The organism is Streptomyces sp. NPDC059454 (genome assembly GCF_042749965.1).
In the GTDB taxonomy this organism is placed as follows: Bacteria; Actinomycetota; Actinomycetes; order Streptomycetales; family Streptomycetaceae; genus Streptomyces.
In genome coordinates this window covers 1-53,282 of record NZ_JBHYVC010000027.1, presented here as the reverse complement: position 1 = coordinate 53,282, position 53,282 = coordinate 1, and the positions used below count along the sequence as shown (strand labels likewise).

At 72.2% G+C, this 53,282-nt stretch carries 63 protein-coding genes (1 of these 63 running past the window's edge); 23 read left to right on the top strand and 40 right to left on the bottom strand.

Annotation, left to right across the window (positions count from 1 at the left end):
* Positions 1-179, top strand: the end of a protein-coding gene (locus ACFXAE_RS20040; protein WP_384716331.1) for an alpha/beta fold hydrolase. The gene continues 805 nt to the left of window position 1, outside the view; 179 of the gene's 984 nt are visible here — the last part of the coding sequence; the start codon falls outside the window, past its left edge; it ends in the stop codon at positions 177-179.
* 97 nt (positions 180-276) lie between these two features.
* Positions 277-522 (top strand): hypothetical protein, encoded by a 246-nt coding sequence (locus ACFXAE_RS20035; RefSeq protein WP_384716328.1) that lies wholly within the window; start codon positions 277-279, stop codon positions 520-522.
* A 13-nt stretch (positions 523-535) separates the two neighbouring features.
* Here ACFXAE_RS20035 and ACFXAE_RS20030 read toward each other — a convergent pair whose 3' ends face one another.
* Complete coding sequence (locus tag ACFXAE_RS20030; RefSeq protein ID WP_384716325.1) at positions 536-1,357, bottom strand: hypothetical protein; 822 nt, start codon at positions 1,355-1,357, stop codon at positions 536-538.
* A gap of 243 nt (positions 1,358-1,600) precedes the next feature.
* Positions 1,601-2,068 (bottom strand): DUF2000 family protein, encoded by a 468-nt coding sequence (locus tag ACFXAE_RS20025; RefSeq protein ID WP_384716322.1) that lies wholly within the window; start codon positions 2,066-2,068, stop codon positions 1,601-1,603.
* Between ACFXAE_RS20025 and ACFXAE_RS20020 the strand changes: the two genes are divergently transcribed.
* Positions 2,067-2,873, top strand: a complete 807-nt coding sequence (locus ACFXAE_RS20020) for an AraC family transcriptional regulator (protein ID WP_384716319.1) — start codon at positions 2,067-2,069, stop codon at positions 2,871-2,873. The two genes, ACFXAE_RS20025 and ACFXAE_RS20020, sit on opposite strands and share 2 nt — an antisense overlap.
* Before the next feature lie 34 nt (positions 2,874-2,907).
* Here ACFXAE_RS20020 and ACFXAE_RS20015 read toward each other — a convergent pair whose 3' ends face one another.
* From ACFXAE_RS20015 to mshA, 3 genes are all read right to left on the bottom strand, one after another.
* A complete protein-coding gene (locus ACFXAE_RS20015) occupies positions 2,908-3,714 on the bottom strand; it encodes a hypothetical protein (protein ID WP_384716316.1) in 807 nt (268 codons plus the stop codon).
* 110 nt (positions 3,715-3,824) lie between these two features.
* Positions 3,825-4,331, bottom strand: coding sequence for a YbjN domain-containing protein (locus ACFXAE_RS20010; RefSeq protein WP_384716313.1), 507 nt, complete (start codon positions 4,329-4,331; stop codon positions 3,825-3,827).
* A complete protein-coding gene (gene mshA, locus ACFXAE_RS20005; RefSeq protein ID WP_384716310.1) occupies positions 4,324-5,661 on the bottom strand; it encodes a D-inositol-3-phosphate glycosyltransferase in 1,338 nt (445 codons plus the stop codon). Before mshA ends, ACFXAE_RS20010 begins: the two co-directional genes overlap by 8 nt.
* A gap of 206 nt (positions 5,662-5,867) precedes the next feature.
* On the opposite strand from mshA, the gene ACFXAE_RS20000 reads away from it, so the two are divergent.
* The 3 genes from ACFXAE_RS20000 (at position 5,868) to ACFXAE_RS19990 (ending at position 9,723) form a co-directional block, all read left to right on the top strand.
* Positions 5,868-6,707, top strand: a complete 840-nt coding sequence (locus tag ACFXAE_RS20000) for a class I SAM-dependent methyltransferase (protein WP_384716307.1) — start codon at positions 5,868-5,870, stop codon at positions 6,705-6,707.
* A 210-nt stretch (positions 6,708-6,917) separates the two neighbouring features.
* A complete protein-coding gene (locus ACFXAE_RS19995) occupies positions 6,918-8,006 on the top strand; it encodes a C40 family peptidase (RefSeq protein ID WP_384716304.1) in 1,089 nt (362 codons plus the stop codon).
* Positions 8,007-8,361: 355 nt separating this feature from the next.
* Entirely contained in the window at positions 8,362-9,723 is a 1,362-nt protein-coding gene (locus ACFXAE_RS19990) for a PP2C family protein-serine/threonine phosphatase (protein ID WP_384716301.1), read from the top strand.
* 34 nt (positions 9,724-9,757) lie between these two features.
* On the opposite strand, the gene ACFXAE_RS19985 is transcribed toward ACFXAE_RS19990, so the two are convergent.
* From ACFXAE_RS19985 to ACFXAE_RS19975, 3 genes are all read right to left on the bottom strand, one after another.
* On the bottom strand, positions 9,758-10,090 hold the full coding sequence (locus ACFXAE_RS19985) for a DUF2516 family protein (protein ID WP_185930967.1): 333 nt from the start codon (positions 10,088-10,090) through the stop codon (positions 9,758-9,760).
* A 128-nt stretch (positions 10,091-10,218) separates the two neighbouring features.
* Positions 10,219-10,824, bottom strand: coding sequence for a hypothetical protein (locus ACFXAE_RS19980; protein WP_384716298.1), 606 nt, complete (start codon positions 10,822-10,824; stop codon positions 10,219-10,221).
* A 78-nt stretch (positions 10,825-10,902) separates the two neighbouring features.
* Positions 10,903-11,373, bottom strand: a complete 471-nt coding sequence (locus ACFXAE_RS19975) for a helix-turn-helix domain-containing protein (RefSeq protein WP_384716295.1) — start codon at positions 11,371-11,373, stop codon at positions 10,903-10,905.
* A 218-nt stretch (positions 11,374-11,591) separates the two neighbouring features.
* On the opposite strand from ACFXAE_RS19975, the gene ACFXAE_RS19970 reads away from it, so the two are divergent.
* Positions 11,592-12,191, top strand: a complete 600-nt coding sequence (locus ACFXAE_RS19970; RefSeq protein WP_384716292.1) for a DinB family protein — start codon at positions 11,592-11,594, stop codon at positions 12,189-12,191.
* Between the two features lie 10 nt (positions 12,192-12,201).
* Here ACFXAE_RS19970 and ACFXAE_RS19965 read toward each other — a convergent pair whose 3' ends face one another.
* Positions 12,202-13,425 (bottom strand): aminotransferase class V-fold PLP-dependent enzyme, encoded by a 1,224-nt coding sequence (locus ACFXAE_RS19965; RefSeq protein ID WP_384716289.1) that lies wholly within the window; start codon positions 13,423-13,425, stop codon positions 12,202-12,204.
* 168 nt (positions 13,426-13,593) lie between these two features.
* A complete protein-coding gene (locus ACFXAE_RS19960; protein WP_384716286.1) occupies positions 13,594-13,938 on the bottom strand; it encodes a winged helix-turn-helix transcriptional regulator in 345 nt (114 codons plus the stop codon).
* A gap of 50 nt (positions 13,939-13,988) precedes the next feature.
* Here ACFXAE_RS19960 and ACFXAE_RS19955 point away from each other — a divergent pair, with 50 nt between their 5' ends.
* Positions 13,989-14,876, top strand: coding sequence for an NAD(P)-dependent oxidoreductase (locus tag ACFXAE_RS19955; protein WP_384716283.1), 888 nt, complete (start codon positions 13,989-13,991; stop codon positions 14,874-14,876).
* A gap of 8 nt (positions 14,877-14,884) precedes the next feature.
* Here the strand turns inward: ACFXAE_RS19955 and ACFXAE_RS19950 are convergent, their stop codons facing one another.
* The 5 genes from ACFXAE_RS19950 to ACFXAE_RS19930 form a co-directional block, all read right to left on the bottom strand.
* A complete protein-coding gene (locus ACFXAE_RS19950; RefSeq protein WP_384716280.1) occupies positions 14,885-16,912 on the bottom strand; it encodes a HelD family protein in 2,028 nt (675 codons plus the stop codon).
* Positions 16,913-16,956: 44 nt separating this feature from the next.
* Positions 16,957-17,565 (bottom strand): TetR family transcriptional regulator, encoded by a 609-nt coding sequence (locus ACFXAE_RS19945; protein WP_384716277.1) that lies wholly within the window; start codon positions 17,563-17,565, stop codon positions 16,957-16,959.
* 63 nt (positions 17,566-17,628) lie between these two features.
* Positions 17,629-18,732 carry a phosphotransferase gene (locus ACFXAE_RS19940; protein WP_384716274.1) on the bottom strand — a complete coding sequence of 368 codons (1,104 nt, stop codon included), beginning with the start codon at positions 18,730-18,732 and terminating at the stop codon, positions 17,629-17,631.
* A 171-nt stretch (positions 18,733-18,903) separates the two neighbouring features.
* A complete protein-coding gene (locus ACFXAE_RS19935) occupies positions 18,904-19,665 on the bottom strand; it encodes an HAD family hydrolase (protein WP_384716271.1) in 762 nt (253 codons plus the stop codon).
* Positions 19,665-20,546, bottom strand: a complete 882-nt coding sequence (locus tag ACFXAE_RS19930) for a GntR family transcriptional regulator (protein ID WP_384716268.1) — start codon at positions 20,544-20,546, stop codon at positions 19,665-19,667. Before ACFXAE_RS19930 ends, ACFXAE_RS19935 begins: the two co-directional genes overlap by 1 nt.
* A 158-nt stretch (positions 20,547-20,704) precedes the next feature.
* Here ACFXAE_RS19930 and ACFXAE_RS19925 point away from each other — a divergent pair, with 158 nt between their 5' ends.
* Entirely contained in the window at positions 20,705-20,893 is a 189-nt protein-coding gene (locus tag ACFXAE_RS19925) for a hypothetical protein (RefSeq protein WP_384716265.1), read from the top strand.
* A gap of 33 nt (positions 20,894-20,926) precedes the next feature.
* On the opposite strand, the gene ACFXAE_RS19920 is transcribed toward ACFXAE_RS19925, so the two are convergent.
* Positions 20,927-21,841: a FadR/GntR family transcriptional regulator gene (locus tag ACFXAE_RS19920; RefSeq protein ID WP_384716262.1), complete on the bottom strand. Its 915-nt coding sequence runs from the start codon at positions 21,839-21,841 to the stop codon at positions 20,927-20,929.
* 174 nt (positions 21,842-22,015) lie between these two features.
* Here ACFXAE_RS19920 and ACFXAE_RS19915 point away from each other — a divergent pair, with 174 nt between their 5' ends.
* Positions 22,016-22,201, top strand: coding sequence for a hypothetical protein (locus ACFXAE_RS19915; RefSeq protein ID WP_159534233.1), 186 nt, complete (start codon positions 22,016-22,018; stop codon positions 22,199-22,201).
* A 177-nt stretch (positions 22,202-22,378) separates the two neighbouring features.
* Here the strand turns inward: ACFXAE_RS19915 and ACFXAE_RS19910 are convergent, their stop codons facing one another.
* Entirely contained in the window at positions 22,379-23,635 is a 1,257-nt protein-coding gene (locus ACFXAE_RS19910; protein WP_384716258.1) for a GNAT family N-acetyltransferase, read from the bottom strand.
* Positions 23,636-23,740: 105 nt separating this feature from the next.
* Positions 23,741-24,373 (bottom strand): aerial mycelium formation protein, encoded by a 633-nt coding sequence (locus tag ACFXAE_RS19905; RefSeq protein WP_384716255.1) that lies wholly within the window; start codon positions 24,371-24,373, stop codon positions 23,741-23,743.
* Between the two features lie 177 nt (positions 24,374-24,550).
* Here ACFXAE_RS19905 and dtd point away from each other — a divergent pair, with 177 nt between their 5' ends.
* A complete protein-coding gene (dtd, locus tag ACFXAE_RS19900) occupies positions 24,551-24,976 on the top strand; it encodes a D-aminoacyl-tRNA deacylase (protein WP_384716252.1) in 426 nt (141 codons plus the stop codon).
* Positions 24,977-24,986: 10 nt separating this feature from the next.
* Here dtd and ACFXAE_RS19895 read toward each other — a convergent pair whose 3' ends face one another.
* The 6 genes from ACFXAE_RS19895 to ACFXAE_RS19870 form a co-directional block, all read right to left on the bottom strand.
* Positions 24,987-25,952 (bottom strand): YgfZ/GcvT domain-containing protein, encoded by a 966-nt coding sequence (locus ACFXAE_RS19895; protein ID WP_384716249.1) that lies wholly within the window; start codon positions 25,950-25,952, stop codon positions 24,987-24,989.
* A gap of 9 nt (positions 25,953-25,961) precedes the next feature.
* Entirely contained in the window at positions 25,962-26,399 is a 438-nt protein-coding gene (locus ACFXAE_RS19890) for a Fur family transcriptional regulator (protein ID WP_384716246.1), read from the bottom strand.
* 98 nt (positions 26,400-26,497) lie between these two features.
* Positions 26,498-27,073, bottom strand: coding sequence for an FABP family protein (locus tag ACFXAE_RS19885; protein ID WP_217128721.1), 576 nt, complete (start codon positions 27,071-27,073; stop codon positions 26,498-26,500).
* A 227-nt stretch (positions 27,074-27,300) separates the two neighbouring features.
* Entirely contained in the window at positions 27,301-28,164 is an 864-nt protein-coding gene (locus tag ACFXAE_RS19880) for a hypothetical protein (protein WP_384716243.1), read from the bottom strand.
* Positions 28,161-28,976, bottom strand: coding sequence for a hypothetical protein (locus ACFXAE_RS19875; protein WP_384716240.1), 816 nt, complete (start codon positions 28,974-28,976; stop codon positions 28,161-28,163). Before ACFXAE_RS19875 ends, ACFXAE_RS19880 begins: the two co-directional genes overlap by 4 nt.
* Positions 28,973-29,653 (bottom strand): hypothetical protein, encoded by a 681-nt coding sequence (locus ACFXAE_RS19870; RefSeq protein ID WP_384716237.1) that lies wholly within the window; start codon positions 29,651-29,653, stop codon positions 28,973-28,975. The genes ACFXAE_RS19875 and ACFXAE_RS19870 overlap by 4 nt, the downstream gene beginning before the upstream one ends.
* Positions 29,654-30,013: 360 nt before the next feature.
* Between ACFXAE_RS19870 and ACFXAE_RS19865 the strand changes: the two genes are divergently transcribed.
* Positions 30,014-30,376 (top strand): DsrE family protein, encoded by a 363-nt coding sequence (locus tag ACFXAE_RS19865; protein ID WP_384716234.1) that lies wholly within the window; start codon positions 30,014-30,016, stop codon positions 30,374-30,376.
* Here ACFXAE_RS19865 and ACFXAE_RS19860 read toward each other — a convergent pair.
* The 9 genes from ACFXAE_RS19860 to ACFXAE_RS19820 form a co-directional block, all read right to left on the bottom strand.
* Positions 30,370-30,765, bottom strand: a complete 396-nt coding sequence (locus ACFXAE_RS19860; RefSeq protein WP_384716231.1) for a VOC family protein — start codon at positions 30,763-30,765, stop codon at positions 30,370-30,372. The two genes, ACFXAE_RS19865 and ACFXAE_RS19860, sit on opposite strands and share 7 nt — an antisense overlap.
* An 11-nt stretch (positions 30,766-30,776) precedes the next feature.
* Positions 30,777-31,037: a DUF3099 domain-containing protein gene (locus ACFXAE_RS19855; protein WP_384716228.1), complete on the bottom strand. Its 261-nt coding sequence runs from the start codon at positions 31,035-31,037 to the stop codon at positions 30,777-30,779.
* A 94-nt stretch (positions 31,038-31,131) separates the two neighbouring features.
* Positions 31,132-31,419 (bottom strand): DUF1416 domain-containing protein, encoded by a 288-nt coding sequence (locus ACFXAE_RS19850; RefSeq protein WP_004986406.1) that lies wholly within the window; start codon positions 31,417-31,419, stop codon positions 31,132-31,134.
* 41 nt (positions 31,420-31,460) lie between these two features.
* Positions 31,461-32,306, bottom strand: a complete 846-nt coding sequence (locus tag ACFXAE_RS19845) for a sulfurtransferase (RefSeq protein ID WP_384716225.1) — start codon at positions 32,304-32,306, stop codon at positions 31,461-31,463.
* A 129-nt stretch (positions 32,307-32,435) separates the two neighbouring features.
* Positions 32,436-32,543: a putative leader peptide gene (locus ACFXAE_RS19840; RefSeq protein WP_351998383.1), complete on the bottom strand. Its 108-nt coding sequence runs from the start codon at positions 32,541-32,543 to the stop codon at positions 32,436-32,438.
* A gap of 196 nt (positions 32,544-32,739) precedes the next feature.
* A complete protein-coding gene (locus ACFXAE_RS19835; protein WP_384716221.1) occupies positions 32,740-33,480 on the bottom strand; it encodes a DUF2993 domain-containing protein in 741 nt (246 codons plus the stop codon).
* Positions 33,481-33,617: 137 nt separating this feature from the next.
* Positions 33,618-34,640 carry a hypothetical protein gene (locus ACFXAE_RS19830; RefSeq protein ID WP_384716218.1) on the bottom strand — a complete coding sequence of 341 codons (1,023 nt, stop codon included), beginning with the start codon at positions 34,638-34,640 and terminating at the stop codon, positions 33,618-33,620.
* Between the two features lie 3 nt (positions 34,641-34,643).
* Positions 34,644-34,898 (bottom strand): MoaD/ThiS family protein, encoded by a 255-nt coding sequence (locus tag ACFXAE_RS19825; protein ID WP_384716215.1) that lies wholly within the window; start codon positions 34,896-34,898, stop codon positions 34,644-34,646.
* A gap of 39 nt (positions 34,899-34,937) precedes the next feature.
* The gene (locus ACFXAE_RS19820; protein WP_384716212.1) at positions 34,938-35,771 is read right to left on the bottom strand and encodes an alpha/beta hydrolase; all 834 of its coding nucleotides are present in this window, start codon (positions 35,769-35,771) and stop codon (positions 34,938-34,940) included.
* 222 nt (positions 35,772-35,993) lie between these two features.
* Here ACFXAE_RS19820 and ACFXAE_RS19815 point away from each other — a divergent pair, with 222 nt between their 5' ends.
* The 8 genes from ACFXAE_RS19815 to ACFXAE_RS19780 all read left to right on the top strand — a co-directional run bounded on the left by ACFXAE_RS19815 (position 35,994) and on the right by ACFXAE_RS19780 (position 44,071).
* On the top strand, positions 35,994-36,758 hold the full coding sequence (locus tag ACFXAE_RS19815; RefSeq protein ID WP_384716209.1) for a response regulator transcription factor: 765 nt from the start codon (positions 35,994-35,996) through the stop codon (positions 36,756-36,758).
* A gap of 42 nt (positions 36,759-36,800) precedes the next feature.
* Positions 36,801-37,823 carry a LacI family DNA-binding transcriptional regulator gene (locus tag ACFXAE_RS19810; protein ID WP_384716206.1) on the top strand — a complete coding sequence of 341 codons (1,023 nt, stop codon included), beginning with the start codon at positions 36,801-36,803 and terminating at the stop codon, positions 37,821-37,823.
* Between the two features lie 99 nt (positions 37,824-37,922).
* Positions 37,923-38,990, top strand: coding sequence for a S1C family serine protease (locus ACFXAE_RS19805; RefSeq protein ID WP_384716203.1), 1,068 nt, complete (start codon positions 37,923-37,925; stop codon positions 38,988-38,990).
* 68 nt (positions 38,991-39,058) lie between these two features.
* Positions 39,059-39,793: a response regulator transcription factor gene (locus tag ACFXAE_RS19800; protein ID WP_384716200.1), complete on the top strand. Its 735-nt coding sequence runs from the start codon at positions 39,059-39,061 to the stop codon at positions 39,791-39,793.
* Positions 39,790-41,211, top strand: a complete 1,422-nt coding sequence (locus tag ACFXAE_RS19795; protein WP_384716197.1) for a sensor histidine kinase — start codon at positions 39,790-39,792, stop codon at positions 41,209-41,211. Before ACFXAE_RS19800 ends, ACFXAE_RS19795 begins: the two co-directional genes overlap by 4 nt.
* 72 nt (positions 41,212-41,283) lie before the next feature.
* Complete coding sequence (locus ACFXAE_RS19790) at positions 41,284-43,350, top strand: pectinesterase family protein (RefSeq protein WP_384716194.1); 2,067 nt, start codon at positions 41,284-41,286, stop codon at positions 43,348-43,350.
* 77 nt (positions 43,351-43,427) lie between these two features.
* Positions 43,428-43,679 (top strand): hypothetical protein, encoded by a 252-nt coding sequence (locus tag ACFXAE_RS19785; RefSeq protein ID WP_384716191.1) that lies wholly within the window; start codon positions 43,428-43,430, stop codon positions 43,677-43,679.
* Positions 43,679-44,071 carry a DNA-binding protein gene (locus tag ACFXAE_RS19780; RefSeq protein WP_384716188.1) on the top strand — a complete coding sequence of 131 codons (393 nt, stop codon included), beginning with the start codon at positions 43,679-43,681 and terminating at the stop codon, positions 44,069-44,071. Before ACFXAE_RS19785 ends, ACFXAE_RS19780 begins: the two co-directional genes overlap by 1 nt.
* Positions 44,072-44,174: 103 nt before the next feature.
* Here the strand turns inward: ACFXAE_RS19780 and ACFXAE_RS19775 are convergent, their stop codons facing one another.
* On the bottom strand, positions 44,175-44,381 hold the full coding sequence (locus ACFXAE_RS19775; protein ID WP_384716185.1) for a DUF397 domain-containing protein: 207 nt from the start codon (positions 44,379-44,381) through the stop codon (positions 44,175-44,177).
* On the bottom strand, positions 44,378-45,211 hold the full coding sequence (locus tag ACFXAE_RS19770) for a helix-turn-helix domain-containing protein (protein WP_384716182.1): 834 nt from the start codon (positions 45,209-45,211) through the stop codon (positions 44,378-44,380). The genes ACFXAE_RS19775 and ACFXAE_RS19770 overlap by 4 nt, the downstream gene beginning before the upstream one ends.
* Positions 45,212-45,332: 121 nt before the next feature.
* Here ACFXAE_RS19770 and ACFXAE_RS19765 point away from each other — a divergent pair, with 121 nt between their 5' ends.
* Together ACFXAE_RS19765 and ACFXAE_RS19760 are read left to right on the top strand one after the other, a co-directional pair.
* Positions 45,333-45,614, top strand: coding sequence for a hypothetical protein (locus tag ACFXAE_RS19765; RefSeq protein WP_384716180.1), 282 nt, complete (start codon positions 45,333-45,335; stop codon positions 45,612-45,614).
* Between the two features lie 21 nt (positions 45,615-45,635).
* On the top strand, positions 45,636-45,815 hold the full coding sequence (locus ACFXAE_RS19760; RefSeq protein WP_384716177.1) for a DUF1737 domain-containing protein: 180 nt from the start codon (positions 45,636-45,638) through the stop codon (positions 45,813-45,815).
* 6 nt (positions 45,816-45,821) lie between these two features.
* Here the strand turns inward: ACFXAE_RS19760 and ACFXAE_RS19755 are convergent, their stop codons facing one another.
* Positions 45,822-46,811 (bottom strand): ornithine cyclodeaminase family protein, encoded by a 990-nt coding sequence (locus ACFXAE_RS19755; protein WP_384716174.1) that lies wholly within the window; start codon positions 46,809-46,811, stop codon positions 45,822-45,824.
* Positions 46,812-47,196: 385 nt separating this feature from the next.
* A complete protein-coding gene (locus tag ACFXAE_RS19750; protein WP_384716171.1) occupies positions 47,197-49,020 on the bottom strand; it encodes a bifunctional metallophosphatase/5'-nucleotidase in 1,824 nt (607 codons plus the stop codon).
* Positions 49,021-49,179: 159 nt separating this feature from the next.
* Here ACFXAE_RS19750 and mshD point away from each other — a divergent pair, with 159 nt between their 5' ends.
* Positions 49,180-50,106: a mycothiol synthase gene (gene mshD, locus ACFXAE_RS19745; protein WP_384716168.1), complete on the top strand. Its 927-nt coding sequence runs from the start codon at positions 49,180-49,182 to the stop codon at positions 50,104-50,106.
* Here the strand turns inward: mshD and ACFXAE_RS19740 are convergent.
* Genes ACFXAE_RS19740 through ACFXAE_RS19730 form a run of 3 tightly spaced genes read right to left on the bottom strand, consistent with a single transcriptional unit; the run spans position 50,066 to position 53,129 of the window.
* A complete protein-coding gene (locus ACFXAE_RS19740; RefSeq protein WP_384716165.1) occupies positions 50,066-50,743 on the bottom strand; it encodes an ABC transporter in 678 nt (225 codons plus the stop codon). The genes mshD and ACFXAE_RS19740 overlap by 41 nt on opposite strands.
* Positions 50,740-52,263 (bottom strand): ABC transporter permease, encoded by a 1,524-nt coding sequence (locus ACFXAE_RS19735; RefSeq protein WP_384716162.1) that lies wholly within the window; start codon positions 52,261-52,263, stop codon positions 50,740-50,742. The genes ACFXAE_RS19740 and ACFXAE_RS19735 overlap by 4 nt, the downstream gene beginning before the upstream one ends.
* Positions 52,260-53,129 carry an ABC transporter ATP-binding protein gene (locus tag ACFXAE_RS19730; RefSeq protein WP_384716159.1) on the bottom strand — a complete coding sequence of 290 codons (870 nt, stop codon included), beginning with the start codon at positions 53,127-53,129 and terminating at the stop codon, positions 52,260-52,262. Before ACFXAE_RS19730 ends, ACFXAE_RS19735 begins: the two co-directional genes overlap by 4 nt.
* Positions 53,130-53,282 lie beyond the last annotated feature (153 nt).

Sequence of the window (53,282 nt, the reverse complement as noted above, 5' to 3'; positions counted from 1 at the left end):
GTGGCCTGGACGCCTCCACGACCTGGCTGGCCGACGCGATCGAGGCGTACCCGGTCACGCTGCCGGGACTGGTCTCCTCCCATCTGCTGGACGGCTGCGGCCACTGGGTCCAGCAGGAACGCCCCGACGACGTCAACCGTCTCCTCACCGAATGGCTGGCCGTGCTGCCCCGTTCGTGACGGCTTCGCACCTCACGGTTGGCGGACGGTTCACCTCCGCCGGATATCTCCTTCTCGAACGCACTTACCTCGCAGTCGAGTTGTCACGGGGGATGTCATGAAGGGACCGCGCAGGGCCGTACTCACGGCGTCGGCGCTGCTGTGCGCGGTGGTGCTGGCGGGCTGCGCCAAGCCCGACCGGACGGAGATCGTCACGTGGACCGATGAACACGGCCGGGCCTGTACGGGCGTGGCGGTGGTCGACTCCGAGGACGACGACCGTGAGGTGACCGGCATCGACTGCGACTACCCGCCGGACGGCAGGCAGCCGGGCCGCGAGACCTCCGGGCCGCTGCCGGACTGAGGCGCGGGCACGCTCAGCGCGGCGCGGCGGCGGTCAACCGCAGGTGTTGGCCCAGGCCGTACGGGTACCACCACGGGCTGTGCGCGCCGGCACCCAGGTGGTCGATCGCGATCAGGGTGTCCGCCGCCGTCTTGCAGCGCGGGTGGCGGGTGGCGAAGGCGGCGACGCGGGGGCGCTGGGTGGGGAGCCAGACGGCGATGACCCCGGGGTCGCCGTCGTACCACCAGGTGAAGTCGAAGTCCTCCCAGAGCAGGTCGGTCGCCCAGGCGAAGGCGAGGCGGACCAGGCCGGCTTCCGCCACCGGGCCGAGGAGGCCGGGGAGGGCGGCGAGGTGGTCCAGCCAGGGCCACAGGTCGCCCGTCGCGTGAGCGATGCCCTCCACCAGTTCCGTGACGTCTCCCGCGGGCCGGCCGTCGGTCAGGGCAACGGCCAGCAGCGCGCGGAACGCCCGCTCCACCGCGGCGCGTTCGGGCGCGGGCCAGTCGGCCAGGGCGGCACCGTAACGGGCCAGGTGGCCGATCTCCAGGTCCGGGTCGTTGCCCTCCTCACCTCCCGGGCCCCAGAGGCGCAGGGCGCGCGGCATGAGGCGGCGCCACAGGACGGGGTACTGGTCCTCGTCCCAGTGGCCGACGGTCTCCCGCAGGAAGTGACCGAGGACGTCGTCCGGTACGGCGGCGGGGTCGCCGCCGAGCAGGTCCAGCTCCGAATCGGGGGTGCAGTGCGTGCAGCCGCCCACCGGGCGGTCGAGTGCGGGGGGCGACGCGAAGACGCGGTCGGCTTCGGCGAGGGCGTGGTGCCACGTCGCGTACGGATCGACGTCATGGGGATCGGACATGTCGGCCTGCCACGGGGACTCCGCACAGGGTGCCTGGCGAAGAGCGCGACATTACCAGCCGCCGGCCCTCCCGGCCCTCCCGGTCCTCCCGGTCCTCCCGGTCCTCTTGACCCTCATGCCTCATGAAGATCAGCGGAGTTGAGGCAGTGGAGCAGGGGCGAGGTCCGGGCCCCGCCCAAGCCGTTGCCGCTGCGGTACGCCCTCGGCCGGTCATCGATGTGAAGGCGGACGCGGCCCGACGCCTCACGGGTGCATCCGCGCACCCTTGAGGACCTTGTCCACCGCGTTCCTCGGGCCGTGGACCGACAGGCCGACCAGGTCCAGGTCCGCCGTGCCAACCGCGCGGACCGCCGCGCGGTTGGCCTCGTCGTGGCCCGTGGCGAACAGGTCGGAGGTGAAGACCGCGCGGGGCAGGGCACGGGAGAGGGCGCGCGCGTGGGCCGCCTTCAGCACTTCCTTGGTGCCCTGGAAGACCAGGACCGGCTGGCGGAACATCGGCAGGTACGGCACGTCGTCCGCGTCCTCGTAGGGTGCGCCGATCAGCTCCGGGAGCCGTGTGCCCAGGCCACTGACCAGGAACGCGGTGACGTTGAGGCGCTGCCAGGGCTCCAGGTCCTCGCGCAGCAGTACGGCGATCTTCGTGTCGAAGCGAGTGCTCATGCCCTGAGACTGCCGATCGGGGCCCGCCCGCGTCTTGTACGTTGTTTGCATGGCCGCAGACCGCCCCGAGCGGGCCGTTTCCGCCTGGCGGCCCCGCGTTCCGGGCGTCGTCGAGGTGTTCCACGCCCGCTTCACCGAGTACGCCTACCCGATGCACGTCCACGACGCCTGGACGCTGCTCATCGTCGACGACGGCGCCGTACGGTACGACCTCGACCGGCACGAGCACGGCACCCCGCACGACACCGTGTCCCTGCTGCCGCCGCACGTCCCCCACAACGGGGCCCCCGCCACTCCCGACGGCTTCCGCAAACGGGTGCTGTACCTCGACGGCCACCACCTCGCCGACGGTCTCATCGGGGCCGCCGTCGACCGGCCCGATCTGCGCGACCCCCTGCTGCGGCGGCGCGTCGGACAGGTGCACTCCGCGCTCGTACGGCCCGGGGACGAGCTGGAGGCCGAGAGCAGGCTGACGCTGGTCGGGGAGCGGCTGCGAGAGCACCTGCGGTCCCGGGACGTCCCCGGCGCGCCCCGGCGGGATCCCGTGCTCGCACGGCGGCTGCGGGAGCTGCTCGACGAGCGGGTCGTGGAGGGGGTGAGCCTGGCGGAGGCCGGCGGGACGCTGTCCGCCCATCCCGCGCATCTCGTAAGGGCGTTCAGCGGGGCCTACGGCATCGCGCCGCACCAGTACCTGATGTCCCGCCGGGTCGGCCGCGCCCGGCGGCTGCTCCTGGAGGGGCGGTCACCGGGCGAGGTCGCCGTCGTCACCGGCTTCTACGACCAGGCCCATCTCACCCGGCACTTCCGCAGGCTGGTCGGGGTCACGCCGGGCCGTTACCGGGCGGAGGGTCGGTGACCCCCGCGGAGGCGGGCCACCGGTCCCGCGGGGGTCACTTCACGTCGACGTAGTCGCCCGCCGCCGTCGCCCCGCCCGTCGTGGACGTCTCGCCGAACGTCCAGCGCCAGTAGCCGTCGGTGGTGGCCGTCACCGTGGTCTTCAGGTAGCCCGTGGAGCTCGCCCGCGCGGTCTTGACGGTCGTGTACGTGCTGGTGCCCGCCTTGCGGAACTGGAGCTTGGCCAGCTTGTCGGGGTAGCCGACGTACGCCTCCTTGCCCCAGTCGGCGCGGGTCAGCTTGCCCGTCACGGTGAGCGTCCTGTTCTTGGCGACCGGTTCCGGCGAGGCGTTGACGGTGGCCCGCGCGGCACGCTTGACCTGGACCGTGCCGAGGCCGGTCAGGTTCTCCTCGGCCTTGAGCTTGGTCTCGCTCCCGGGGACCCAGAGGCGGATGTTGGCCGCGATCTTCCAGGTGGTGGCGTCCTTGGTGGAGTCCAGGGTCCAGCGGGGGTCGATGTAGAGATCGCCCTCGACGTTCGCCGAGCCGGGGGTGTCGTCGTAGTAGATGACGTGGCCCGTGCGGATGCCGCTCTCCGCACCCTCGGCGGCCGTGGTGTCGTGGTACAGGTACGGGAACGCGGTGACGTCGCCGGACGTGTACCCCGCGGGCCAGGTCATGCGGAAGCTGAGGCTGGGGTTCTTCTCCTCGGAGATGCCCACGACGATGGGCTTGCCGTTGTTCACGACCACGTTCGACACGGTGACGCCGGTGTCGGCTGCCTGTGCGGGCGTCGCGGTGCACACCCCGAGGGCGAGCGCTCCGGTGAGCGCGGCCACAAGGGCGGATCTGCCTGTGCGCATGTACGTCCTCTTCATGCACGGGACCCCTGAGACCGGGGTCCGGATCGCGGCAGATTAACAGCCCGAACCCGCACGTCCGTTCGGTACCCCTGTCGTGACCTGCGCGGTCGTCACCCGTCCGAGGGTCGCCGCAGCAGGTGCGTGAACGCGTCCAGGTTGCGGGTGGACTCCCCGCGCGACACCCGCCAGTCGTACTCCTTGCGGATCGCCGAGGCGAAACCGAGCTCCAGGAGGGTGTTGAAGCTGCCGTCGGCGGCCTGGAGGACCTGGCCGAGGAGGCGGTCGAGTTCCTCCGCGGTGACGGCGGAGAGGGGCAGGCGGCCGGTGACGTAGACGTCACCGAGCGGGTCGACGGCGTAACTCACGCCGAAGAGCTTGAGGTTGCGCTCCAGGAGCCAGCGGTGGACGGCTGCCTCGTTCTCGTCGGGGTGGCGGATGACGAAGGCGTTCAGGGAGAGCGTGTGCCGGCCGGCGATCAGGGACACGGTGGTGGAGAGCTTGCGGGTGCCGGGGAGCTTCACCACGTAACTGCCGGGCGCGGGGCTCTCCCACTCCAGCTCGGCGTCCCGCAGGACGCCCTCGATGACCTGCGCTGCCTCCGCCGCCTTGTCAGCCATGGTGGGAGCGTACGTGACGGCGGTGGGCCTGGGTCGCGGCCGTGTAGGCGTCGGCCGTGGTCGCGGCGGCGGTGTCCCAGCCGAAGGCCTGGGCGTGCCGGGCGGCGGCCTCGCCCATACGGTCGGCGAGATGCGGGTGGTCGGCGAAATCGCGCAGCACGCGCGCGTAGGCGTCGGGGTCGTGGCCCCGGACGAGGAAGCCGGTGTGCCCGTCCCGTACGGCCACCGGGAGGCCGCCGACCGCTGCCGCGAGCACCGGGGTGCCGGCGGCCTGCGCCTCTATGGCGACCAGTCCGAAGGACTCGCTGTAGGACGGCATGACGAGGACGGACGCCGCGCGGAACCAGTCCGCGAGTTGCTCCTGCCCGACGGGCGGGTGGAACCGTACGACGTCCGCGATGCCGAGCCGCGCGGCGAGCTTCTGCAGCCCTTCCGGCTTGGCGAGGCCGCTGCCGCTGGGGCCGCCGACCACGGGGACGCAGATGCGGGAGCGCAGCTCGGGGCGTTCGCCGAGCAGGGCGGCCACCGCGCGCAGGAGCACGTCGGGTGCCTTGAGGGGCTGGATGCGGCCCGCGAAGAGCGGGATCAGGGCGTCCCTCGGGAGGCCGAGGCGGGCCCGCGCGGCGGCGCGGCCGTCGGCGGGGCGGAAGCGGGAGAGGTTCACGCCGGGGTGGACGACGGCGACCTTGCCGGGGTCGGCCGCGTAGTGCCGTACGAGTTCGTCGGCCTCCTCGGCGGTGTTGGCGATCAGCCGGTCGGCGGCGGCGACGATCTGGGTCTCGCCGATGACGCGCGCGGCGGGCTCGGGGGTGTCGCCGACGGCCAGGTTGGCGTTCTTGACCTTGGCCATGGTGTGCATGGCGTGCACCAGGGGCACGCCCCAGCGCTGGGCGGCAAGCCAGCCGACGTGGCCGGAGAGCCAGTAGTGGGAGTGGACCAGGTCGTAGTGGCCGGGGCGGTGGCGGGCCCAGGCCTGCATCACGCCGTGGGTGAAGGCGCACAGCTGGGCCGGGAGCTCCTCCTTGGCGAGGCCCTCGTAGGGGCCCGCGTCGACGTGCCGGACGAGGACGCCGGGGGCGAGCTCGACGGTGGGCGGGAGGGCGGCGGCGGTCGCGCGCGTGAAGATCTCGACCTCGATGTTGATCGCGGCGAGGCGCTGCGCGAGCTCCACGATGTAGACGTTCATGCCGCCCGCGTCGCCCGTGCCCGGCTGGTGGAGCGGGGAGGTGTGCACGGAGAGCATCGCCACGCGGCGGGGCCTGCGGTGCAGCCGCAGGCGCGACGGGGCGGCGGGGGAGCGCCGTCCGAGCCTCGCGATGTACTGGCTCACGTGGCGTTCCTCCTCGCTGCGGGCATGGCTGTCGGAGGGTGTGCGACCCTCGGCGAGGTCAACGTCCGAAAACCGCGTCCCCATTTCCGGACGGCGTCCCCGGTTCGGGTTTTTACCGAATCATTACCAATCGTCGCTCAACCGTTCGAGAGTGGGCCGCACCACCTCCACCAGCGCCTTTTCGGGGTACCCGCATACTCGTCCGTATGACAGTCCGCGCCGCCTCCCTCCCCTCTGCGCGGAGGGCCCCCGTCGTGGGCACGGTGACGCGCGGGACGACCCACCCCAACCGGCTGCGCCGCATGGACCGCTGGATCGCGGCCACGCACGGCGCGGAACTGCGCCGCGCCGCCGATCCCGTCGCCGTCGACCTCGGCTACGGCGCGGCCCCCTGGACGGCGGTCGAACTGCTGCACCGGCTGCGCGCCGCGGCGCCCCGCGCGCGCGTGACGGGCGTCGAGATCGAACCGGCCCGGGTCGCGGCGGCACGGCCGTACGAGCGCGAGGGGCTGGTCTTCCTCCGCGGCGGCTTCGAGGTCCCGGTCCCCGGGCGGCCGGTGCTGGTCCGCGCGGCGAACGTGCTGCGCCAGTACGACGAGGCCGAGGTCGCCGCCGTGTGGCGGCGGCTGTGCGCGCGGCTCGCCCCCGCCGACCCGGCGACGGGCTCGCGCGGCGGGCTGCTGGTCGAGGGGACCTGCGACGAGATCGGGCGCCGGCACGTCTGGGTCGCGCTCGGACCGGAAGGGCCCCGCACGGTCACCTTCGCGACCCGGCTGGGCTCCCTGGAGCGCCCCTCCGACCTGGCGGAACGCCTGCCGAAGGCGCTCATCCACCGCAACGTGCCGGGCGAACCGGTGCACGCCTTCCTGCGCGACTTCGACCGCGCCTGGGCCGCCGCCGCGCCCTACGCCTCGTACGGCGCACGGCAGCGCTGGATCCGGGCGGTGCGGGACCTCATGGCCGACTGGCCGGTGGCGGACGGGCCGGGGCGGTGGCGGCAGGGGGAAGTGACGGTGCGGTGGGAGGCGTTGGCGCCCGGGCCTTGATGCCCTGCCGGCAAAGCTCTCGTGACGGCTCGGGGTGACGGGAACGATCTCCGTGAGTCGTTCGTCACACTGGCGGGATGATCGCCGTGCCGGGGAATGCCGGGAAGGGGCGGGCGGGAAGTACTCCCCCTGTCGTTTCGTGCGCCGACATGGCAGCATCCCCCGGGCGACGGAATGTTACTGACGGTTAATCAACGGGGGGTTCGCGTCATGGGAACGGGCAAGCGCGGGTTGCTCACGGCGGCTGTGACCGTGGTCTGCGCGGTCACCGTGCTGGCGGTGCCCGGCACGGCGTTCGCGGCTCCCACTCCCCCGCCGTCCCCCCCTGCGAGCGCGAGCGTCACCGTGGTCGCCGACAAGGACCTCGAGGCCGTACGCGGGAAGCTCGACAAGCTCTACCGCGCGGCGGCCGTCGCCACCGACGAGTACAACGCCGCCGAGGAGAAGGCGCGGCAGCAGTCCGCCCGGATCGTCCAACTCGCGAAGAAGATCGTCGAGGGCCGGGAGAGGCTGGCCGCGCTGAAGGCCAGGGCGGGCGCCGCGGCCGCCGCCCAGTACCGCGGCGGCGGGCTTCCGCCCGAGGCTCATCTGATGCTGAGCGACGATCCGCAGGACTTCCTCGACGGCGCGGGCCGGGTGCGCCAGGGCGAGCACGCGACCAAGGGTCTGCTCGGGGAAATGACCCGCACCCAGCAGGACTTGGAGCAGTACGCGCAGGACGCCGAAGCGCAGATGAAGGAGCTCGAGGCGGGCCGCAAGGCCAAGGCCGCGGCGCAGAAGAAGATCGAGAAGCGGATCGAGGCGGCCGAGAAGCTCGAGTCCGAGCTGGAGGAGGAGGAGAAGGAGCGCCTGGCCCGGCTGGAACAGCAGGCCGCCGCCGAGGCGCAGGCCACCTGGCTGGACTCCGGCATCCTCGACGAGATCAGGGGCAAGGCGACGGAACAGGGGAAGAAGGCCGTCGCGTACGCCACCGCGCAGATCGGGAAGCCGTACCAGTGGGGCGCCGAGGGGCCGAAGACGTACGACTGCTCCGGACTGACCTCACAGGCCTGGATATCGGCCGGGCGGAGCATGCCGCGTACGTCGCAGGCGCAGTGGCAGCAGCTGAAGCGCGTCGGCATCGAGGACATGCGGCCCGGTGACCTCGTCATCTACTTCGGTGACGCCAGTCACGTGGGGATGTACGTCGGGGACGGCGTGATGGTGCACGCCCCGCGCCCGGGACGGACGGTGACGCTCGCGGGGGCCGGATCGATGCCGATCCTCGGGGTGGTACGGCCGGACGCGGACGCGAATTGAGCGGTTTGCACCCCTGCACCCCCTCCGCACCCCTTCTGCACCGCCCTCTCAACTGCCCGGTGACGTACGCCACGTGACCCGGCGCACGTCGATCTCGCGGCCGAACCCCCGCGGACGTGACGTTCGTCATCCCCCCGGCGTCTCCGGCCTGCCCAAATGCGGTAGCAAACGCGGCATATGACGGTGGCCGATGGCGGAGCCGGGTGGTTCACACCATTCCGCTGCGGCGTCGTCAGCCGCTATGGTCCCCGTTCGAAGGGGCATCCCCTGCTCGCACACAGAGGTGGGAGCAGGACACAGGCCTACGGCCGAAGCCCCCACCGTGCCCTCGGGGGGAGGGAAGGAACCCGCAACAATGCCCGCACCCGTACCGCGGCAGAGAGCGATCCCGGCCGCGGAAGGTGGTCAGGCGCCGGCCGCCGCACCGAACGGCGGCTCCGCCCAGGACTCCTCGGAGGCCAGGGGGACGGCCCCGCGCGCGGCGGACCCGTCCGGGAACACCACGGACCGGGCCGGCACCGCGCCGGACCGGGCCGAGACGGCCGCCCACACCCACCTCACCCTGCTGCTGATCGAGGACGACCCCGGCGGGTCGCCGATCGTGCCGGAGCTGCTCGACCCGTCCGGCAAGCCGATCCGCGTCCGCACCGCCCGCAACCTCACCGAGGCCGAGCGGCTGCTGACCGACGACGTCCACTGCATCCTGCTGGACCTCGCGCTGCCCGCGCCCGGCCGGGCCGGCGACGACGAGCTCGCCGTGCTCAAGCACGTACTGGAGCTCGCGCCCCGGCACGCCGTCCTCGCGCTCACCGGCGCCGACGACGCCGAGCGCGGCGCCGAGGCCGTACGGGTGGGCGCCCAGGACTACCTCGTCCGCGACGAGCTGGACGGCCGGCTGCTGAGCCGGGCGATCCGGTACGCGGTGGAGCGCAAGCGGTCCGACTCCGCCGAGCGGCGGCTGGCCGAGGGTCGCGTGCGCGCCCAGGAGAACCGCCGGCTGGAACGCGGCCTGCTGCCCACCCCGCTGCTGGACGGCTCCCCGCTGCGGTTCGCCGCCCGCTACCGCCCCGGCCGCTCCCGGGCCCTGCTCGGCGGGGACTTCTACGACGTCGTCCGCACCCCGGACGGCACCGTGCACGCCATGATCGGCGACGTCTGCGGCCACGGCCCGGACGAGGCCGCGCTCGGTGTGGAGCTGCGCATCGCCTGGCGCGCGCTGACCCTCGCGGGGCTGTGCGGGGACCAGCTCCTCGGCACGCTGCAGCAGGTGCTGGAGCACGAGCGGCCGGACGACGAGATCTTCGCGACCCTGTGCACGGTGGACATCGCGCCGGACGGCCGCCGGGCGGGCCTGTGCCTGGCCGGCCACCCGTCGCCGCTGCTCGCCCGCCCCGGCCACCCCGCGCGCCTGCTGCCGTACGACAACAACGGCCCGGCGCTCGGCCTGCTGCCGGGCGCCCGCTGGCCGCGGATGCAGGTGGAGCTGGGCGCCGAGTGGAGCCTGATGCTCTACACCGACGGCCTGATCGAGGGCCGGGTCGGCGACACCGGGGAGCGGCTCGGCCAGGACGGCATGGTGGAGATGATCCGCCGCCAGCTCTCCGAGGGACTGCGCGGGGAGAAGCTGCTGCGCACCGCAGTCAACGAGGTCCGGGACCTCAACGGGGGCGAGCTGACGGACGACGTGGCGGTGCTGCTGCTGGACCGGGCGGTGTGAGCGGGAGCCCGCCGCCGTCCGCGGCCGCCGTGGTTCAGCGGCCGCCGTTGTACGGGCCGTAGGGGCCGTCGCTGCTGGAGCCCCTGCGGGCGCGCCCGCCGCCGGGGAGGCCGCGGAGCGCGGGACGGACGTCGACCATGTACACGATGGTCGCGATCAGTCCGATGATCGGCAGGAACGACAGGATGTTGAAGATCAGGTTCACCACGAAGGCGAGGGCGAGGATGATCAGCCAGAAGGGCTTGGTCTTCTTGTCGGCCGCGCGGTAGGCGTCCTCACGGCGCGTGGCCGCATCGATCAGCGCGAAGCCGCTGAACACGATCAGGGCCATGCTCAGCAGCCACATGAACCCCGCGAAGCCCTGCATCAGCACAACGTCCACCACCCGACTCGGCTCGTCCTCTATGCCGTCACCGTACCCGCATCCACCGGCCGGCTACCCGGACAACGGGCCGGGCACTCCGAGAGTGCCCGGCCCGCCCGGTTACGTCCCGCCTACTTGGCGGGCGGAGTCGTCTTCTTCGGCGTGGTCTTGCGCACCGGGGCCTTCTTGGCGGCGGGCTTGTTCACCGCGACGGACTCCGCGGCGGCGGGCCTGCCGTCCGCGACCTCGACCGGCTCCAGCCTGGCCGTGGGCTTCGGCTCGGCCGGCGGCTCGACGGCGACGGCGATGTCCTCGATGCTCTCGGCGGCGTCGCCGCGCCAGGTCTTCACGGCCTGCTCGCCGTGCTCGGCGACCTTCTCATAGGTCTCCCGGGCCTTGACGGCGTACTCGGCGGCGATGCCGACCCCGCGCAGCGCGAGGTCCTGGGCGTTCTCGCCGAGCTTCTTCAGGTCGGTGTCGAGCGAGCCGAAGAGCTCGCCGACCTTGGTCTGGAGGTTCTCCTGCGTCTCCCGGACCCGGACGGTCGCCCGTTCCTGGACGGCCTTGGGGTCGGTGTTGCGCACGGCCTCGATACGGGCCGGGGCCTCGGTGCGCAGCTGCTCCACCAGGGCCGGCACCTTCTTGGCCTGCTGCAGCGCGAGGTCGGCGGTACCGGCGGCGAAGTAGAGCGGGGTCGGGTCGCTGAAGGTCTTGCGCAGGTCGTCGGTGATGGCCATGGTGATGGTCCTCCCGGATTCGTTTTCGGCTGAGGGTTTTGTGTGGTCCGCGGTGGGCGGCCGGTGCCCTGGTCCGGCTCAGCCGGCCGTCCGCCGCGGACCGCTGTCGCTGTCGCTGTCGCCGGCCGTGCCGGCCGCCGGGGCGCCCCCCGGGGCGTCGACGGGATCCCCGGGCGTCGCCTCACCGTCCTCGGCGCTCCCAAACCCGTTCTCCTTGCGGAACGACTCGTAGATCTGGAGCAGCACCTGTTTCTGACGCCCGGTCAGCGTGGGATCGGCGAGCACGGCGGCCCGCGTCTCGACCTCGGACCGGTCCCGCTCGGCGTCGAGGATGCCGGCCCGGACGTACAGCGTCTCGGCGGAGATCCGCAGCGCCTTGGCGACCTGCTGCAGCACCTCCGCGCTCGGCTTGCGCAGCCCGCGCTCGATCTGGCTGAGATACGGATTGGACACCCCGGCGGCATCGGCGAGCTGCCGCAGCGACAACTGCGCACTGCGCCGCTGCTCGCGCAGATACTCACCGAGATTGCCGACGTTGAGCGATGCCATGCCCCCACCCTGCCCCACTCCGCTAACTATTGCAAGCACCTGCTTGCAATAGTGCGCCACGGCGCAGGCGGACCCGGGAAACGCCGAAGCCGTACCCGTGCCCGTACCGGATTCCCGCCGCGTCCGGCCGCGGTGCGTCCGGGCCCGGCGCGAGGCGAACGGGACGCCTGGGCGCACCCTCATCGGCCCGGCGGGCCGCACACGGCAGACTGACCCGCATGACCGCCGCAGCCGATGCCGCCAAGTCCGACCTCCACCGCTACCTCCAGGAAGCCCGCGACGCCCTGCTCTGGAAGCTCGAAGGGCTCCCCGAGTACGACGTCCGCCGCCCGCTCACACCGACCGGCACCAACCTCCTGGGCCTGGTGAAGCACGCGGCCGGCGTGGAACTGGGCTACCTCGGCGACACCTTCGGCCGGCCGTCCGGCGAGCCGCTGCCCTGGCTCGCGGACGCCGCGGAGGCCAACGGGGACATGTGGGCCACCGCCGGGGAGTCGCGCGAGGACGTCACCGGCCTGTACCGCCGGGCGTGGGCGCACGCGGACGCGACGCTCGACGCCCTGCCGCTGGACACGGTCGGCAGGGTGCCGTGGTGGCCGGACGGCAGGGACGAACTGACGCTGCACCACGCCGTGGTCCGGGTGATCGCCGACACCCACCGGCACGCCGGTCACGCCGACATCCTCCGCGAACTCCTGGACGGCGCCGTGGGGGAGAACGCGACCGGCACCAGCCTGCCGTCGGGCGACCCGGCCTGGTGGGAGGCCTACCGGGACCGTCTGGAGCGCGTGGCCCGGGAGGCCGGCCAGGGGGCGTGAGCGGCGTCACTCACCGCGCCGCGCGGGCCCACTCGCCGAGGACGGGGACGCACTTCTCGGCGAAGTACTCGTAGTCCTCGGCCGTGTTGTAGACGTGTGCGGACAGCCGCAGGTAGCCGATGCCGCCGAAGCTGGTGAACGCCGCCTCGACGCCCAGCTCCGCGGGGGCCCGGTCGCGCAGCGCGTCGGCCGCGAGGCGACTCTCGCCGAGGCCGTCGGGCAGCCGCACCAGCCGCATGCCGGGCACGGGCATGCCGACGTCGACGGACGCGTCCGCACCGGTCAGGTCGGTGAGCGCGGCGCCCACGATCCGCTCGCCGTAACCGGCCAGTTCGTCCATGTACCGGCGGGCGGCGGGCCAGCCCCAGACGCGGTCGACGAAGTCGAGGGCCGTCGCCGCGGCCAGTGGGCCGGTCGCGTCGAGCGTGCCCTGCTGGTCGAAGCGGTCGGGGTACGGGTCGGCGGCGCCCCACGAGTCGATCAGTGGGTACAGCCCGTCCCGCAGCGGGCCGCGCGCCACCAGGGCCGCGGTGCCGCGCGGCGCGCAGCCCCACTTGTGCAGGTTGCCCGTCCAGAAGTCGCCGTCCCACCCGTCGAGCGGGGCGGCGATCAGGCCGGGCGCGTGCGCGCCGTCCACGAGCAGCGGAACGCCACGCCGCCGCGTCTCCGCACTGATCCGCTCCACCGGCAGCCGACGGGCGGTCGCCGAGGTGACCTGGTCGAGGACGACGAGCCCGGTGGCCTCGCCCACCTCGGCCATCACCGCCTCGTACGCCTGCTCCTCACCGGCGTCCAGCGGCACCCCGGCCGTGCGTACCCGGCCGCCCCAGCGGCGGGCCAGCCGCTGGGCGCCCATCGTCACGGCGCCGTAGCCGTGGTCGGTGACGACGATCTCCCCGCCGTCCCGGCGGTCCAGGCCGGCGTACACGACGCTCGCGCCGGCGCTCGCGTTCGGCACCAGGGCGAGGTCGCCGGGGTCCGCGCCGAGGAAGGCGGCGAGCTCGGCCCGGACCGCCGCGAGCCGCCGCGGCAGCTCGGGGAACCACACCACCGGGGCGCTCTCCATCCGCGTACGCAACTCCTGCTGCCGCTCCTGGGCGACCAGCGGTACGGCGCCGAACGAACCGTGGTTGAGGTGGCGCAGGGCGGGGTCCAGTGTCCACGCCCGCGCGGCCGGCCGGCCGTCGGCCAGCAGCAGGGGCCGGGGGGCGGTGGTGACCTCGGTCTGGCTCACATGACTCCCCTCCGTGCGGAACACCGGATCCTCACGCGACCGCACGATCGCCGCGGGGCGTCCCGACGGGGAGCATACGCACTTTTTTGTGGGTACTTGGCAGCGCGGCGGCGCCCGGTGAACCTGGTTGCGGGCGCCGGACAGGAAGGGAGCGGGAACGGCCGCCCGTCAGGAGGCCGGGGCCTCGGGCAGCCTCTCCAGGCGGCGGTGGCCCCAGTCGGACAGCGGTGCCAGCGCCTCGGCGAGTTCGCGGCCGAACGCGGTCAGGGAGTAGACCGTCTTCGGCGGCAGTACGTCGTGCACCTCCCGGTGCACCAGCCCGTCCGCCTCCATCTCGCGCAGCGCCTGGGTCAGCACCTTCTCGGTGAGGCCGGGCATCCGCCGGCGCAGTTCGGCCGGCCGGTGCGGGCCGGATTCCAGCAGCCACAGCAGCGTGGTCTTCCACTTGCCCTCGATCACGGCGATCGCGGCGGTCACTCCGCAGACGTCCGGATCGTGGCGCCGGTGCACCATGCCGTGCCCCTTTCCTCAGTAATCGTTATGAACACTATGGGAGTTGAACCATGTCCGTGCACACCGACCAGCCCTCCGTCACCGTCCTCGGTCTCGGTCCGATGGGCCGGGCGCTGGCCGGCGCGTTCCTGGACGCGGGGGTGCGCACCACCGTCTGGAACCGCACGCCCGGCCGGGACGCCGAGCTGATCGCCCGGGGCGCGGTCACGGCGCCGTCACCCGAGGAGGCGGTCGCCGCCGCCCCGCTCACCGTCGTCTGCGTGGTGAACTACGACGCCTCGGACGCCGTACTGCGCCAGGAGGCCGTCACCGCCGCTCTCAAGGGCCGTACGGTCGTGAACCTGAGCGCCGACACCCCCGAGCGCGCCCGGGACACGGCCGAGTGGGCCGGCCGGCACGGCGTCCGCTACCTGGACGGCGCGATCATGACCCCGACCCCGACCATCGGCACCGACGACGCGGTGTTCCTGCACAGCGGCCCCGAGGAGCTGTACCGGGAGCACCGGCCCGTGCTGGCGGTGCTCGGCGGCAGTCACACCCACCTCGGGGAGGAGATCGGCCGGGCGGCGGCGTACGACATCGCGCTGCTCGACATCTTCTGGACGGCGATGGCCGGTTACGCGCACGCCCTCGCCGTGGCCCGCGCGGAGGGTGTCACCGCGACCGAGCTCGCTCCCTTCGCCCAGGGGATCGCCGCGATCCTCCCTCCCCTGTTCACGGAGTTCGCGGCGGACGCCGACGCCGGCACGTACTCGGGTGAGCTGAACCCGATCACCTCGGCCGCCTCGACCATGGCCCACGTCGTCCACGCCTCCGAGGCCCACGGCATCGACGCGAGCGTGATGCGGGTGATCGAGGGTCAGGCCCGGCGGGTCATCGCGCTCGGGCACGGCACGGACGGCTTCACCCGGGTCGCCGAGGTGCTCGCCCGCCGCTGACGGGGAAGTCAGAAGGGCAGCTCCCGCGCCCGCACCACCTCCAGCCGGGACACCGCCCGGGTCAGCACCACGTACAGCCGGTGCAGCCCCCGCTCCTCCGCCTCCGCGATCGCCGCGGGTTCGACGGCCACCACGTGGTCGTACTCCAGGCCCTTGACGACACTCGCCGGCACCACCGCGACCCGCGCGCCCGGTGCCTCCGGACCCGACACCTCCACCCCCGCCCCGGCCAGCGCCCGCCGCAGCCGGGGCACGTCCGTGTCCGCCGCCACGACGCCGACGGACCCCTCCCGCTCCAGCGCGTCCCGCACGGCGGCCACGACCGCGTCCGGCACCTCGCCCGGTCCGGCGGCCTCCCGTACGCGCAACTCGCCGTCGCCGCGCAGGGAGCGGGCCACCGGTACGTCGACGTCCAGCCGTTCCAGGAGCCGGTTGGTGAGCGCGACCACCGCCCGCGGCACCCGGAAGCCGGTGGTCAGCGGGATCACGGCCGCGTCCGGCTTCCCCAGGTGCCGCAGCACCGCGGGCCACGAGCGGGCCGCCCAGGGAGTCGTCCCCTGCGCGAGGTCGCCCAGCACGGTGAGCGAGCCGAAGGCGGACCGGCGGGCGATGGCCCGGCACTCCATCGGGGAGAGGTCCTGGGCCTCGTCGACCACGACGTGCCCGTATCCCGCGGGGCGCTCGACCAGCCCGGCGACCTCGTCGAGCAGCACCAGGTCCGCGGCCGACCAGCGCGCCGACTTCCACGACCGCGGCGCTCCCGTCCACAGCACCGCCTTCTGCTCCTCGGCGTCCAGCACCCCTTCGGCGGCGGCGGCCAGCGCCCCGGGATCGCCCAGCAGCCCGGCCACCACCTCCTCCGCGCGCACCCGCGGCCACACGGCGTCGACGTACGCCGACACAGGCCGCGCCCGCTCGATCCGGCGCACCCAGGCGGTGCCGCGCGGGCCACTGCGCCGCTCGGCCCGTTCCCGCACGGCCCGCACGATCCGGGCCCGTACCCGCTCCCGTCCGACGTCGTACGGCGGTTCCCCGGCCCGTACGTCCGTCACGATCCGCGTCAGCTCCTCCGGCTCGACCCGCCAGCGGTACGAACCGTCGGGCACGGCGAGGGAGTCGGTCGGGTCGGTGCGCACCCGCGCGTACAGGGCCCGGCGCAGCACCTCGGCCATCCGGGCGTCGTGCTTGACGACGGCGGCGCGCCCGTCGTCGGTCCCGGTGACCGGGTGCCGGGCGATCTCCTCGGCGAGGGTCGACTGCCGTACGCCGGTCTCGCCGAGGGCGGGCAGGACCTCGGAGATGTAGGAGAGGAAGGTGCGGTTGGGCCCGAGGACGAGCAGTCCGCCGCGCCGGATGCGCTGGGGGTGGGTGTAGAGCAGATAGGCCGCCCGGTGCAGGCCGACGGCGGTCTTGCCGGTGCCGGGGGCGCCCTGCACGCACACGGAGACGTCCAGGTCCCCGCGGACGAGGTCGTCCTGTTCGGGCTGGATGGTGGCCGCGATGTCCCGCATGGGGCCGACGCGGGGCCGTTCGATCTCCCGGGCGACGATGCCGCTGACGCGTTCCTCGCCCTGCTCCAGGTGTTCGTCCTCCAGGCCGGTCAGGTCGGCGGAGTCGCCTCGGCTGCCGGGTGCCCAGCCGAACCGCCGGCGCACGGCGACGCCCTGCGGGTCGCGGGCGGTGGCCTGGTAGAAGGCGCGGGAGACGGGGGCCCGCCAGTCGACGACGAGGGGCGGGGCGGCGGGGTGCTCGGTGATCCGCAGCCGTCCGACGTGGTAGCTCTGCCCGGAGTGGCCGGTGTCGTCCCGCGCGAAGTCCAGCCGCCCGAAGAACAGCGGCCCCGGGGGCAGTTCCCGCAGCTCCTCGGCGTGGCTGCGCAGCCGGTACCCGAGGACTTCGGCGTCGGCGCCGGAGGCGGAGACGTCCTCGCCGGTGACGACCCGTTCGTCGGCGTCGTCGGCCATGGCGGCGAGGGCGGTGCGGCAGCGGTCGTGGTGGGCGCGTTCCCGGTCGAGGGCGGGCTCGGGTGAGGTCATTCCACCGAGCGTACCGAATAAAGCAACCGAGTCACATTTTTTACTCAGTCCCGCAATCGCGGCAGCGTCTCCGCCAGCATCCCGAACGCCCGCCCGGCCGCCGCCACCGCGTCGTCCCGTACGTCCTCGATCCGCTCCCCCGCCGCGATCCGCCGCCAGTTCTCCTGCGCGAGGATCCGCCGTACGGCGATGATCTGCCCCGCCGCCAGCCGCGCGCCGAGCCCGCCCCCGAGCACCCCGGCCAGCGCCTCCTCGGACCGCTCCAGGTGCCCGTACAGCCGCGCGACCAGCGCCGGTGTGCCGTACAGCAGCGCGTGGAAGGCCAGCACCTCGGGATCGTCGTTGAGCCCGGTGACCGGATCGCACCGCCTCAGCCCGTCCAGGAAGTGCTCTCGCAGCGCCTCGACGGGCGCCGGCCCCTGTGCGGCCACCCGGGCGGCCTCGTCCTCGTGATCGGCGATCCGGTACAGGACGAGGTCCTCCTTCGCCGGGAAGTACCGGAAGAGCGTCGGCTTGGAGATCTCGGCCGCGGCCGCCACCTCGGCGACGGACACGGCGTCGAAGCCGCGCTCCAGGAAGAGCCGGACGGCGGTGTCCGACACGGTCCGGTACATCCGCCGCTTCTTGCGCTCCCGCAGGCCGATCTCGCTCATGCGGCGAGCCTACGCACCCGCCCTCCACGACAGTGGCGGACCACCCGGTCGCGGCGGCCCCGGTCAGACCGGAAGAACTTCGCCGGCCTCTCCGTGAACCCGGCACCAGCGGGCGAGCGCGTCCGCGACGCGGTCCGGGGCCGGCACGGATTCGAGGCCCAGCGGGACAGCGGCCTCGGCCAGGACGCGGTGCAGCTTCCTTCCCGCCCCCTCCGACTGCCGCCGGTCGGCGCCCCGGCCGGGGTCCAGTGCCAGGGCCGCGCGGATGACGTCGGTGAACACGGACTGGGCCTTCTTGAAGTCCATGAGCAGTCCCAGATCGCGCTGCCAGCCCTCCGAGCTGCCGGGACGGACGTCTTCGACGGTGCTCACCCAGCGCCTGGTGAGCCCGCGGGCCTGCCACCGCGGATACCGCATGAGATACAGGTGGGTGGCCAGGTCGTAGAGCGGGTCGCCGACCATGGCGAGCTCCCAGTCGATGGTCCAGAGCCGCTGCCCGGGATCGACGATGAAGTTCTCGCGGTGGAGATCGGCGTGGAGGAGGCAGAAAGGACGCTCCGTCAGGCCCGACACGTGCTCCCGGAGGTTCTCGAACGCGCCACCGCCCACCCCGACCTCCTCGAAGAGTTCCGCGAACTCGTCGAGGTTCGCCAGGTAGACGCTTTCCTCCATGAAGGAGACGAGCCGGTCGAGGAACCCGTCGGTGTCACCGTCCTCGGGGCGGTCCCTGGCTTCGCAACGCCGTTTGACGACCAGTGTCTCCGGGGTCACCTCGGCCAGCTCACGGAAGAGGCCGACGATCTGCCGGAGCAGCCCGCCGGGGACCGAGAGGCCGGAACTCCGCACCGCGCCGAGGGTCCGCCCCTCGACGAACCGCTGGAGCCGCAGGCCGCCGAAGTCCCTGACGTCGGGGATCCCCGAGATCCGCCCGCTCAGCGCGGCCAGAAGCTGCTCCTCGGAGTCGAAGCAGCGCCGGTCGAACCACAGCAGACCGGTACGGGGCTCCCGGCACTTCCACCGGCCCGCGGGTGCCGCTCCCGACTCGTCGGCCAAGGGGAACACGTAGGTCTCGTGGTGGTAGCCCTGCAGCGGCCCTTCGACCACTCCCGGATTCCCGCACGCCTCGACCGCGTACCGCCGGGCGGTGGAAGGTGGTTCGAGTGACATGGACCCGTGTTTCTCTCGTCCTGAACCCTCCCGCGGGTTACAGAAGTGGCAGCACGTTACCCCCGCTCCAGCCGTGTCCCCCGCCTGACTCGTCATCCATCGCGCCGAAGTCACCCCGGGGGAAGCGCCCGGACGCGGGCCGGGTGCGTACTCCGTCCCGTGGGCCGGCCGTCAATGACGGACCAGGCGGAGGACGGATTCCAGCGAGCCCACGACCGCCGTGGCCCCCGCGTCCCGCAGCAGTTTGCCCTTGCGTTCGTTGCGCGCGTAGCCGAGGAAGGGGACGCCGGCCGCCTGCGCGGCGAGCAGGTCCGTCGGGGCGTCGCCGATCATCAGGGCGGTCGTGGGAGCGGCCCCCATGGCGTTCAGGGCCCGGTGGACGCAGTGGGGATCGGGTTTGAGGTGGTTCAGTTCCTGGGTGCGGCCGTATATGTGGGGGGCGAAGCAGGCGCCGAGGCCGCGGGAGGCGAGGTACTCGCGCACCACGCTCGGGGAGTTGTTGGTGGTGACGGCCAGCCGGGAGCCCACCGCGGTCCAGGTGCGGATCAGTGGATCGGCGTACGGGGTGGGCATCGCCGAGGCGGTGGCGCGCAGCTCCTCCTGGGTGAGCCGTTCCTCCAGCTCCGCGACCAGGTCGCTGCCGGGGTGCCGGCGGTCGACGGCGCGCAGGAGCACCTGCGGGTCCAGGGACTCGCGTTCCTCCTCCTTCAGCAGGCCGTGCAGTCCCCGGCTCTCCAGCCAGGTCGCCAGGTCGTTCGCCACCCGTTCCGCCGAGTGGCCCGCGAACAGGCGGCAGACGGGGCCGTCGAAGTCCCACAGCACGACACGGGCGCCTTCGATCAGGTGCCGCAGTTCATTGAGCTCGTCGTCGGTCTCGGTCTCGGTCCGCTTCTCGGCCGTCACCGCATCGGTCTGCTTCGTCTCAGAAGTCACTAGGAGAGTGTCAGGTCCGTCGTGATGGTTTCCCAGAGGGCGTCGAACCACTTCTGGGATTCCTCCACGAACGCCCGCTCCCGCTGCCCGTCCCGCTTGGCGAAGGGGAAGAGCAGGGACTGGGAACCCAGGACGTCGTACATCTCCAGGGTGTGGCTCTCCCACTCCTCCTCGCGCCGGGTCAGCATGTAGTAGCCGATCAGCGCCTCCTCCCCGTTGAGCAGGTACAGCTTCACCGGCGGGGTGAACGGCAGCGCGCGGAGGGAGACGTGCACGTCGACGCCGTGGGTGGCGCGCAGGGCGAAGAGGTTGTGCTGGAGCACGCGGGCCTGGGCGTTGCGCTGGGCCAGCCACCGCTCGTGGACCGGGTCGTCGGTGCCGTCCCGGCCCTCGACCGGGACGGGGAAGGCCAGGTTGATCCGCCGCGAGGGCAGCAGGATGCGGACGTCGACCGACTCGGGGCGGGTACGGCCCTCGTGGATGTGCCGGACCGGCTCACTCAGCGCCAGCATCAGGCTCTCGGCGGTCAGGCACACCGCGTCGATCCGCACGTGGGCCCTCGAGAACGCGTCCGTCAGGCGCGGCGCCAGTCCCACCATCGTCGGCTGGGGTTCCTCCCGGGCGGGGGCCGGTTCGGCGATCCGCGGCGGGCTGCCCTTGCTGACATTGCTGAGCAGGCCGTCCTCCTGGAGGGCGCGCAGGGCCTGGCGAACGGTGCCGCGCTCCACGCCGAACTCCTCGGCCAGCTCCGCCTGGGTGGGCAGGCGGTCGCCCGCCTTGAGCTCGCCGGCCCGGATGCGTTCCCGCAGGATGTCGGCGATCTCCTGCGGCGAGACTCTGCTGCTGCCGTTCACTGACACGTTCTCCTGGGTCACGACCAAACGCTACAACTTTGATCCATCTGGCGGGAGTTGTTTGAAAGTTGTTTGCGAGTAGGTGCCAAGTGGGGACAACCTAGAGAGAGTTGGTTGCCAACTTCTCCAGGTTGGTGAATCTCTGGTTCCGCAGCCCCGGCTCACATCCGAAGGAGGAACACGCCATGCCCGTCCTCGCCCTCGTCTCCGCCGTCCTGGTCGTCACCGTCGAACAGCTCGTCCAGTGGAAGTACGGCGCGGCCGGCATCCTCGGCCTGCTGCTGCTCACCACAGGCATCAGATCCAACAGACCGGGGGTCAGCTCCGCCGGCGCGGTCCTGCTCGCGCTGCTGGTGGCGAGACCGGCCCTGTGAGAAGCCACCGCCGCCCCGAACCCGTGGGAGACGTCAGCCCGTGAGCACCAGCTCCGAACTGATCGTCTCCCACAGTGCGTTGAACCACAGGTGCGACTGCTCCACGAACGCGGTGTCCCGCAGGACGGTGCCCTGCTCGAAGGCGAACAGCAGGGACCGGATGCCCTGCGCGTCGTACATCTCCAGGCACTCCTGGTCGATCTGCGCCTTGCTGCGCGCCAGCGTGTAGTAGGCGAACAGCGCCTCCTCCCCGTTGAGCAGATACAGCTTCACCGGCGGGGTGAACGGCAGCGCGCGGAAGGAGACCCGCACGTCGACGCCGTGGGTGGCGCGCAGGGCGAGCAGATTGTGTCGGAGCACCTGGCCCTGGGCGTTGCGCTGGGCCAGCCACTGCTCGTGGACCGGGCCGTCGACGCCGTCGTGCCCCTCGACCGGCACGGGGAAGGCTAGGTCGATGTTCCGGCTGGGCAGCAGGACCCGGACGTCGACCTTGGCCGGTTTCAGCCGCCCGGAGTGGATCTGGCGCAGCGGCTCCCCGATGGCCAGGGTGAGGGAGACCGAGGTCAGACAGACGGCGTCGATCTCGACGTGCTCGGCCCCGAAGGCGGCGGCGACCCTGGGCGCGAGGCCCACGGTGGTGGGCAGCGGGGGCGCCGAGGGGCCGGTCAGCACCCTGCCGGGGTCCACGGCGACGGTCGCCGGGGCGCCCTTGGAGACGTCGGTGAGCAACTGCTCGGACTGCAGGATGCGCAGCGCCTGGCGTATCGCGGGGCGCTCCACCCCGAACTCGGCGGCGAGCTGGGCCTGTGTGGGCATGCGCTGACCCGCCTGCAGCGCCCCGGACCTGATCCGCGCGCGCAGTTCGTCGGCCACCTCGCGATGTGTCCTCTGTGGCCGTTGTGGCTTCTTCCGTCCATTGACGGAGTCGTGTTCCGGGTCCACGGCCAAACACTACAACTTCCCGCCATCTTCGGGCAGTTCAGCGAAGGATGGTTATAAGCCTCTTCCAAGTGGCTATAACTAGAAGCAAGTTGGTAACCAACTCCTGCAACCTGGTTGGCGAACTGAAGGGTTGGCCATCAGGGAAGGAGTGGGGAGCCACGAACAACAAGGGGGACCGCCATGCCGCTCATCGCCATCGTCCTCGCAGCCCTGGCCATCGGGTTCGAGCAACTCGTCCAGTGGAAGTACGGGCCGATGGGAATCATCGCCTTCGTCGCCCTCACCGTGGGCATCAAGGCGCGGAACACCGTGATCAGCGGCATCGGCGCGGTCATCCTCGTGATGCTGCTCGCCCAGTCCGGCTGACAGCACACCGTACGGACCGCCGGCCGGGCTCCCCTCCGGAGGGGAGCCGGGAGTCCCGTCGGCGGGCACCACCCGCACGACAACCACAACTGAACAGCTCGCTACGGATGAGCACCCACCCGTCGTCGTCGGAAGGAGGCAGGAAGCAGGAAGCGGGAGCGCCCCCGGTGGAAGCGCTCAGAACACGTCCGGGCACCACGGTCGCCTGGAAGTACGCAGCAGGGCGTCGGCCTGACGGGCGGCGCCCGCTCGTTCTTCCCGGACCCGCCCCAGCGCCGCCAGCCGCACCGCCGACTCGTCGCCCAGCCACAGCACGGACAACTCCGCGACGTCCAGCGTGAGATCGGCGCTCCCGGTGGTCGGCACACAGACCCCGGCCCCGTCCGCGGACGCCTCCAGCCGGTAACGCCCCCCGGCCAGACCGGCCCCGTCCGTCACCTCCAGCACCAGCGACCCCGCGGCCCCGTACGTCCGCGCCCGGAAGGCCCGTACGACGTCCAGCATCCGCACCCACAGCCAGTCCGCCTGCGTGGTGACGGCGGCGGCGCGTGGGTCCGGCAGGAAGTGCGGGAGCAGGTCGTCGGGCGCCCGCCAGCCGCTCTTCACCCGCGTCACCCAGTCGACAGAACACAGGTAGAGCCACAGCGCGCGCTCGGCCGCCGGGGTCACCGCGGTCAGCCACTTCACCCGCGCCGTGTTCAACGGCTGCTTGGCGTCACCCCAGTTGTCGTCCACCGTGTAGGCGGCCATGCCCTCGACCTCGCCACCGGCCGAGCGGTACACCGCGTAGTACGGCTCGTGGAAGACCGGGTGGAAGCGCACGGCGCCGGTGGTGGTCTTCCACCACAGCTCGTCCCGGCTGACGGCGCCCGGCTGTACGCGGCGCAGCCGCTCGTACAGTTCGGGGCCGAGCTTGCGGACGTCCTCCGCGTCCACGAGGTCGACCCGGCCGCCGTCCTCCGGGCCCGCCCGGCGCGGGTCGAGACCGGAGCGCGGCACGTCGACCGTCCACTCGGTCGCCGTGGTGGCCGGGCCGAAGCCGTACCGGCCGTAGATCGGGTACTCGGCCGCGATCAGCGTCGCGACGACGTCCCCGCGCTCCTTCGCGGCGGCGAGGTCCTGCGCCATCATCCGGGTGAGCAGACCGCGACGGCGGTGGGTGGCGGTGACGGTGACGTTGGTGACGGCGTCGGCGGGCACGGTCGCCCCGCCGACCACCGTCAGCTCCTGCGCGAAGGACCGGAACGTCGCCACGCAGCGCCCGCCGTCGAAGGCCCCGACCGACCGGCCGGGCGTGAACTGCGCCCGGCGCGCGTCGAGGACCTCCTCGGACAGAGTGGGTTCCCGCAGGAACCCGGTGCTCAGGGCCCGTTGCCAGTCGGCGAACTCGGACTCGGTGATCGGACGTACGTCGATGCCGGCGCGGGAGGTCATGGGCTCACGGTAGGTCGGCCGCGCGCCGGGTGTCGAAGAGGTTTCCCCCAAGGTCTTTCCCCGAGGTCTTTCCCTGCGTCTTCCCTCTGTGTCTTCCCCGCGTGCTCACACGAGCAGGTCGTCGACCTGTGCCTCCCCGTCCCGGTACCGGCGCGCGATCTCCTCGCTGCACTCGTCGGCCGTACGCTGCAGCCGCTGCCGTCGCCGGGACACCTGCTGCTCGCAGAGCACGAGCCGCCCCATCGCGGTGTTCAGCTCCCCGTCCGTGCGCGCGCCCAGGTCGGACAGCTCCACCTCGGCGAGCGTCTCGGCCGCCAGCCGCCGGTACTCCTCGCTCTGCGGCGTCCCCAGCGTCACGTGCCGGGCGGAGGAACGGTGCCGGGCCGGGGTGTCCCGCAGGATCTCCCCCAGCCGCTCGACGACGGACGCCTCCCTGGGCGCGACGGCCGAGGACACGTCCCCGGGGAGGCGCCGGGCCAGCTCCGCCCGCAGGATGTCGATCCGCCCCTGCAGCAGCCGCCGCACATAACTGAGGTCGGCCTCGTCACGCTGCGCGTCACGCCGCACCGTGCGCAGCTCGGCCAGACTGAGCATGATCAGATCGCGCACCACCCGGTCCTCGGGCAGCACCGGACTGTCCGTGCGCTGTGTGGGCGGCCGGCAGAACTCCCGTTCCCCGATTCCCGCCTGGGTCGATGAGACAGCCTCAAGCGGCTGTCCGATCCCCGGTGTGCTCATGTGCCTCAACCGTCCCCTCGACCGGCGTGTGCCAGCATCGTGCCACCCCGAGCAGCCGCAATGTGAGCGAGTGTCCCCGATCCGCCCCAGATGGGCGCTAAGGAGTAAAAATAGCCCGACCGGGGGTCCGCGCGGGCCGCCGTCGGCCGCCTGTTCGCCGACCGGCATGATGGTCGTATGCGAGCAGTGGTGCAGAGGGTCGACGGCGGATGCGTGGTCGTGGACGGCGAGACGGTGGGGGCGATCGACGGCGAGGGACTGTGCGTCCTCGTCGGCGTCACCCACGAGGACACCAAGGAGAAGGCGGCGCAGCTCGCCCGCAAGCTCTGGTCGGTCCGCATGCTCCAGGACGAGAAGTCGTGCAGCGACACCGGCGCCCCGCTGCTGGTGATCAGCCAGTTCACCCTGTACGGCGACGCCCGCAAGGGACGCCGCCCCACCTGGAACGCCGCCGCCCCCGGTGACCTCGCCGAGCCGCTGGTCGACGAGGTGGTCACGCAGCTGCGCGCGCTGGGCGCGACGGTGGCCACGGGCCGCTTCGGCGCGAGGATGCGGGTGTCGCTGACCAACGACGGCCCGTTCACCGTCCTGCTGGAGATCTGAGCCGTACCGCTCAGGGCTCGACGACGGTCTCCTGCGCGGCGGCGGTGTCCCCCGCGAGCAGCCGCGCGTCCACCGGCACGTTCCGCTTCACCAGCGCGAGCGCGACGGGCCCCAGCTCGTAGTGGCGTACGGACGTGGTGACGAACCCGATCCTGCGCCCCTCGGCGCCGTCGTCCGCGACCCGGATCTCGGTCCCCGGCGTGGGCAGATGGACTTCGCTGCCGTCCAGGTGCAGGAAGACCAGCCGGCGCGGCGGCTTCCCCAGGTTCTGCACCCGGGCCACCGTCTCCTGCCCCCGGTAGCAGCCCTTCTGCAGGTGCACGGCGGTGCCGATCCAGCCCAGCTCGTGCGGGATGGTGCGGTGGTCGGTCTCGAAGCCGAGCCGCGGCCGGTGCCGCTCGACCCGCAGCGCCTCGTGCGCGAGGATCCCGACGGCCGGCCCGGCCTTCTGGGCGTACGACTCCAGCTCGCCGCGCGGCAGGAACAGGTCCCGCCCGTACGGCGTCTCACGGACGGCGACCCCCTCGGGCACCTCCGCGATGGACCCGGCCGGCAGGTGCACCACCGCGGTGTCGGCGGTGCGGTCGGCGACCTCGACCCGGTAGAAGAACTTCATCGACTCCAGGTACGCGATCAGCGCCTCCTGGCTGCCGGGCTCGACATGCGCCCAGACCGTCTCCCCGTCGTCGACCAGGTAGAGCGCGTGCTCGATGTGGCCGTTGGCGGAAAGTATCAGCGCCTCGGTGGCCTGGTGCGGCGGCAGGTCGCTGACGTGCTGGGTGAGCAGCAGATGCAGCCAGGCCAGCCGTTCCGGACCGGAGACGGTGACGACCCCGCGGTGGGACAGGTCGACGAAACCGGTGCCTTCGGCGAGGGCGCGCTGCTCACGGAACAGGTCGCCGTAGTGGGCGGCCACGCCTTCGTCCACGCCCTCGGCGGGAACGGCGCCGGGCAGGGTCAGCAGAGGGCTCTTCATGTGCCTAGCCTACGACTCGGTAGGTGAAGCCTTCAGGGAGCAGTCCTCGCACCGGCCGAAGATCGCGAAGTGCTTCATGTCGGTGTCGAAACCGAACTGCTCGCGCAGCTTGGCGGTGAACTCGGCGGCCACCGAGAGGTCGGCCTCGATCACGTTCGTGCAGTCCCGGCAGACCAGGTGGATGTGGTGGTGCCGGTCGGCGAGGTGGTACGTCGGCGCGCCGTGCCCGAGGTGGGCGTGGCTGACCAGGCCCAGCTCCTCGAGGAGCTCCAGCGTGCGGTACACGGTGGAAATGTTGACCCCCGACGCCGTCTTCCTCACTTCGCCGAGGATGTCGTCGGGGGTCGCGTGTTCCAGGGTGTCCACGGCTTCGAGCACCAGCTGCCGCTGCGGGGTCAGCCGGTAGCCGCGCTGCCTGAGGTCGCTCTTCCAGTCGGTGCTCACCACACCACGAGTCTAGAGCGACCTGTGCCTCATCGAAGAAGACCTGCTCGAAGAAGACCTGCGAAGACCTGCTCGAAGGAGATCTCCTCGAAGGAGGCGATCTACTTGAAGAAGGCGATCCCGTCGTCCGGCATGTCGTCGGGCAGGGCCTTGGCCCAGCGCTCGACCTCCTCCGGGGTGACGACCTTCTTCAGGTGCGCCGACATGTAGGGGCGCAGCTCGACCTCGGGGGTCTGCTTCTCGCCGACCCACATCAGGTCGCTCTTGACGTAGCCGTACAGCCGCTTGCCGGCGCTGTAGGGGCGGGAGGCGGCGGTGCGCGCCACCGCGTCCGTGACCAGGTCGATCTGCGGCTTCTGGTGGGCCAGCTCGCCGTACCAGATCTCGATGACACCGTCGTCGCGGGTCATCGTCACCTCGACCTTGCGGTTCGCGTCGATCCGCCAGAAGCCGTGCTCGGACTCCAGCGGGCGGACCTTGTTGCCGTCGCCGTCCAGCACCCAGGTGTGGGAGCCGTACTCCAGGAAGTCCCGGCCGTCGTGGGTGAACGTGACCTCCTGGCCGAAGTTGCACTTCTCGGCGCCGGGGAAGTCGTGCACGCCCGCACCGGCCCAGTTGCCGAGCAGGAAGGCGAGCGGGACGAGGTCCTTGTGCAGGTCGGACGGGATCTCGATCATGAGTGGAACTTCCTGGCGTCGGTGATCAGCGCTGGCCCTGGTACAGCTTCTTCACGGTCAGCCCGGCGAAGGCGAGAACGCCGACGGCGACCAGGACCAACAGGGCTTCGAAGAAGATAACCACGGGGTGCTCCTTGAGCGGGGGGTGCGAGGGTGTGCACGGGGCCGGGCCCCAGCTTACGCGGCCGGGGCCGGCCCCTGTCGTGCGAGGTGGTGCCTCCCGCGCCTCAGCCCAGCAGCTGGCTCTGCAGCACGACCGTCTGCCGGAACGGCACAGCGGGCGCGGTCCCCTTCCGGGACTGCAGCACGACGGCGAGGACGTCGCCGGCGGCGAGGTAGGCCAGACGCTCCTGTTCGGCGCCGTACGGCTCGGTCTCGACCTGGGCCGAGCGCCGGACCCCCGCGACCTCCGCCTTCACCGGGAACGACTCGTCGGCGTCGACGCTCTCGGCACCCCGCACCCCGTAGGCCGAGATGTACGAGAAGTGGGGCAGGAAGAAGCCCTCCTCCACCACGCCCGCCGTGTCGAACCGCAGCAGGTAGATCCGCGTCCGGGTGCCGTCCCCGGTCGTCCAGCCGCGGGCCGCGATGTGCCGCAGACCGTTGTCGACGAGCTCCTGCCGGAAGGTGTCCCGGTCGTCCTCCTCCGCGTACTCCTCGAGGAAGTCGTCCGTCGCCAGCCAGCCGTCCTCGCCGCGCAGCGCCTTGTTCTCCCTGGCGCCCTCCGGGGCGGGCAGCAGGAGGGCGCGCAGGTCGGCGTGGTGGGTGCCGGCCGGGTTGGACTCCGCCTGTGGTCCGGGGCTGCCGGCGGGCAGCGGCGGCTTCGTCAGCTCCGGGTAGTCCCACCGCCCGTCGGACGCGGTCGCCAGGCCGGGTACGTCCGTCCGTTCCATCCGGGTGATGCCGTACGCCGTGCCCGCGCCGGCCACGGCGAAGACCACGACGGCGGCGGTCCAGCGCAGGGCGGCGCGCAGCACCCGGCGGTCCTTGCGCACCGGCGGCCCGGGATCGGCCACCACGTCCGGTACGGCGGGTACGGCCGGCGGCTCCGTGGGCGGGGCGGGTACGAGGGTCTGCGGCTGCTCGGTCATACGGCCTTCCCCGGTTCGTCGATGCGGTCGAGCTGCTCGCGGAACAGTGCGGCGACGCTCTTGGTGTTCAGCGGCTTCGCGCCGTCCGCGGTGAGGGTGACCAGGACGTTCCCGACGTGGGCCGAGCACTGCATCGTGTCGAGGTCGGTCTCCGCGTCCGCCGGCGGCAGGAAGCACCGGGCGTCCTTGTGGCCCTTGATCTTCGGCCCCTCGCGGAAGATGTCGAGGGCGTCGAGGAACTCGGTCTGGAACCGCGCGAAGTCCCGCACGGCCGCCTTGTTCTCCATCCGGGCGAGCACGATGCCCACGGTGTGGACCTCGTCCTCGTTGTAGACGCTGTTCGATCCGCTGGTGTAGCTGCGCATCGCCATGCCCTCGACGCGCCAGCTGTCGATCTCCTTCTCCAGCCGCTTGCGCTGGGAGCGCGGCAGATCGCGCAGCGACTCCTTCTGCAGCGCCGTGGCCCGGGCGCCACCGAGCCGCGTGTCCGAGCCGAACTCACCGAAGTCGGGCCCCGGAAGCCAGTGGTCGTACCCGTACGGCACGAGCGTCCCGGCCAGTCCCTGCGCCTCGGCCGCCTTGTCCTCGGCCGCCGCCTCGGGGAACTTCCATCCGGACGCGCCGGCCTCGCGATCGGCGTCCCGCACGGTCACGACGGTGTATCCGACGCCCGTGACGACGGCCCCGGCGAGCAGCGCGGAGCCCGCGACGGACGCGATACGTCCCCATCGCACGGGCCGCTTCGCGGGAGTCGCGACGGGGGCGTCGTCGGGGACCGGCGGCAGGGGTGCCGGGCTCTGTGTCTCGTTCACAGCCGCTCCATCTGCCGCTCGGCCAGATCCATGATCATTTTTTTGGGAACGGGCTTGCTCCCGTACACCCAGATCTCCATGGCGACGTCGCCGCGCCAGGCATGCGCCTCCGCGCTGTACAGGGGCTCGTAGCCGGGTTCGGCGTCGGGGCTGTGGTGGACGTACGCCCGGCCCTCCCCGGTACCGGGGACGGCCCAGCTGTCCGTGTCCTCCGCGTCGTCCGCCCAGTGCTGGCCGTTCTCGACGTTGCCGGCGGCCGCCAGTCCCTCCTCCTGGCGGAACTGGACCAGCCGGATCTCCACGCTGTAGTCGTCGTCGAGCCAGCCGACGACGGCCGCCCTGCGGAACTGGTCCATGGCCAGCTGTCCGAACATCGAGCCGGACTCCTCGTAGTAACCGGCGTACTCGGCGAGGTCCATCCAGCCGTCCTCGCCCAGCGGCCAGTCGGGCTCCTGCGTGCCGCGCGGCTTCTTCAGCAGCAGCTCGCGCAGGTCGCCCTCGGTCTTCACGCGGCGGTCCCGGTCGGCCGACAGCGGCTCGGGCGCCTCGCCCTTCGACTGTGCGAGCACCGGCTGCGACAGCGGCGGCAGCTTGGTGGGCTCGCGGTCGGCCTGTACGAGATATCCGGTGCAGGTACCGGCGACCACGCCGAGCACGGCCGCGGCGGCGATCAGCACGGCCGTCCGCCCCCGCCGGCGTTTCCGGGACGCGCCCGAAGCCGGGTGCTCCGGAGATTCCGGGACCGGACCGGCCGGCGCCCCCGGGGCCGGGTCCGCCGGTGTTCCCGGGGCCGGACCGGCCGGCGCCCCCGGGGCCGGGTCCGCCGGTGTTCCCGGGGCCGGACCGGCCGGCGCCCCCGGGGCCGGGTCCGCCTTCGGCACATCCGCCGATCTCGGCACATCCGGGGCGTCGGCTGCTTCTTCGGGTTGTTCCAAGACGTCCCCCCACAGAAAGTGAAGCGCGCATTCCGTCTACGCGTGCACAGGAGACCCACAGGCTCCGACCGAAGTTGTGGCGATCATGATTACGATTCGGTCATGGCGAAGAAGCTTGTGATCAAAGTGACGGCGGGAACCGACGCACCCGAGCGCTGCTCGCAGGCGTTCACGGTGGCGGCGGTGGCCGCGGCCAGCGGTGTCGAGGTCTCCCTGTGGCTCACCGGCGAGTCCTCGTGGTTCGCCCTGCCGGGCCGTGCGGCCGAGTTCGAGCTGCCGCACGCCGCCCCGCTGCCCGACCTGCTGGACTCGGTCCTGGCCACCGGTCGGATCACCCTGTGCACCCAGTGCGCGGCCCGCCGCGACATCACCGAGAAGGACGTCATCGAGGGCGTGCGCATCGCCGGCGCGCAGGTCTTCGTACAGGAGGCGATGGCGGACGGGACGCAGGCGCTCGTCTACTGAGCGGCCCCCGAGGTGTCCACCCACAGGCAGAACGGGTGCCCCGAGGGGTCCAGCAGCACCCGTACGTCGTCCTGCGGCTGGTGACCGGCGAGCGTCGCCCCCTCCGCCACGGCCCGCGCGGTCTCGGCCTCGAGATCGTCGACCTCGACGTCGAGATGCAGCATCATCTGCTGCTCGCCGGGCCGGCGACCGGGCCAGACCGGCGGGACGTACGCGGGCTCGGTCTCGAAGGCGAGCGCCGTGCCCCCGGCCCCGCCCGGCGGCCCGATGAGCACCCAGTGGGGCTCCTCGGCACGCACCTCGTACCCGAGGAGCCGCACATAGAACCCGGCCAGCTCGTGCGCGTCACGCGCGTCGAGCACGACGGTGGACAGTCTCGCAGCGCACATGCGCCCCATTCCTACCGGGGCCGTTTCCTGCCGTCCAGCTCGTCCCACCACTCGTCGGACTCGGGGTCGCCGGACGGATCGTCCCACCAGCGGTCCTCCGGTCCCCGCCGGTTGGCGACCACCGCGGCGACCGGCGGGATGACCATGGCCGCCAGGCACATGCCCACGGCCGCCGGCACCGACCACAGCCGCACCACGCCCCAGGCCAGGACGAACAGCCCGACGCAGGTGCCCATCATGACGAAGTAGACGTGCCGCCTGCGCGCGTACATGCGTCCAGCGTAGGTCCGGGCACCCGGGCACACCGAAGGGCCGCACCCCGGGCGTCCAACCCGTGGGGTGCGGCCCCTCGGCCGTTCCGTGTCCTCAGACCGCGATCGCGACCTCGGCCAGACCGCCCTGCTGGGCGACGACCGTGCGGTCGGCGGTGCCGCCGGGCACCAGGGCGCGGACGGTCCAGGTGCCCTCCGCCGCGTAGAAGCGGAACTGTCCGGTGGCGGAGGTCGGGACCTCCGCGGTGAACTCGCCGGTCGAGTCCAGCAGACGGACGTAGCCCGTCACCGGCTCTCCGTCGCGCGTCACCTGGCCCTGGATGGTGGTCTCACCGGGCTTGATCGTCGAGGCGTCCGGGCCGCCGGCCTTCGCACCGCACATGTCGTACTCCTGAAGTGGTCTGAAAGGTCGGTCGGGAGGGATTACTTGCCGGGGCCGAGCTCGATCGGCACGCCGACGAGGGAGCCGTACTCGGTCCAGGAGCCGTCGTAGTTCTTGACGTTCTCCACGCCGAGCAGCTCGTGCAGCACGAACCAGGTCAGCGCGGAACGCTCGCCGATGCGGCAGTAGGCGATGGTGTCCTTGGCCAGGTCGACCTGCTCGTCCTCGTAGAGGGCCTTGAGCTCGTCGTCGGACTTGAAGGTGCCGTCGTCGTTGGCGTTCTTCGACCACGGGATGTTGGCGGCCGACGGGACGTGTCCCGGGCGCTGCGACTGCTCCTGCGGCAGGTGGGCCGGGGCGAGCAGCTTGCCGGAGAACTCGTCGGGCGAGCGCACGTCGACCAGGTTCTGCGCGCCGATGGCGGCCACGACGTCGTCGCGGAAGGCGCGGATGGAGGTGTCCTGGGCCTTCGCCTTGTAGTCGGTCTTCGGGCGCTCCGGCACCTCGTCGCCGGGGACCAGCTCGCGGGCGTCGAGCTCCCACTTCTTGCGGCCGCCGTCGAGGAGCTTGACGCTCTCGTGGCCGTACAGCTTGAAGTACCAGTACGCGTACGAGGCGAACCAGTTGTTGTTGCCGCCGTAGAGGACGACCGTGTGGTCGTTGCCGATGCCCTTGTCCGACAGGAGCTTCTCGAAGCCGGCCTGGTCGACGAAGTCACGGCGGACCGGGTCCTGCAGGTCCTTGGTCCAGTCGATCCGGATGGCGTTCTTGATGTGGTTCTTCTCGTAGGCGGACGTGTCCTCGTCCACCTCGACGATGGCGATGGTCGGGTCGTCCAGGTGCTCCTGGACCCAGTCGGCGTCGACCAGGACGTCGCTGCGGCTCATGCTGTTTCTCCTCCGGGGCAGTTACGGCGGGGCGTGCGGGTGAGAGGGTGCGCGCGGCCTCGGCGGGGTCGGCGCACGGGTGCCCTCAGCGGGGCGGGGCGGGAATGCGGACGGCGGGGCGTCCGCTCATCAGAAGGTGCGACAGAGCATGGCGGCGACACGGCACAGGTCCACTGCCCGCCGCTTCGTGAGATCCGCCTGTCCCCTCGACCGGAGGACGCTCGTCTGACACTGCATGGGTCCGATCGTAAGGACGGACAGGCACGCGTGTCACCGATGTGTCGCATATTGAGACGCGATCGTCCGCGATACGGGACACACGCCTCCGGAATTCGCCGCTCCGCCGCTTCGCCCGCCCGGACGGCCGCACTCGCACTTGCCCTGCGGACAGGCCCGTCTCACTTCCCGGACAGCTTTCCCGTCGAACCGATCCCTACCCGGCCAGACGGACGTCGGAACCCTTCACCGTGATCTCCACCCCGTTCTCCGCGGCCTCGACCTTGTCCAGCCGGATGCCGCCGGGCAGTCCGTCGATCCTCTGCTCGAAGTCGGTGATCCGCCGCACGCCGGACTCGACGATCTCGGCCCCGCCGATCTCCGGTACCGCGTCGGCCTTCACCCGCACGGTGTCGCCGTCCACGACCGTCACGGAGCTGAGCACGGAGACCGGCTCGGGCAGTTCGGTGCCCAGCACGGTGGCCTCCACCGTGACCTTGATCTTCCCGTTGCCGCCGTCGGACAGGCCGACGACCCGGGCGGTGACGCCGGGGGCCACCCGGCCGGGCTCGGACGTGGCGTTCTTGAGCAGCTCGTCGTAGGCGATGGTGGCCGTGCCGGTGGCGCTGTCGGCGACGGCGGAGCTGAAGTCACCGGAGAAGTCGACGCCGTTCATGTCCGCGCGCAGGTCGGCGATGCGGATCGTCCGGGCGCCGTCACCGGTGCCGGCCTCGTAGTCCTGGATGCCGACCTCCACCTCGTCGAGGCTGCCGCCGGCGAGCTGGGTGAGGAACGGGAAGCCGTTGATCGACACGTCGGGGGTGTCCGCCAGGTTCTCGGTCGCCTTCAGGCGGTCGGCCGCCTCGCCCTCGGCGAAGCTGACGGCCACGCGATCGATGATCACGAAGATGCCGCCCAGTATCACAGTGACAATCAGCAGTATTCGCAGTGCGCGCATGCGGTCTTCCCCACCTGGCGTGTGACGACGGCGGTCGTCGACGACCGGGCGGCCGTCCCTGCGCGAGGGTAGTGCCGAGGAGGGTGGGGGGCGGGGGATTGTCGATCACTTGTGACAGGGGGCCCGCACGACGGCCGTCAGGCGAGGACGCGGGCCAGGGTGTACACCGCGGGGGCCGCCGCGGCCAGGGGCAGGGCCACGCCCGCCGTGAAGTGGACGAAGCGGGACGGGTAGTCGTAGCTCGCCGCCCGGTGGCCGATCAGCGCGCACACCGCCGCGCCCGCCCCCAGCAGCGCTCCCGCCGGCCCGTCGACCGCGAACCCGGCGCCCGCCGCGACCGCCACCGCGACCACCACGGACACCGGCGTCGGCAGCGGCAGCGCCCGCGCCACCACCCCCGCCGCCACGGCGACCGCGCCCACGGTCACCGCGGAGGCGTCCGCCGCCAGGTACCCGGCCGCCGCGATCGCCAGCGCGGCCGCCACGACCGTCGCCATCAGGCCGTACATCCGCTCGTCGGGATCCGCGTGCGACCGCAGTTGCAGCACCAGCGACAGCAGCACCCACACCCCCAGCGTCCCCAGGATCGCCGCCGGCGACCGGTCGGACACCAGCAGCGCCACGTCCGCGGCCAGCGCGCCGAGGAACCCCAGCGCGATCCCCTGCCGCGCCGGCCACATCCCGTTCAGCCGGAACCAGCCCGCCGCCGTGAGCCCCTGGAGCACCACCAGCGGCACCAGCAGCGCGTACGTCCCCAGCGCCGCCCCGCCGGCCAGCAACAGCCCCAGCAGCGCGGTGAGCGCCGCCGGCTGCATCCCGGGCTCGATGACCGGCGACCGCCCCTCGGCCCGCGCCCGCTGCGCGTCCGTGACACGCGAGTTCCCGCCCAGCGTGGCCGGCCCGTACCCGGGCCCGGACCCGTCAGCCGCCGGGGTCGCCGGAGGAGCGGGAACAGGATCAGGAGCGGGGGAAACCGGGGCGTACTCCGCCGCGGCCACCGGCGGCTGCATCTGCGTCTCCCACGTCTGCCCCTGCCACTGCTGGGTGTACTGCTGATCCGCGTACGGATCCTCGTACGCCTGCTGCTGCCCCGGCCACACGCCCTGAGCCTGCTGCGGATCCCGGTAGGGGTCGTACGCCCCGTACGGCTGGTTCGTCATCGCTCACCCTCCTGCGAACGGCGGAAGCACCTCGACCGTGCCGCCGTCGGCCAGCCGTACCGTCTCATGCGCGCGCTTGCCCACGGGATCACCGTCGACGAGGAACGAGCACCGCAGCAGCACGCGGGCGAGTTCGCCGGAGTGCCGCCCGCGCGCCGCGTCGAGCGCCTCGGCGAGCGTGGCCGCCTCGTACGCCTCCTCGGCCGTCCCGGCCGCGGCCTTGGCGGCGGCCCAGTACCGCACCGTGACCTTTGCCATCTGCTGATCCTCAATCGGTTGACGGTGAACACCGTCAGGTTAGTCCGCCCGGTCCACCACCCAGTCCCCGATCCGCCCCAGCAGCGCCTCGGGCGCCGCGTTCTCCGCGTGCCCCATGCCGGCCTCGACCCACAGTTCCCCGTGCTCCCCGGCGGCGGCCGCCAGCATCCGCGGATGGTCGAGCGGGAAGTACCCGTCCTGGTCCCCGTGCACGATCAGCAACGGCGTGGGCGCGATCCGCGGCACCGCCTCGACGGGTGACGGCGGCACGGGATCCCACCGCCGGTGGTGGATCCGCGTCCGCAGCCCGTACCGCCCCACCAGCCGACCGGACGGCCGGGTCACCAGCCAGTGCAGCCGCCGCATGGGGGCGGTCCCCCGGTAGAACCACCGCGCGGGCGCGCTCACGGAGACCACGGCGTCGACCCCGCTGTCCCGGCCGGCCGCGGCGTGCCGCAGCACCACCGAGCCGCCCATGGAGAACCCGACGGTGGCCACCCGCGCGTGCCCCAGCCCACGCGCCCACCCCACCACCGCCGCGAGGTCGAGCACCTCCCGGTCCCCGACCGTCGACCGCCCGCCCGACGCCCCGTGCCCCCGGAAGGAGAACGTCACGACGCTTCCGTACCGCGCGAGCGTCCGCGCCACCCGTCGCACATGCGGCCGGTCCGCGTCCCCGGTGAATCCGTGCGCGATCACGAAAACAAGATCGCGAGAAGGGGAAACACCCGGTTCGTATACGGAATCGATCGCCACCCCGTCCGCAGTGCGCAGAAACGTCCGCAAAGGCGCACCGTCCCGCGCCACCCCATCCGTCTCGGAATATGGACGAACGGTGGATCGCGCCGCATGACCTGCCGGACCGGTACTCATGTCGGCTATTCTGCTGCGAAGAGGACTCGGGCAGTGAAGCCCCCGGGTCCTTTTGTGCTTTCGGAAGCGTTGTATACGAACGCGGGAAACCGCCGGTGTACGGCCGTCGAACGCACGCAGCAATGCCGCATACGTCCTCGCAGGGACCGAGGAGGAACCAGACGTTATGGGCGAGCGAACCGTGCACGAGCGAACGACGACGACCCGGGCCGGTGGGGTGCGATGAGCTCTCTGCTGCTCCTGACCAACGCCCTCCAGCCGTCGACGGAGGTGCTCCCCGCCCTCGGCCTGCTGCTGCACAACGTGCGCGTGGCCCCCGCGGAGGGCCCCGCCCTCGTCGACACCCCCGGCGCCGACGTGATCCTGGTCGACGGCCGGCGCGACCTCCCGCAGGTCCGCAGCCTGTGCCAGCTGCTGCGCTCCACCGGCCCCGGCTGCCCCCTCGTCCTGGTCGTGACCGAGGGCGGCCTGGCCGCCGTCACCGCGGACTGGGGCATCGACGACGTCCTCCTGGACACCGCGGGCCCGGCCGAGGTGGAGGCACGCCTGCGCCTCGCCATGGGCCGCCAGCAGATCGTCAACGACGACTCCCCGATGGAGATCCGCAACGGCGACCTTTCGGTCGACGAGGCGACCTACTCCGCGAAACTCAAGGGCAGGGTCCTCGACCTGACCTTCAAGGAATTCGAGCTGCTGAAATACCTCGCACAGCACCCCGGCCGGGTCTTCACCCGCGCCCAGCTGCTCCAGGAGGTCTGGGGCTACGACTACTTCGGCGGCACCCGCACGGTCGACGTCCACGTACGGCGCCTGCGCGCCAAACTCGGCCCCGAGCACGAGTCGCTGATCGGCACCGTCCGCAACGTCGGCTATCGGTTCGTCACCCCCGAGAAGCCCGAGAAGCCGGCGCGCGCCACGAAGGACGCCGAGGCCGCCGGGGCCGAGGAGCGGACGGACACCGCGGAAGCGGCTTCATCCAAGGTCTGATACGCCCTGCCCACCCCGGGTATATCCGCGTAGACTCCGCGCGTGGCCAAGGTAACCAGGGATGATGTGGCGCGGCTGGCGGGGACGTCCACCGCCGTCGTCAGTTATGTCATCAACAACGGACCCCGGCCGGTCGCCCCGGCCACGCGCGAGCGCGTCCTCGCCGCGATCAAGGAGCTGGGGTACCGGCCGGACCGGGTCGCCCAGGCGATGGCCTCGCGGCGCACGGACCTCATAGGCCTGATCATCCCGGACGCCCGTCAGCCGTTCTTCGGCGAGATGGCGCACGCGGTCGAGCAGGCCGCCTCCGAGCGCGGGAAGATGGTGCTCGTCGGCAACACCGACTACGTCGCCGAGCGCGAGGTCCACTACCTGCGGGCCTTCCTCGGCATGCGGGTCTCCGGCCTGATCCTGGTCAGCCACGCGCTCAACGACCAGGCCGCCGCGGAGATCGAGGCGTGGGACGCCCGGATCGTGCTGCTGCACGAGCGCCCGGAGGCGATCGACGACGTCGCCGTCGTCACCGACGACCTCGGCGGCGCCCAGCTCGCCGTGCGCCACCTGCTGGAACACGGCAACGAGTACGTGGCCTGCGTCGGCGGCACCGCGGAGACCCCCGCCGTCGGCGACCCGGTCTCCGACCACGTCGAGGGCTGGCGGCGCGCGATGGAGGAGGCCGGCATCCCGACCGAGGGCCGCCTCTTCGAGGCCCCGTACAACCGCTACGACGCCTACCGTGTCGGCCTGGACATCCTGTCCGGCCCGAACCGCCCGCCCGCGGTCTTCTGCTCCACCGACGACCAGGCGATCGGCATCCTGCGCGCCGCGCGGGAGCTGCGGATCGACGTGCCGGGCGAGCTGGCGGTCGCCGGGTTCGACGACATCAAGGAGGCGGCGCTCGCGGACCCGCAGCTGACCACGGTCGCCTCCGACCGTTCGGCGATGGCCCGCGCGGCGGTCGACCTCGTCCTGGACGACGGCGTGCGGGTGACGGGCTCGCGCCGCGAGCGGCTGAAGGTGTTCCCGTCCCGCCTGGTGGTACGCCACTCCTGCGGCTGCAGGTAACCGGGCGCCGTCGGCCTTTATATCGGGCATACGAGGTTCTGCCGGGCTTCTCAGCACACACTCAGCTCGCTCTCATCGTCGGGCGCGAGGCTCGGAGCCATGACCGAGAGCCTCCGCCCCAGCGGCGAGTACGGAAGCCCCGCCCCGGTGAACCCCGAGTGGCCGCCCCCGCCGGCGTACGCACCGCCCCGGCAGCCCGCGCCGGCGTTCGCACAGGAGCCCGCACAGGAGCCCGCACAGGAGCCCGCGCCGGCGTTCGCACAGGAACCCGTCCCGCAGCCCGCGAAAAAGAAGCGCACCCGCGGCCCGGCGGCCCTGCTCGCCGCCGTGGCGATCGTCGCGGCGGCCGTGGGCGGCGGCACCGCCTACGGCGTGCAGGAGCTGACCGGCAGCGACACGGTGGCCGCCGACTCGACCAGCACCACCGTCGTACCGTCGAGCCAGAAGGGCACGGTGTCCGGTGTCGCCAAGGCGGTCACCCCGAGCATCGTCGAGATCAACGCGACCTCGAACGCCGGGTCCTCCACCGGTTCCGGCGTGATCATCACGTCCGACGGCGAGATCGTCACCAACAACCACGTGGTGTCCGGCGCCTCCTCGATCGAGGTGCGGACCAGCGACGGCACGACGTACGAGGCGGAGACCGTCGGCACCGACAGCAGCAAGGACCTCGCCCTGATCAAGCTGCGGGACGCCTCCGGACTGCGGGCGGCCACCCTCGGCGACTCCGACGGCGTGCGGGTCGGCGACCAGGTCGTGGCGATCGGCTCCCCGGAGGGCCTGACCTCCACGGTGACCAGCGGCATCGTCTCGGCCCTCGACCGTGACGTGACCGTTTCGACGGACGAGGGCGAGAGTCAGCAGCAGCGGCAGCAGGGCGGCGGCTGGCCGTTCGAGTACGGCGGCCAGGAGTTCAACGGCGACACGGGCGGCTCCACGACCACCTACCAGGCGATCCAGACCGACGCGTCCCTGAACCCGGGCAACTCCGGCGGCGCGCTGATCGACATGAACGGCGACATCATCGGCATCAACTCCGCGATGTACTCGTCGAGCGGCAGCGGCTCGTCCTCGGCCGACGCGGGCAGCGTGGGCCTGGGCTTCGCCATCCCGGTCGACACCGTCAAGTCCGACCTGCCGGCGCTGCGCTCCGGCTCGACGACCTGACGCGCCGCCCGGTGACCGTGCGACGCTGAAGGCCTGAGGCCGTAGAAACCGTGAGGAACCCCGAGCCCATGAGCCCAGCAGAAGGCGACCGCGACCCCCAGCGCATCCTGATCGTCGACGACGAGCCGGCGGTGCGCGAAGCGCTCCGGCGCAGCCTGGCCTTCGAGGGGTACGGCACCGAGGTCGCCGTCGACGGCGCGGACGCCCTGGAGAAGGCGGCGGCCTACCGGCCCGACCTGCTCGTCCTGGACATCCAGATGCCCCGCATGGACGGCCTGACCGCCGCCCGCCGCATCCGCGCAGGCGGCGACACCACGCCCATCCTGATGCTGACCGCCCGGGACACGGTCGGCGACCGGGTGACCGGCCTCGACGCGGGGGCGGACGACTACCTGGTCAAGCCGTTCGAGCTGGACGAGCTGTTCGCCCGTATCCGCGCGCTGCTGCGCCGCAGCTCGTACGCGGCGGCCCTGGCCGCCTCCGCCGAGTCGGACGACGTCCTCTCCTTCGCCGACCTGCGCATGGACCTGACGACCCGCGAGGTCACGCGCTCCACCCGGCGGGTGGAGCTGACCCGCACGGAGTTCACCCTCCTCGAGATGTTCATGGCGCACCCGCGCCAGGTGCTCACCCGTGAGCAGATCCTGAAGGCGGTCTGGGGCTTCGACTTCGAGCCCTCGTCCAACTCGCTCGACGTGTACGTCATGTACCTGCGCCGCAAGACCGAGGCGGGCGGCGAGCCGCGCCTGGTGCACACGGTGCGGGGGGTGGGGTACGTACTGCGGCAGGGCGGCGCGGAGTGAGCGGGCTGGTCCGCCGCGTCCGTGCCCTGCCCATCCGGGCCCGGCTGTCCCTGCTGGTGGCGGCGGCGGTGGCGTTCGCGGTGGCGGCGATGGCGGTGGCGTGCTGGTTCGTGGTGAAGAGCGTGCTGGTGAGCTCGCTGGACGAGGCCCTGAAGGCGAACCGGATGAACGGGCAGCAGGTGAGCAAGTACCTGGACCTGCGCACCGGTCTGTGCGCCCACTACCCCGTCACGCAGGAACAGAACCCCTTCGGCTCGTCCGTACAGCTCGTGGACGGCAAGGGCGGGAGCTGCCTCATCATCGGAACGGAGGAGGTCCCCCTCACCGGCGCCGACCGCGCCGTGGCCGAGGGCACGTCCACCGACGCGCTGCACGAGGCGACGGGGTCCGACGGCGGGCAGTACCGGGTCTTCACCTACACCGTGCCCGGCCTGCGGGACGTCGCCGTCTCCGCCGCGCGCCCGCTGAGCGAGGTGAACAGCTCCCTCAGCAACCTCGCGCTGGTGCTGGTCTTCGTCGCGGGCGCCGGGGTCGTGGGCGCCGCCGCCGCCGGCCTCTGGGTGGCCCGGACCGCCCTGCGCCCCGTGGACGAACTGACCCGGGCGGTGGAACACGTGGCCCGGACCGAGGACCTCACCGTCCGCATCCCCGTCGGCGACGACAGCGAGGACGAGATCGCCCGGCTCTCCCGCTCCTTCAACTCCATGACGTCCGCGCTGGCCGGCTCCCGCGACCTCCAGCAGCAGCTGATCGCGGACGCCGGCCACGAGCTGCGCACCCCGCTCACCTCGCTGCGCACCAACATCGAACTCCTCACCCGCAGCGAGGAGACGGGCCGTCCGATCCCGGAGGCCGACCGCAGGGCCCTGCTCGCCTCGGTGAAGGCCCAGATGACCGAACTGGCCGCGTTGATCGGTGACTTGCAGGAGCTGTCCCGCCCGGACACCGGCCAGCACGCGGGCCGGGCGCAGATCGTCGCCTGGCAGGACGTCGTCGAGTCGGCCCTGCGCCGCGCCCGGCTGCGTGGTCCCGAGCTGACGATCACGGCGGACGTCCACCCCTGGTACGTACGGGCGGAGCCGTCCGCGCTGGAGCGGGCGGTGGTCAACGTCCTGGACAACGCGGTGAAGTTCAGCCCGGAGGGCGGCGCCATCGACGTACGCCTGACCGACGGCGTCCTCACCGTCCGCGACCACGGCCCCGGCATCCCCGCCGACGAACTCCCGCACGTCTTCGACCGGTTCTGGCGCTCCCCCGGCGCCCGTGCCCTCCCCGGCTCCGGCCTCGGCCTGTCCATCGTGGCCCGTACGGTGCGGCAGGCGGGCGGCGAGGTGTCCCTGGCCCCGGCGGACGGCGGCGGCACGACGGCCACGGTCCGCCTGCCGGGCGCCCCGACCCCACCACCCGAGGTGCCCTGACGACGGCGGCAACCTTTCCGTGCCGGGCGGCGACCGAACGGCGTCTCCTCCCCACACGGAACGGATCGCCGCATGAGCGAGCACCGCAGCACGGCCCGGCACCGCAGGTCCAGGAAGCTCCTGACCGTCGGTCTCCCCGTGGCCCTGACCACCGCCGGACTCCTGACCTACGGCACCGACCTCCTCCCCCAGCAGGCGTCCGCCGCGACGACGGCCGCCGCCCCCGCCTGGGCCACCGCCACCGCCGACGGCTTCGCCTCCGTCGACGCGCTCGGCCAGAACGGCACGTACGGCGGCCGGGACGGCAAGACCGTCACCGTGCGCACGCAGGCGGACCTGGAGAAGTACGCCACGGCCGCCGAGCCGTACGTCATCGTCGTGGCCGGGACGATCACGATGAACCCGGTCGGCAAGGAGATCAAGGTCGCCTCCGACAAGACGATCGTGGGCTCCGGGACGTCCGGGCACATCGTCGGCGGGGGCTTCTTCCTCGGCCAGGGCGTGCACAACGTGATCATCCGCAACCTGACGATCCGGGACGCCTACCAGGGCGTCTGGAACGACAAGGAGCACGACTTCGACGCGATCCAGATGGACGGCGCGCACCACGTCTGGATCGACCACAACGACCTGCGGAACATGGCGGACGGACTGATCGACGTCCGCAAGGACAGCACGTACGTGACGGTCTCCTGGAACAAGCTGAGCCGGAACAACAAGACCTTCGGCATCGGCTGGACCGAGAACGTCACGACGGACATCACGATCCACCACAACTGGATCCGCGAGACCGAGCAGCGCAACCCCTCCACGGACAACGCCGCCCACGCGCACCTCTACAACAACTTCCTCGAGGACGTCGCGAACACGGACATCGACTCCTCGTACGGCAACTACTCGCGCGGCGGCACCCGGATGGTCCTGGAGAACAGCTACTTCCAGGGCATGAGGAACCCGGTCGTCAAGGACGCGACGGCGACGATCGTGCAGCGCGGCAACGTCTTCTCGGGCACGTCGGGCCGCAACGAGAGCGGCGGTACGGCGTTCGACCCGAAGACGTACTACGCGTACACCCCCGACAAGGCGGCGGACGTGCCGTCGCTGCTGAAGTCGGGCACGGGACCCCGGAGTTCCATCGGCACGACGGCATCGGCGACGGCCACGACGAAGGCCGCGGCGGCCACCACCCTCACCGTCGCCAAGGACGGCACCGGCCAGTACAGGACGGTCCAGGCGGCGGTGGACGCCGTCCCCGCGAACAACGCCTCCCGCGTGGTGATCTCCATCAAGCCGGGCACGTACCGCGAGACGGTCAAGGTCCCGTCGAACAAGCCGCACGTCACCTTCCAGGGCACCGGCGGCAGCCGCAAGGACACGGTGATCGTCTACAACAACGCGGCCGGCACGAAGAAGCCGGACGGCTCGGGCACGTACGGCACCTCCGGCAGCGCCACGGTCGCCGTGGAGGCCGACGACTTCCAGGCCCGCAACCTGACGATCTCCAACGACTTCGACGAGGGCGCCAACCAGTCCCTCTCCGGCCACCAGGCGGTCGCCCTGCGCACGGCGGCCGACAAGGTCTTCCTCGACGGCGTCATCGTCGAGGGCGACCAGGACACGCTTCTGCTGGACACCGCCGCCAAGGACAGGCTGGGCCGGGTCTACGTCACCGACTCCTACGTCGTCGGCAACGTCGACTTCATCTTCGGCCGGGCCACCGCGGTGATCGACCGCTCGGTCATCACCCTGAAGAAGCGCTGGGACGGCACCTCCGCCGGCTACGTCACGGCCCCGAGCACGGCCGCGAACCGCAAGGGCATCCTCATCGCCAACTCGACGGTGAACGGCGGCGTCTCCGACCGCACCTTCTACCTCGGCCGCCCCTGGCACGCCGGCGGCGACGCCTCCCTGGACCCGCAGACCACGGTCCGCAACACCAGCCTCAGCGCCGCGGTCCGCACCACGCCCTGGACCGACATGAGCGGCTTCTCCTGGAAGGACGACCGCTTCGCCGAGTACAGGAACACGGGCTCCGGCGCGGGCGCGGCGAGCGGCAACCGCCCCCACCTGACGGACGCCCAGGCGGCCGACCAGGAGGTCGCCGACTGGCTGGCGGGCTGGACCCCCACGGCGTCCTGATCCCGCCCTTCGCAACGGGTCCCACGCCGTCCTCGGCATGGGACCCATCTCTTACCACTACTGGTAGGATGCAGCGCATGAGCGGTAGTAAGAAATACTCGATCAGTCTGCCCGAGGACCTCGCCGAGGCTGTGCGCTCCCACGTCGGCCCTGGTGGATTTTCCGCCTACGTGGCCGAAGCTCTTGAGCATCGGGTCGCCATGGACAAGCTTCGCGAGATCGTCGCCGACTTCGAGACCGGTGACGACGAGCTCACCCGCGAGGAGGTCGAGGCCGCCCGCGCACTGCTGCGCCACGACCACCGGCAGTCCGGCAGGACTGCGGCCTGATGCCCGGTACCCTCCTGCTCGACAGCGAAGGGCTTTCGAAGCTCTACCGCAAGGACCGTGCGGTCATGGCCTTCGTACAGGCCGCCTCGGAAGAGGGCGTCCGCGTGTCCACCAGCGCCATGACGACGCTCGAGGCCGACTATGAGCGCATTCATCCCGCCCGCATCACATGGGTCCTCTCGCGCGTGGACGTACACGACGTCACCAAGGCGGTCACGGACCACGCTGCAACCCTCCTGCGCACCCACCACCTCCACGGCCACAAGTACGCCATCGACGCCGCCCTGGCCGCCATCGCCCGCACGGCACCCCAACCGGTCACCGTCCTCACGTCCGACCCCGAGGACCTGATGCTCCTCTGCGGCCCCACCGTAGAAGTACTCAAGGTGTGACCCGGTCGCCTCCCTCGTCGAGGCGGCACCCTCCCCCGCACGGCGAACGTCAGCCGCGCGTGGCCTTTTCGGCCGACGGTGCCGGTGGGCTGCCCGACCAGCCCTACTGCCGATGGCTGCCGAGTTCCGTCACGAAGGACGTCCACGAGGCCGCGCCGAAGACGAGCACGGGGCCGTGCGGGACCTTGCTGTCCCGCACGGGGACGAGGCCGGCGTGGCCGTCGGCGACCTCGACGCAGTTCGACGCGCCCCCGTCGCTGTAGGACGACTTGCGCCATACAACGGTGGTGAAGTCAGGGGTCCGGTTCATGATCTGCACTCCTCCAGAAGGCGCTTGATGAACGTCGTCGACTCCGTCGGGCTCAGAGCCGCGTCCCTGACGAGATCGTAGGACAAACGGAAGGACAGGACCTTGTCCGGATCGTCGATCAACTCGCCGATACCGTTGCCCTCCACGTAGGCGACAGGATCGCCCACTCGCTGCCACAGCAGGATGAGGTCGCTGCTCATGAGGTCGTGCACTCCGGCGGCGTAAGGCAGCACCTGAAGGGCGACCATCGGCAGTTCCGTCGAGTCCACCAGGTGCGACAGCTGCTCCGCCCACACCTTCGCGTCGGGAACGGGACGCCGCAGCGCTCCCTCGTCCAGGATGACGCGGATACTCGACGGCGGCTGACGATGCAGCAGCTCCTGTCGCCCCATGCGTGCCGCGACCTGCTCCTCGACTTCGTCACCGTTGCCGGCCGTTGTCTGGGCTCTGGACAATCCCGACAACACCGCACGGGCGTAGTCCTCGGTCTGCAACAGTCCCGGCACCCGGAGCTGGAACATCCACATGACCCGCGCTGTCGCCTCCAGCTCCATGAACGCCTTGTACTTGCCCTTGATCACCTCCTTGCGCGCATCCCGCCAGAGGCCGACCAGCAGGTCACCCGAACCGTGATACCTGTCCAGGTCCTCCATGACCGCCCGTTTGGAGAGCCGCTCCCCGGTCTCCAGGCGGTACAGGTAGCTCTTGTCGTACGACGTCTCCTCGGCCAGTTGGCCAAGGGACTTACCCGCCTTCTCCCGCAGGAACCGGAGCGTCCGTCCGAGCGTCGTGCGCTTCGATTCCCCTTGGCCGAGCGGCTGTTCGGTCATGTCACCCCTCCCCATTGCCCGGCACGCAGGCAATATCGGACCCCTTCCGCAGCGTACGGGCAAACAGTGACGATCGGAGCACGTTCCGTAACAACCCCTCGTCACAGGGAGCACCGCCCCCATGAATCTCCGCCTCCTGCCCTGGACCACCCCCGAAGGCAACCCCTGTTACCTCAGCACCGACCGCGACGACAGCCGGCTCTCGCGGCTCGCCGACGACATCGAGGCGGCCCAACTGGACTCCGGCCACCTGGTACTCGTCGGCGCACGGGCCGTGCTGGCCGATCCCGGGGCCGGTGAACGGGCCGTGCGTTTCGCGCTCACCAGGGCGACGGAGTCGCTGGAGGAGACGCTGCGCGTCGCGGTCAGCCGGGGAGCGCGCATCCCCTGCCCGCTCGAGTGAGCCGTGTGGCACGGTGGGCGCATGTCGACACCACCGGACGGGCTGCCCGTCTACCGCGTACTGACCGGTCCCGACGACTCGGCCTTCTGCCACCGGGTGAGCGAGGCGCTGGGGATGGGATATCTGTTGCACGAAGGGCCGTCGGTGACCTTCGACGGTGAGCGGGTGATCGTCGCGCAGGCGGTCGTGTGGCCCGGATAGAGGCCCCTACCGCAGAGCGACCTCCCCACCCACCCCTTTCTCACGCGCCGCGGCAAGGACCAGAGCCGCCGCGGCGGCGTCCTGCACCGCCACGCCGACCGATTTGTACAAGGTGATCCGGTCGTCCGACTCCCGGCCCGGTCTGCTGCCCGCGACCAGCTCTCCCAGTTCGGCGTGGACGTGGTCCGGTGTGATGACACCGTCGCGGATCGGCGTCAGCAGGTCGTTGCTGCCGGTCGGGAACGGGGCCAGCGCGGCCTCCCGCGACTCGACGCACACCAGGGCCTCGGCCACGGTGGCGTCGTCGATCTCGCGGCCGGCCGGGTTGTAGCCCACCGACGTGACGTGCACTCCCGGTGTCAGCCAGGGGCGGCGGACGACGGGTTCCACGGCGTGGGTCGTGGCGGCGACGATGTCCGCGCCGTCGAGCGCCTCGGCGTATCCGGCCGCCGCCCGCACCTCGGTGTCCAGTTCGGCCGACAGCTCGCCGACCAGGGCGGCCACCTTCGCCGGGTTCCGGCCGGCGACGCGGATCTGCCCGATCGGGCGCACCCTGCACATCGCGCGGGCGTGGGCGCGGGCCTGCACGCCGGTCCCCAGGACGGCCAGCACCGACGCGTCCGCCCGCGCGAGCAGCCGCGCCGACAGCGCCGAACAGGCGCCGGTACGGGCCGCGGTGATCGCCGTACCGTCCAGCAGCGCGACGGGCTCGCCCGTGCCGGGATCGCACATCACGATCAGCGCCTGGTGGGTCGGCAGCCGGGTGCCGGCGTTGTGCGGGAAGAGGGAGACCAGCTTGCTCGCGAGCACCCCGGCCGAAGGCACGTAGCCGGGCATGGCGGCCAGGAAGCCCTCGCGTTCGGGGACGAGTGCGGCGATGCGGCCGGGCGCGGAGGCGCGTCCGGCGCTGAGATCGGCCATCGCTTCGGCCAGCGCGTCGATCAGCGCGTCCAGCTCGAGCAGTTCCTCCACCTGCGCACGTCCGAGCACCAGCATGTGGCCCACCTCCTGTCGACGGCCGTCCGTCGAAGCGTGACCCACCGCGGCCGTCGCCCCACGCAGGACGCGCCGCCGGGAATGGCCGGCCCGGCCGACCGGACGCCTACGACGTCCTGATCCACCGCCGAGCCGAACGGTGCGGATGCCGCACGGACGGTCCGGTCGCGGGCCGTGGAATCCCGGCAGGGATCAGTGGAAGCCGAGCATTCCGGGGGAGTCGATGTCGACGGTGAGGACACCGGGCGGATAGGCGTCCTCCCGGCCGGTCAGGATGATCGACATGCCCCCTGTCTCCATGTGCGGAGTGGCGATGCAGAGAGCGTGGCAGGTGTCGGGGCCGGTACGAGGCGGTGAACGCGCCTCGTACCGGCCCCGTCGGTGACTACCGCACGATCGTGATGCGGTCCGCCTTCGGCGGGGCGATCGGGGACGTGGGCGTCGAGTTGGCCGTCAGGTACTGCTCCAGCGCCGCCAGGTCGTCCTCGCCGACCAGGTCGTTCGTGCCCTGGCCCAGGGTCGGGAAGCCGTCGCCGCCGCCCGCGAGGAAGCTGTTCGTCGCGACGCGGTAGGTGGCGGACGGGTCGATGGCCGAACCGTTGAGCTTGATCGAGTCCGTGATCACCCGGTCCGCGCCCGTCTTCGTCAGGTCCAGGGTGTAGGTGAGACCGTCCGAGATCTGGAGGATCTTCGGGGCCGCCTCGTTCGGACCGCTGACCTGCTCCTTCAGGGCCTGGATGACCTGCGCGCCGGTGAAGTCCTGCAGGTTGACCGTGTTGGCGAAGGGCTGGACGGTGAAGGCCTCGGCGAACGTCACCACGCCGTCGCCCTCGTCGCCGCCGGCCGCGTGGGTGAGCGACGCGCGGATGCCGCCGGGGTTCATCAGCGCCAGGTCGGTCTCCGCGTCCAGCGTCCTGCCGTACGCCAGCTGCGCGTCGGCGATCAGGTCGCCGAGCGGGGACTCGGTGCCGTCGCGCACGATGTCGCCGGAGATGTGGCCGATCGGGCGGTTGCCGATCGGGGCGGCGAGGGTGTTCCACCTGTCGATCAGGCGGGACATGTCGCGCGCCTCGCGGACGTCCCGGGTGACCACGTGGTTCGCGGACTTCACGGCCGTACGGGCGATGTCACCCGTCACGCGGTCGTAGGTCAGCGTGGTGTCCGTGTAGAGGCGGCCGAAGGACGCGGCCGAGGTGACCGTGCGGGGCTTGCCCGCCGGGTCGGGGATCGTGCACGCGTACGCGTTGTGGGTGTGGCCGGTGACCAGCGCGTCCACCTGCGGCGTGATGTTCTTGGCGATGTCCGCGATCGGGCCGGAGATGCCGTCGCCGGCGCCCGGGGAGTCGCAGTCGTAGTTGTAGGAGGACGAGGCCGGGAAGCCGCCCTCGTGGATGAGCGCCACGATCGACTTCACGCCCTGGCGCTGGAGCTCCTCGGCGTACTTGTCGATCGTCTCGACCTCGTCCTTGAAGGTGAGGCCCTTGACGCCCTCCGCCGAGACGATGTCCGGGGTGCCCTCCAGGGTCACGCCGATGAAGCCGACCTTGACGTCCTGCTTCTCCCACACCCAGTACGGCTTGAGGACGGGCTTCTTCGTCTTCTCGTCCAGGACGTTCGCCGCCAGGTACGGGAAGTCGGCGCCCTTGAACTCCTTGTCGGTGTAGCAGCCCTCGGTGGGGTGGCAGCCGCCGTTCTGGAGGCGGCCCAGCTCGGCCGCGCCCTCGTCGAACTCGTGGTTGCCGACGCTCGTCACGTCGAGGTCGAGCTTGTTCAGCGCCTCGATGGTGGGCTCGTCGTGGAAGAGGCCCGAGAGGAGCGGGGACGCGCCGACCATGTCACCGCCGGCGGCGGTGACGGAGTAGTGGTTGCCCTTGCGCGCCTTGCGCAGGTGGGTGGCGAGGTACTCCACACCGCCCGCGTCGACGGTCTTCGTCGTGCCGTCGGGCTGGATCTCGGTGACCCGGCCCGAGGAACCGGACGGCGGCTCCAGGTTGCCGTGCAGGTCGTTGAAGGACAGCAACTGCACGTCCTGGTAACGGCCGTGGTCGCGGGACGTGTCCCTGCTCCCGTCGCTCTCGCCCGCCGTCGCCGACCCGGGCAGGGCGGCCGCGGCCAGCGCGCCGACGGTGAGCACACCGGCGGCGGTCGCGAGGAGACGGTTCGTACGGCGTCTGCGGCGCTGGTGGTGCGCCGGGGATGTGGCTGACATGCGCCCCCCTGTGGGTCCGAATGGATACCGGCGCAGCCTAGAGTCAACGCGCGTAGCGCAACAGGGGCTCCAGGGTTACGGCCTGGTTTATCTTTCGCCGGCGCCGTCGCCGTCCGTTTCGCGACGCCCTCCCCGCGCGCTCCCTTTAATCTCGTACGCATGACCAGCGACGACTTCGCACGGCCCGGCCGCCTCCGCTCGCTCCAGACGTATGCCGCGCTCGGCCCCGAGCAGACCGAGGCGGTCCTCGCCCTGCTCGCCGAGGCGACCAGGACCGACGGACAGCAGGCGGTGTCCGAGCAGGGACGGTTGCAGCTGCGCGGCGGGGAGCGGGACGGGATCTCGCACCTGCTCCTCTCCGTCGACGGCGAGCTCGTCGGGTACGCCCAGCTGGAGGAGACCGATCCGGTGGAGCCGCCGGCCGCCGAACTGGTCGTGCACCCCTCGCACCGGGGCAACGGACACGGGCGGGCGCTCGGTTCGGCGCTGCTCGCCGCCTCCGGGAAGCGGCTGCGGGTGTGGGCGCACGGCGGTCACACCGCCGCCCGGCATCTCGCGCAGGTTCTCGGTCTGACGCTGTTCCGGGAACTGCGGCAGATGCGGCGGCCGTTGGCCGACCTCGCCCTGCCCGACCCGGTGCTGCCGGAAGGCGTGAGCGTACGGACGTTCGTGCCGGGGCGGGACGACGCCGCCTGGCTCGCGGTGAACGCCGCCGCGTTCGCCCACCACCCCGAGCAGGGCTCCCTCACCCAGCGCGACCTGGACGACCGCAAGGCCGAGGCGTGGTTCGACCCCGAGGGGTTCTTCCTGGCGGAGAAGGACGGCCGGCTCGTCGGCTTCCACTGGACCAAGGTGCACGCGGCGGAACGCCTCGGCGAGGTGTACGTCCTCGGGGTGAGCCCCGGCGCCCAGGGCGGCGGCCTCGGCAGGTCCCTCACCACGATCGGGCTGCGGCACCTGGCCGGCCGGGGCCTGCCGACCGCCATGCTCTACGTCGACGCCGACAACAAGGCGGCGGTGTCCGTCTACGAGCGGCTGGGCTTCGTCACGTACGAGACGGACCTGATGTACCGGACGGAGACCTGAGCCGGCCGGAACCGACACGCCGTACCGGTTCCGTCGCGCACGCCGCGCCCGCCGCCACCGCCGCGCACAGCAGGACCGCCCAGCGGTCGTGGGCCACCGCCCACCTCGGGTCGTCCGGGGGCACGAACAACGCCCAGCTCCCGGGGGTCAGCAGCGGGCCCAGGACCGCCAGGACGAGCAGGAACCCGGCGACCGCCTGACCCGGCCGGGCGCTGTCCCCACGGTGGACCGCCAGCGCCGCCCCGGTCAGCGCGAGGACGAGGACCGTCGCCGCCTCGACGGTGACGCCGGCGGCCGGGGGGCGTACGGCCTCCGGGACGAGGAGCAGCGCGGCCGTCCACCACACGGCGGCGACCGGGGCCACGAGGAGGACGCGCAGTCCGTGGCGGACGGCCCGCCGGGTGGGGACGGCGGCCGTGGTGTGCCGGGCCGGGTCGTCCAGCGCGAAGGCCGCTCCCAGCGCGAAGGCCACGGCGGACGCCCGCAGCACGTTCAGCGCGAGCGGGCCGGTCGCCTGGTCGCCCATCAGCCCCGGCGCGGCGGCGATCAGCAGGCCCAGGGTGCCGGCCGCTCCGATCGCCCTCCAGGGCATGGTCCGTACGGCCGGCCGCAGCAGGGCCACGTCGACGGTCCTCACAGGCACTCCTCCTTCGCCTCCGGTTCGTCCAGGCCCAGCAGCCGCGCGACCCGGTCCGTCGTCACCTCCGGGGCCGTCAGCTCGGCCCAGTGCGCCTTCACCTTCGCGGCGGTCCCGTCCTTCGGGCGCCGCAGCAGCTCGCGCACCACCTCCGTCTGCGCGGCGGTCATGGACAGCGGGCTCGTCTGCGAGAGGACGACCGCCCAGCCGGTGTCGCTGTCGTCCAGGCGCACCCGCCGCAGGTCCGCCATCGGGTCGGGCCGGCCGGCGAGCGCCAGCCACATCACGGTGACCATCCGGCCGTCGCACATCTCACCCGCCCCCGCCTCGGTGCCCGTGACCAGCACACCGGCCACGGCGACGGTGAACTCCGGGACCCGGTTGCCGCCCCAGGCCGTGCCGACGGTGATCTCGCCGGGGCGGGTGGCCGGGTCGATCGCCGCGTCGGTGTCCAGGCCGTGGCGCGCCTCGATCCGCTGCCGTACGACGAGCGGCCGGTCCTGCGCGGTGCCGCCCGCGAGGGAGCGCACGCCGTCGAGGACCTCGGCCCAGTCGTCGGTGCGCGCTCCCCACTCCGGGAAGGCGCAGTACCTCGTGCCGTCCCGTTCGGCGCACCGCTGCTCCTTCTCCGGGGTGGCGGAGAACCGCGTACGCGCCTCGGCGGTCTCCGGCGGCAGGTCCCGGGACTGGGCCACCGCGCCCACCAGGGTCAGCGCCACCGCGCCGGCGACGCCCGCCCGGACGGTCCGCAGCCGCGCGCCCCCGGAGACCAGCACCGCGAGCAGGGCCGCGCTCAGCGCGAGACCCGTCAGGTAGAGGGCGTGCCAGGCGGCGGGGCGGCCCAGCAGCTCGGACGGCATCGGGGTGTAGGTGTTCTCGTCGACCGTCAGCGACAGCCACCGCAGGAGGCCCCCGCTGTCGGGGGCGGTGGCCAGCAGGAAGAAGAACAGGAGGAAGACGATCAGCAGCGGGGCCACGAAGGGGGAGGCCAGCAGCCGGGCCAGCAGCACCCCGAGAGCGCCGAGCACCAGCACGGACAGCGGCCCGGCCAGCAGTTCGCCCGGTGAACCGTGTCCGACCGCGCCCGGCTTGAGCGCCTCCCAGGTGAACTGGCCGGCCACGCCCACCCCGGCGAGCAGTGCGAGGACCACGACGGACAGCAGGTGGGCGACCGTACGGCGCCACGGCTGGACCACCAGCACGTCGAGGTGCCGGTCGGTGTCGTGCCGCCGGGAGCGCAGCACGGCCTGGTTGGCGCAGAGCAGCACCGCGAGGCCGACGAGCAGGGGTGCGTTCTGGGTGGCGCGGTCGGCGTCCTGCAGCGCGGGGAAGCCGTCCCAGGAGGTGCGGGTCTTCCACACCGTCCAGCCGAGGTACACGGCGAAGGCGACGAGGACCGGCACCCGCAGCAGGAGCCGGCGGGTCTCGAAGCGGGCCAGGGCGAAGACGGCCGCCCAGGACGCGCGGGGGCCGGATGCCGTGACCGTGGCGGCCGGGGTCCCGGTGGTGAGCGTGGTCATGCGGCCACCTCCGTGTCCGTGCCGTCGAGTCCGTCGAGGGTGAGCAGGTAGCCGTCCTCCAGGGTGGGTTCGAGCAGGTCCGCGCCGGCGGGCGGGTCGCCCACGTTGCGGAAGGCGCCGAGTCCGGTGCGCCAGCCGGCCTTCGCGCCGGGGTCGCGTTCGCCGCTGCTCCACACCCGGCCGGCGGCCCGCGCGGTCAGCTCGGCGGGGGTGCCGTCGAAGCGGACGGTACCGTCGGCCAGGACGACGACCCGGTGGCAGAGCATCGCCACGTCCTCGGTCTGGTGCGTGGACAGCAGCACCGTGCGGCCCTCACCGGCCCGCGCGATCAGCTCCCGGAACCGCATGCGCTGTTCGGGGTCGAGTCCGACGGTGGGCTCGTCCAGGACGAGGAACGCGGGATCGCCGACGAGCGCCGCCGCCAGCGCCACCCGCTGGCGCATACCGCCGGACAGCTTGCGGATCCGCTTGCCGCGTACGTCGCCGAGGCCGGCGTCGTCGAGCACCCTGCGCACCTCGAGGTGGCGGGCGGGGCGGTCGGTGAGCTCCTTGAGGATCGCCACGTAGTCGACGAACTCGAAGGCGGTGAAGTCGGGGTGGAAGCCGGGCGTCTGCGGCAGGTAGCCGAGCCGGCGCCGGACCTCCTGGCGGCCGCGCGAGGTACCCGGGTCGTGGCCGAGCACCGTGAAGGTGCCCCGGTCGGCCGGTACGGCGGTGGCGAGCACCCGCAGCAGCGTGGTCTTGCCCGCGCCGTTGGGCCCGAGCAGCCCGGTGACGCCGGCGGACAGCCGCAGCGACACGTCGTCGAGGGCGCGGGTGCCGCCGTAGCGGAGGCTCAGCCCGGAGGCGGAGACGGTGGGGGTCATACGGAACTCCCATACAGGTGGAGGCGGATGGACGGAGCCGAAGGCGGCCGGACGGCGGTCTCCCGGGGTGAGGGGCGGCCGGGCCCCTGGCCGGCAAGGCGCCCGGCCGGGCTTCCCCTTGCGGCGGGCGGCCGGGCCGGCCGGGGGCCCGGC

Coding starts and splice junctions, on each gene's coding strand:
- ACFXAE_RS19940 (WP_384716274.1), bottom strand. CDS start 18,732: ATGTCACTCGAACCACCTTCCACCGCCCGGCGGTACGCGGTCGAGGCG.
- ACFXAE_RS19730 (WP_384716159.1), bottom strand. CDS start 53,129: ATGACCCCCACCGTCTCCGCCTCCGGGCTGAGCCTCCGCTACGGCGGC.
- ACFXAE_RS19830 (WP_384716218.1), bottom strand. CDS start 34,640: ATGACGAACCAGCCGTACGGGGCGTACGACCCCTACCGGGATCCGCAG.
- ACFXAE_RS19995 (WP_384716304.1), top strand. CDS start 6,918: ATGGGAACGGGCAAGCGCGGGTTGCTCACGGCGGCTGTGACCGTGGTC.
- ACFXAE_RS19790 (WP_384716194.1), top strand. CDS start 41,284: ATGAGCGAGCACCGCAGCACGGCCCGGCACCGCAGGTCCAGGAAGCTC.
- ACFXAE_RS19735 (WP_384716162.1), bottom strand. CDS start 52,263: ATGACCACGCTCACCACCGGGACCCCGGCCGCCACGGTCACGGCATCC.
- ACFXAE_RS19825 (WP_384716215.1), bottom strand. CDS start 34,898: ATGGCAAAGGTCACGGTGCGGTACTGGGCCGCCGCCAAGGCCGCGGCC.
- ACFXAE_RS19910 (WP_384716258.1), bottom strand. CDS start 23,635: ATGACCTCCCGCGCCGGCATCGACGTACGTCCGATCACCGAGTCCGAG.
- ACFXAE_RS19775 (WP_384716185.1), bottom strand. CDS start 44,381: ATGAACCGGACCCCTGACTTCACCACCGTTGTATGGCGCAAGTCGTCC.
- ACFXAE_RS19980 (WP_384716298.1), bottom strand. CDS start 10,824: ATGGCCATCACCGACGACCTGCGCAAGACCTTCAGCGACCCGACCCCG.
- ACFXAE_RS20035 (WP_384716328.1), top strand. CDS start 277: ATGAAGGGACCGCGCAGGGCCGTACTCACGGCGTCGGCGCTGCTGTGC.
- ACFXAE_RS19780 (WP_384716188.1), top strand. CDS start 43,679: ATGCCCGGTACCCTCCTGCTCGACAGCGAAGGGCTTTCGAAGCTCTAC.
- ACFXAE_RS19860 (WP_384716231.1), bottom strand. CDS start 30,765: ATGTGCGCTGCGAGACTGTCCACCGTCGTGCTCGACGCGCGTGACGCG.
- ACFXAE_RS19805 (WP_384716203.1), top strand. CDS start 37,923: ATGACCGAGAGCCTCCGCCCCAGCGGCGAGTACGGAAGCCCCGCCCCG.
- ACFXAE_RS19845 (WP_384716225.1), bottom strand. CDS start 32,306: ATGAGCCGCAGCGACGTCCTGGTCGACGCCGACTGGGTCCAGGAGCAC.
- dtd (WP_384716252.1), top strand. CDS start 24,551: ATGCGAGCAGTGGTGCAGAGGGTCGACGGCGGATGCGTGGTCGTGGAC.
- ACFXAE_RS19750 (WP_384716171.1), bottom strand. CDS start 49,020: ATGTCAGCCACATCCCCGGCGCACCACCAGCGCCGCAGACGCCGTACG.
- ACFXAE_RS20020 (WP_384716319.1), top strand. CDS start 2,067: ATGGCCGCAGACCGCCCCGAGCGGGCCGTTTCCGCCTGGCGGCCCCGC.
- ACFXAE_RS19850 (WP_004986406.1), bottom strand. CDS start 31,419: ATGTGCGGTGCGAAGGCCGGCGGCCCGGACGCCTCGACGATCAAGCCC.
- ACFXAE_RS19915 (WP_159534233.1), top strand. CDS start 22,016: ATGCCGCTCATCGCCATCGTCCTCGCAGCCCTGGCCATCGGGTTCGAG.
- ACFXAE_RS19835 (WP_384716221.1), bottom strand. CDS start 33,480: ATGCGCGCACTGCGAATACTGCTGATTGTCACTGTGATACTGGGCGGC.
- ACFXAE_RS19895 (WP_384716249.1), bottom strand. CDS start 25,952: ATGAAGAGCCCTCTGCTGACCCTGCCCGGCGCCGTTCCCGCCGAGGGC.
- ACFXAE_RS19865 (WP_384716234.1), top strand. CDS start 30,014: ATGGCGAAGAAGCTTGTGATCAAAGTGACGGCGGGAACCGACGCACCC.
- ACFXAE_RS19885 (WP_217128721.1), bottom strand. CDS start 27,073: ATGATCGAGATCCCGTCCGACCTGCACAAGGACCTCGTCCCGCTCGCC.
- ACFXAE_RS19955 (WP_384716283.1), top strand. CDS start 13,989: ATGTCCGTGCACACCGACCAGCCCTCCGTCACCGTCCTCGGTCTCGGT.
- ACFXAE_RS19760 (WP_384716177.1), top strand. CDS start 45,636: ATGTCGACACCACCGGACGGGCTGCCCGTCTACCGCGTACTGACCGGT.
- ACFXAE_RS19855 (WP_384716228.1), bottom strand. CDS start 31,037: ATGTACGCGCGCAGGCGGCACGTCTACTTCGTCATGATGGGCACCTGC.
- ACFXAE_RS19840 (WP_351998383.1), bottom strand. CDS start 32,543: ATGCAGTGTCAGACGAGCGTCCTCCGGTCGAGGGGACAGGCGGATCTC.
- ACFXAE_RS19945 (WP_384716277.1), bottom strand. CDS start 17,565: ATGAGCGAGATCGGCCTGCGGGAGCGCAAGAAGCGGCGGATGTACCGG.
- ACFXAE_RS20030 (WP_384716325.1), bottom strand. CDS start 1,357: ATGTCCGATCCCCATGACGTCGATCCGTACGCGACGTGGCACCACGCC.
- ACFXAE_RS19990 (WP_384716301.1), top strand. CDS start 8,362: ATGCCCGCACCCGTACCGCGGCAGAGAGCGATCCCGGCCGCGGAAGGT.
- ACFXAE_RS20015 (WP_384716316.1), bottom strand. CDS start 3,714: ATGCGCACAGGCAGATCCGCCCTTGTGGCCGCGCTCACCGGAGCGCTC.
- ACFXAE_RS19960 (WP_384716286.1), bottom strand. CDS start 13,938: ATGGTGCACCGGCGCCACGATCCGGACGTCTGCGGAGTGACCGCCGCG.
- ACFXAE_RS20000 (WP_384716307.1), top strand. CDS start 5,868: ATGACAGTCCGCGCCGCCTCCCTCCCCTCTGCGCGGAGGGCCCCCGTC.
- ACFXAE_RS19925 (WP_384716265.1), top strand. CDS start 20,705: ATGCCCGTCCTCGCCCTCGTCTCCGCCGTCCTGGTCGTCACCGTCGAA.
- ACFXAE_RS19975 (WP_384716295.1), bottom strand. CDS start 11,373: ATGGCATCGCTCAACGTCGGCAATCTCGGTGAGTATCTGCGCGAGCAG.
- ACFXAE_RS19800 (WP_384716200.1), top strand. CDS start 39,059: ATGAGCCCAGCAGAAGGCGACCGCGACCCCCAGCGCATCCTGATCGTC.
- ACFXAE_RS20010 (WP_384716313.1), bottom strand. CDS start 4,331: ATGGCTGACAAGGCGGCGGAGGCAGCGCAGGTCATCGAGGGCGTCCTG.
- ACFXAE_RS19970 (WP_384716292.1), top strand. CDS start 11,592: ATGACCGCCGCAGCCGATGCCGCCAAGTCCGACCTCCACCGCTACCTC.
- ACFXAE_RS19765 (WP_384716180.1), top strand. CDS start 45,333: ATGAATCTCCGCCTCCTGCCCTGGACCACCCCCGAAGGCAACCCCTGT.
- ACFXAE_RS19985 (WP_185930967.1), bottom strand. CDS start 10,090: ATGCAGGGCTTCGCGGGGTTCATGTGGCTGCTGAGCATGGCCCTGATC.
- ACFXAE_RS19905 (WP_384716255.1), bottom strand. CDS start 24,373: ATGAGCACACCGGGGATCGGACAGCCGCTTGAGGCTGTCTCATCGACC.
- ACFXAE_RS20025 (WP_384716322.1), bottom strand. CDS start 2,068: ATGCAAACAACGTACAAGACGCGGGCGGGCCCCGATCGGCAGTCTCAG.
- ACFXAE_RS19820 (WP_384716212.1), bottom strand. CDS start 35,771: ATGAGTACCGGTCCGGCAGGTCATGCGGCGCGATCCACCGTTCGTCCA.
- ACFXAE_RS19815 (WP_384716209.1), top strand. CDS start 35,994: ATGAGCTCTCTGCTGCTCCTGACCAACGCCCTCCAGCCGTCGACGGAG.
- ACFXAE_RS19770 (WP_384716182.1), bottom strand. CDS start 45,211: ATGACCGAACAGCCGCTCGGCCAAGGGGAATCGAAGCGCACGACGCTC.
- ACFXAE_RS19950 (WP_384716280.1), bottom strand. CDS start 16,912: ATGACCTCACCCGAGCCCGCCCTCGACCGGGAACGCGCCCACCACGAC.
- mshD (WP_384716168.1), top strand. CDS start 49,180: ATGACCAGCGACGACTTCGCACGGCCCGGCCGCCTCCGCTCGCTCCAG.
- ACFXAE_RS19755 (WP_384716174.1), bottom strand. CDS start 46,811: ATGCTGGTGCTCGGACGTGCGCAGGTGGAGGAACTGCTCGAGCTGGAC.
- ACFXAE_RS19785 (WP_384716191.1), top strand. CDS start 43,428: ATGAGCGGTAGTAAGAAATACTCGATCAGTCTGCCCGAGGACCTCGCC.
- ACFXAE_RS19880 (WP_384716243.1), bottom strand. CDS start 28,164: ATGACCGAGCAGCCGCAGACCCTCGTACCCGCCCCGCCCACGGAGCCG.